Origin of the sequence: Microtetraspora sp. NBRC 13810 (assembly GCF_030268685.1) — a bacterium.
Taxonomy (GTDB): domain Bacteria; phylum Actinomycetota; class Actinomycetes; order Streptosporangiales; family Streptosporangiaceae; genus BSRQ01.
The window spans coordinates 115,344-171,674 of the sequence record NZ_BSRQ01000016.1; the positions used below are offsets into that span (position 1 = coordinate 115,344).

Here is a 56,331-nt window from a genome sequence, read left to right on the forward strand (position 1 = left end):
CCATCCCGGCCTCGGCGAGCGAGCCTGGCGCGTACGACATTTCCGGCATGGTCGGCATGCCGGACCCCGGCACCTCGGAGACCCACGTCGTATCCTCCGCCGGAAGCCCGGCCCCGAACACCCCGCTACCTGGCGTCCCACTGCCTGGGATTTCACCGCCAGGCGTTTCACCGCCCGACGTCCCGCCTCCTGGGGTCCCGCCTCCTGGGAGCCCGCCTTCTGGGGTCCCGAAGGCCGATGGCCCGGACTCCGGCGGCTCGCCGGCCGGTGCGGGTGGTGCGGGGTCGGCGGACGCCTGGAACCAGGAGGACTCGCCGCTCACCCTGGGGGCGGGGGGATCCTGCGGGCCGGGGCCGAACCAGGACGACTCGGCCGGGGCGGCGTGGGGCTCCGACGGGTCCCGGGTGCCCGGCTCCCGGAGGCCGGAGTCGTCCTGCGGGACCGGGCTGCTGTACCCGGTCGACTCGTGCCTCTCCAGCGGTCCGGGTGTCTCCCGCGGCCCCGAGGGCTCGCCGGAAACCGGATGCTTGTCCATCGGTGACCCCACATCCCTGCCGTTGTTCGCGCAGAGCCTATCGATCGACGGGACAAGCGGGTAACTCGCGAGTCAAGACGGTCGAGACGGACGCCCTGTCACCTTCGGCTGATCGATTCGTTCCCGAATGCGCGGGGTGGGCGGCCCGCCGGGGACGGAGCGTGACGGATCATGCCAGGAGGGGCAGGAAGAGCAGGAAGGGCCTCACGTGGAACCGGCCCATGGAACCAACCCGTGGAACCGGCCCGTGGAACGGGGGCGCACGGGCCGGTCCGGGTCACGCTTGACGTCACGCCCGCGAGAACGTTCGTCCACCTCACGCGGGCGTCCTGCCTGCGGTCACGCCCGCGGGGGTGTCAGGAGCTCGTCGGGGAGGGAGCCGGGGCCGGGGCCGAGCCGGTGGGGGCGGGGGACGGGGCCGCCTCGGGGATGGGGCTCTCCGCGGCGGTGGCCGAGGTGCCCTGGGTGCAGGCCGCGCCCAGCTCGGGGGTGTCCGGGCCGTTCTTGTACTTGGAGATGTACCTGGGCAGCCTCGGGTCTTCCGCGCTCTGCAGCTTCAGCTGGTGGTTCCAGGAGCTGACCACCACCGGCGCGGGCAGGCCGGGGTAGGGGCTGAGCAGCATGTAGTCGTCGGAGGCCAGCTCCTTCAGCCGGTCCACCTGCGCCTTGGGCAGGTCGGGCCGGTAGGTGATCCACACCGCACCGTGCTCCATGGAGTGCACGGCGTGCTCGTTGGCGAGCGGGGCGTCGTAGACGCCGCAGTTCTGCCAGACGGGGTTGTGCTCGCCGCCGACCGGAGGGTTCTCCTTGTAAGTGATCTTGGTTTCCTTGTGCAGCGCGGCGGGATAGCTCGCCGTGGTGACCGCGTCGAGCGAGGTCGCGGAACGCTCGCCGATCAGGTAGAAACCGACCACCGCGATGATCACGACGATGACGAGCCCGCCTCCGCCCCACATGAGGAATGCGGTCCGGCGCTCCTTGCGCTTCTGCTCGGCGCGCATCTGGGCGAGGTGCTCACGCCTCGCCTGCGCCTTCTCCTTCACCATCGTTCCTCCATCGGCGACCCAAACAGGGGTCACCCTATGCCCTCCGGGCGTATGCGCAGAATAACGGCGGTCGACCAGGGCTTTACCTGGATCGAACGCGACAGTGAGTACTCTGGGCGGGCGATGAACATGTCCGCCGGACGCCCCCGACGTCCCTCCCCATCGACCCTGCTGTTCGCCGTCCTCGCCGCGTGCCTCGCGGCGGCCGCCGTGCTCCTGCTGGTCCTCGGCAGGACGGCCACGCCCACGGACGCCTCGGCCGAGGCCGGGTTCGCCAGGGACATGGCGACCCACCACGCCCAGGCGGTGGAGATGGCCTTCGTCGTGCGCGACGCCTCCCGCGACAAGGCCCTGCGCCAGCTCGCCTCCGACATCATCGTCACGCAGTCCGCCCAGCGCGGGATCTTCATGGGCTGGCTCCAGCAGTGGGGGCTGGACCAGTCGTCCTCCCGCCCGCGGATGGCGTGGATGGCCGGGCACGGCCACGGCGCCCTCGCCGCGCCCGCAGGCGGCACGGCCGCGACCCCCGCCGCGATGCCGGGGATGGCGACCCCCCAGGAGCTGGACCGGCTGCGGGCCGCGAAGGGCAGGGACGCCGAGGTCCTGTTCCTCCAGCTGATGATCCGCCACCACGAGGGCGGCGTGGAGATGGCCGACGCCCTGACCAAGCTGTCCGACCGTGACGAGGTGGTGACCATGGCAAGGCACATCGTGACCGGTCAGTCCAGTGAGATCACGGTGATGACCGACATGCTCAGGCAGCGCGGGGCCCAGCCCTATCCGTCGATCCTGAAGTGACACCCGGCGTGTCGCCCGACGCGCCCGAGCGGCGTTCAGGGCAGCATTGAGCCATCCCCTGCCCTCCAAGGGGACCCGGCGCGGGTGAGAACACAACAGGAGCGACATTGAACGAAGAGCCGGAGAGCCATCTCGAGGTGAGCATCACGGCCGAGGTCGAAGCCGGGCAGTATGCCAACTTCGCCTCCGTGTGGCATACCCGCGACGGCTTCGTTCTGGACTTCGCGGTGATCACCAGGCCGCCCCAGCTCACCGACGACCCCCAGTCGGGCCAGCGCATCGTCAGCGTCCCGACCCGCATCGTCAGCCGCATCCGGCTCCCTCCCAGCCAGGTCTTCGAGCTCATGAAGGCGCTGGAGCAGCAGCTCACCGCGTACGAGAAGGAGACCGGTCACAAGATCTGACGCCAGTCGGCTTTGGCGGGGCGCGCGACGGGAACCGGAAGAATCATGCGAAAGGCTGACGGGTACGACGCTGTGGTGGTCGGCTCCGGACCGAACGGGCTGGCCGGGGCCCTGACGCTGGCGCAGGCCGGGCGGCGGGTGCTGGTGCTGGAGGCGGCCGAGCGCGCCGGAGGCGGCCTGCGCACCGAGGAGCTGACCCTGCCCGGCTACCGCCATGACGTGTGCGCCAGCGTGCTGCCGCTCGCGGTGGCCTCCCCCGCGTTCCGCGCGCTGCGCGAGAACGGCCTGCGGATCGAGTTCGCCCATCCGCCGGTCCCCGCGGCGCACCCGCTCGACGACGGCCCCGCCGTCCTGGTCCACCGGGAGGCGGGCCGTACGGCGGCGCGGCTGGGGCGCGACGGGCTGGCCTGGCAGGAGACGGTCGGCGCCACCGCGAGGGGCGGGACGCCGCTGGTGGACACCTTGCTCGCGCCGCTCGACCTGCCGCGCGCGCCGCTGGCGGCGGCGCGGTTCGGCCCGCTCGGCCTGCTGCCCGCCACGACGCTCTGCCGCGCCGTGTTCCGCACCGCCCCGGCCCGCGCCGTCCTCGCCGGCATGGCCGCCCACTCGATGCTCGACCTGCGTTCCCCGATCTCCGGCGGGTTCGGCCTGATGCTGGCGGCGCTCGCGCACATGGCCGGCTGGCCGGTGGTGCGCGGCGGCTCGCAGGAGCTGGCCGACTCGATGGTGAAGCGGCTGGGCGACCTGGGCGGCGAGGTGGTCACCGGGACGCGGGTGCGCGACCTGTCCGAGTTGCCGGACGCGGACGCGGTGCTGCTCGACGTCACGCCGCGGCAGTTCCTGGCGATGGCCGGGGACCGGCTGCCGCCGCGTTACCGGCGGCGGCTGGCGCGGTTCCGGTACGGGCCGGGGGTGTTCAAGGTGGACTGGGCGCTGTCCGGGCCGGTGCCGTGGCGGGATCCCGCGGTGGCCGGGGCCGGGACCGTGCACCTGGGTGGCACCCTGGAGGAGATCGCCGCCGCCGAGGCCGAGGTGGCAGGCGGCCGGCATCCGCGCCGGCCGTTCGTGCTGCTCGCGCAGCCCTGCGTGGCCGATCCGAGCCGCGCCCCGGCCGGCAGGCACACGGTGTGGGCCTACTGCCACGTCCCGAACGGGTCGGCGGTGGACATGACGGAGGCGATCGAGTCACAGGTCGAGCGTTTCGCGCCCGGTTTCCGTGACCTGATCCTGGCCCGTGCCACGCGTGGGCCGGCGGAGCTGGAACGGCACAACGCCAACCTGGTCGGCGGCGACATCGGCGGCGGTCTGGCGTCGCTCGCGCAGTTCGCCGGGCGACCGTTGTACGCCGCGCGGCCGTGGCGCACCCCGCTGCCCGGCGTCTACCTCTGCTCGGCGAGCACGCCGCCGGGCGCGGGCGTGCACGGCATGGGCGGCCACCGCGCCGCCCGCCTGGCCCTCGCCGACACCCGCCGCCGGGGCCCCCTCCGCTGAGACCGGGCCACCGGCCGGGCACGGGCCACCGGCCGGGCCACCGGCCGAGACACCGGCCGAGACACCGACCGAGACACCGACCGGGCCACCGACGGAGACACCGGCTGGGACACCGGCTGGGAGCGCGGCCGGGGCAGCACCCCGGGTCAGCGCCCGTCCATCTCCTCCGCGATCGCGGCGGCGAAGGCGTCGACGTCGGCCTCGGTCGTGTCGAACGCGCACATCCAGCGGACCTCGCCGGTGGACTCGTCCCAGGTGTAGAAGCGGAACCGCTTCTGCAGCCGCTCGGTCACCTCGGGCGGCAGCACCGCGAAGACGGCGTTGGCCTCCACCGGCCGGGCGATGCGCACGCCGGGGACGGCCGCGGCGGCCTCGGCCAGCCGGGCGGCCATCTCGTTGGACCGGCGGGCGTTGCGCAGCCACAGGTCGCCGGCGAGCAGCGCCTCGAACTGCGCGGACACGAACCGCATCTTCGACGGGAGCTGCATGCCCGTCTTGCGGATGTACTCGACGCCGCGCACCGCCTCCGGGTTGAGCACGACCACGGCCTCGCCGTACAGCAGGCCGTTCTTGGTGCCGCCGAAGGACAGCACGTCCACGCCCGCGTCGGTGGTCAGGGCGCGCAACGGCACCCCGAGGGCCGCGGCGGCGTTGGCGATCCTGGCGCCGTCGAGGTGAACGGTCAGGCCGAGGCGGTGGGCGTGCTCGGACACCTCCCTGACCTGCTCGGGGCGGTAGAGCGTGCCGAGTTCGGTGGCGTTGGACAGGGACACGACCTTGGGCTGGGCGCGGTGCACGTCGCCGAAGCCCCACGCGCGCCGGTCGATCAACTCGGGGGTGAGCCTGCCGTCCGGGGCGGGCACGGGGAGCAGCTTGAGGCCGCCGGTGACCTCCGGCGCGCCGCCCTCGTCGGTGTTGATGTGCGCGCTCTCCGCGCAGATGACGGCCTCCCAGGGCGCGCACATCGCGCGCAGGCCCACCACGTTGGCCGCGGTGCCGTTGAAGACGGGGTACGCCTGGGCGTCCGGCCCGAGGTGGGCCTGGAAGACCTCGCGCATCGCCTCGGTGTAGGCGTCCTCCCCGTAGGCGACCTGGTGGCCCTCGTTGGCGAGGGCGATGGCGTCCAGGATCTCCTGATGGGCGCCCGCGTAGTTGTCGCTGGCGAACCCCTTCACCGCCGGGTCGTGGCGGCGTCGTGCGTCGGTCACTTGGTGAGGTCCAATCGTGTGCCGTTGAGCGCTTCGGCCGGGGCGTCCCACAGGCCCGCGACCGCATCGGCCAGGGTACGCACATCGGTGAACCCGGCGAACGCGGCATCCGGCCTCTCTGCCCGCATCGCGGGATGGACCAGGGCCTTGACCACCAGGATCGTCGCCGCCGTGGCGGTGCCCGCGAACGCGTCGGCCAGCGCGAGGGTCCACGCCTCGGCCGCCGCCTTGGCCGTGGCGTAGGCGGCGTTGCCCTGGGTCGGCGCCTGGGCGGCGGTGGCCGAGACGATGGCGAAGCGGCCCCGCTCGCTCTTGGCCAGCAGCGGCTCGAAGGCGAGCGAGACGTGCTGGAGGGTGCGGATCAGCAGGTCGTGCAGCAGGTCCCAGTCCTCCAGCGAGGTGTCGGAGAAGGTCTTGGAGCCGCGCCAGCCGCCGACCAGGTGGACGACGCCGTCCACCCGGCCGTACTCGGCGCCGATCTCCCTCGCCAGGTCGCCGACCGCGTGCGGCTGGAGCAGGTCGAGGACGAAGTGCCGCACGCCCGGGATGTCCTCCCGGTGCGGCCTCGCGTCCACCGCCACGACGACGTCCCCATCGGCGGCCAGGCGGCGCACGACGGCGTCCCCGGCGGGGCCTCCGGCTCCGGTGACGACGACGACCTTTCGATTCATCCGCGAATTCCCCTCGTAGATTCGACGACGCCACCGAGCCTACGGCGGAGAGCCTCGTAGAACATGCTCAGGGGGAACTCGTCGGGCAGCACCGCGTCCACGATCGCCTTGGTGCCGCCCTGCTGCTCGTCCTGAGTCATCGGAAGCGCCTGCACCCCGCGATTCCACACCGAAGCGGGATGCGGTTCCACGTAATTCGCCACAAGTTGGTAGGCGGCCAGCCAGTGTGCGACCTTCGAGCGGTCGATGCCGTCGCGGTAGAGCTTCTCCACCTCGCCGCGCAGGTCGGCCACGCAGCCGGCGACCCGCGCCCAGTCCACGGTCAGCCGGTTGTCGGTCCACCGTACGACGTCGTTGCGGTGCAGGTAGGCGAAGAGGAGCTGGCCGCCCAGCCCGTCGTAGTTGCGCACCCGCTCACCGGTGACCGGGAAGCGGAAGAGCCGGTCGAACAGGATCGCCAGCTGCGCGTACCGCGCCCGCGGCTCGCCCTCCTCCTCCAGCCGGACCGCCTCGCCGAACGCGGTCAGGTCGCACCGGAGCTCCTCCAGCGCGTAGAGCCAGTACGGCATGCGCTGCTTGATCATGAAGGGGTCGAAGGGCAGGTCGCCGTGGCTGTGGCTGCGGTCGTGCACCAGGTCCCACAGGGCGAAGGCGTCCTGGGCGAGATCCTGGGAGGCCAGCAGCCGGGCCGCCTCCGGCGGTAGGTCCAGTTTGAGCGTCTCGGCCGCCGCCGCGGACACCCGGCGGAACCGCGCCGCCTCCCGGTCGCAGAAGATCGCGCCCCAGGTGAAGCGGGCCGGCGCCTCCCGTACGGCGACCGTCTCGGGGAAGAGCACCGCCGAGTTCGTGTCGTAGCCGGAGGTGAAGTCCACGAAGGCGACCGGTACGAACATCGGGTTGTCGTACCTGCCGCGTTCCAGGGCGGCCAGCCAGTCCGGCCAGACCGTGCGGATCCGGACCGCCTCGATGTTGCGGACGGGGTTGCCGTTCTGGGTGTACATCGGGAAGACGACCAGGTGTTCCAGGCCGTCGGTGCGCTGCTCCTCGGGGTGGAAGGCGTCCAGGGAGTCGCGGAAGTCCGGCACGCCGAGCCCTTCGGCGGCCCACCTGTCCAGGTCGGCGGCGACGGCGGCCAGGTAGTCGCGGTCGTGCGGGAAGTGCGGCGCGAGGTGTTCCACGTGGCGGGCGATCTCGGCGGCCAGCGCGGCGGCGCGCTCCTTGTGCCGCTCCTCGACCGAGCCGTCCTTGACCTGGAGCGGGCGCAGCTCCTCGACGGCCGCCTTGAGCGCGGCGAAACCCGCGTCCGCAGCGTCCACCGGGCGGGCCGCGGCCCGCGGCCGGGCCGGGCGGGCCGCCCAGGTGACGACGTCGGTCCAGAGCCGGGCGTGGTCGTAGTCGCCGATGGAGTCGTCGCCGAACAGGTCGGAGTCGGCGAAGACCGCGACCCGGCCGCGGCCGTGCCGTACCGTCGCCGCCAGCGGGGCGCCCGCCGGGTCGGCGCCCGGGGAGGTGGTGAACAGCACCTCCGCGTTCGCCGGCACGGTCAGCGTCCCGGACCGGTAGAAGCACGCCTGCCGCGCCCTGGCGAGCAGGCCGGTCTCCGCGGGCACGCCGAGCACCCAGCCGGCCACTCCGTTGTGGCAGTGCCCGGGATCCTGCACGGTCAGGTGCTCGACGCCGACGCCGAACCGCGCGAGCAGCTCGGCGAGGTTGTTGCCGTACTTGTCCTGCTCGCACTCGGCCAGCACGATCAGGCCGCCGCCGGACTCGACCCAGTCCTCGATCGCGTCCAGCTCCTCGGCCGGGAGCACGGGCGTGCCGAGGCCGGTGGTGCGCTCCCAGCGCTTGCCCGACGGGTGGGCGATCACCAGGACGTCGTGCCCGGCCAGCACGGCGGGCGACAGCGGCCCCTCGGTGTGCGGCACGACGGTGTGCCCCAGCGCGCGCAGTGCCTGCGCGGCCTTCAGATAGCCGTTGTCGCCGGGATGGCCGGGGTTCATGGCCGTGGCGGCCTCGCCCCGGATCGTCCAGGACTCGCTGTGGGCTTCGTCGAACAACACTCGAGGGAATACGGTCATGGAAAATCTCCCGATTCGTACATCTACCTACGAAAAATATACACATAAGGGGCTGTGCTGCTTCAAGATCTGGCGCCACGACTCCGCGCGCCCCTGCTTTACACCGAACGCCGCCTGCTGCTTACTGTTCGTGAGCGCCTGGGAGCGGGTCCCGGCGCGCGACCGAGGAGGAGCATGTCCCAGCAGCACGCATTCCGGTCCCCGTGGCACGTGGCGGCACCGTTCGGAGCCCTGCTCGCGGCGGGCCTGGTCGCGCAGCCGGCCCAGGCCGCCCCCGATCCCGGCGACGCCGGCTACCGGCAACTCGTCGCCCGGCACAGCGGCAAGTGCCTGGGCCTGGCGAAGGCCACTCCGCCGGAGGGCGCCGACGCGGTCCAGCGGCGCTGCGCCGCCGACCCGGGCCGGAGCTGGGCGCTGGTCCCGGCGGGCGACGGCACCCACGTGACGGTGGTGTCGCAGCACACCGGCCAGTGCCTGGAGGTCGGCGGCGCCAGCCTCACCGACCAGGCCGCCGTGCAGCAGTGGCCCTGCTCGGGCGCCGCCCATCAGCAGTGGCGGCGGGTGGACCTCGACGACGGCGACTTCGCGCTGCGCGCCGGGCACAACGGCAAGTGCCTCGCCGTGCGGGACGCGAGCACCGCGTACGGCGCGCCCGCCGTCCAGGAACGCTGCACCTACGAGCACGACCAGCGGTGGCGGCAGCCCTGACCCGCCCCCGGGTCGGCGCCGCGGCGGGGGCCGTCAGCCGGTGACGAGCTCGACGCTCTCCGCGATCCGCTCCGCCACGGGGTCCTGGCACCCGGCCGGCGCGCAGAAGTAGACGAGCAGCGCCACCTCGCCGGGCCGGTCGATCGCGTAGGCGGTGAACTCCAGGCGCCCGCCGTCCTGCGGGTCGCCGATCGCGCCCTTGAGCCGGATGGCCGGCCGCGCGCCGACCCGGACCGGCACCGGGGCGCCGGACACGCTGACCGTGCCCGGCAGGATCGACTGGAGCCCCTCCTGCAAGTCTCCGACCGGGGCGTTCACGTCGAGGGTGTCGAGGATGAGCGCGTAGACGCCGGTGGCCGCCTCGGGGTCGGTGGCGATGATCTGGTTGGCGTCGGCCCAGTCGCCGCTGACCGGCGTGACGAAGAGCATCTCGAACACCGGCACCGTGTCCGGCGGCGACGCCACCGCGAACAGGTCGGTGTGCGTGCGCGCCGTCCAGTCCGCCGGATACTCGAAGCGCATCGGGGCCGCCACCGACCCGTCGTACCGCGCCCACTCCTGCTCGCCGCCGCGCAGGACCAGCACGGCCGCCAGCGTGCCCGCGACGATCACCGCCACCGCCGCCGAGGCCGCGACCAGGAGCCGCCCGCGCCCGCGGGACCGCTTCCCCGCCGGTTTCGCGGCCGGTTTCCGCGGCCGGTCGCGCCGCTCCGGCTCCGGGGCGGGCGCCGGGGCCTGGGCGGGGACCTGTGCCGGGGCCTGTTCCCGGACCTGTTCCCGGATCGGGACGGGGGCCGGCTCCGCCTGCCGGACCGCGCCCGGATGCCCGGCCGGGTGCCCGTGCCCGTGCCCGCTGATCGCGTCGCGCAGCGCGGCGACGAACTCGCCGCAACTCGGGTAGCGCTGGTCGGGCGACTTGGCCAGCGCGCGGGCCATCACGCCGTCCACCAGGATCGGCAGCTCGGGCCGCAGGCTGCTCAGCGGGGTCGGCGTCTCCGCCAGGTGCGCCCACAGCAGCGCGATGTCGTTGTCCCGCTGGAACGGCAGGCGGCCCGCGAGCGCCTCGTAGACGACGCAGGCCAGCGCGTACTGGTCGCACCGGCCGTCGATGTGCTCCTTGTTGATCTGCTCGGGGGCCATGTACCGGGGCGTGCCGATGAACTGGTCGGTCTGGGTCAGCCCGGAGATGGAGGTGCGGTGCTTGGTGATGCCGAAGTCGGTCAGGTAGACGTGCTCGCCCTCGACGCCGCCCGCCCGGCCGCCGGCGATGAGGATGTTGGCCGGTTTGACGTCGCGGTGGATCAGGTCGTGCGCGTGCGCGGTGTCCAGCGCGGCGGCCATCTGGGCGAAGATCCGGTTGACCTGGCTGATCGCCAGCGGGCCGCGGTCCAGGAAGTAGCGGCGCAGGTCCAGGCCGTCGACGTAGCGCATCGCGATGTAGAGCACGTCGCCGTCGGCGTTCGCCTCGTAGATCGGGATGATGTTGGGGTGGTCGATGCCCGCCACCGTGCGGGACTCCAGGACGAACCGCTGCCGGAACCGGTCGTCCGCGCTCAGCACCGGGTGCAGGATCTTCAGGGCGACCCGGCGGTTGAGCCGGGAGTCGAGCGCGAGGTAGACGACGGCCATGCCGCCTTTGCCGATGATCTCCTCGATGTGGTAGCCGGCGACTTCCTGGCCGATGAGTGAGCGCTCGTTCACGGCGTCACGACTCGGTCGGATGGCCGCAGTAGCCGCAGAACCTGTGCACGGGGCCGAGCCCCATCCCGCAGGCCGTGCAGTACTTCTGCGGCGCCTTCTGTCCCGCGCGCCCTTCCGGCTCCTGCGCCGCGGCCCGCACCGCGCCCGCGGCCTGCGCCTGCGCGGCGCCCGGCGGCGCGACCCCGGAGACCGGCGAGGGCCCCTTGGCGGGACTCTGCTGAGCGGGGCCCTGCTGGGCGGGACTCTGGGGGGCGGGACTCTGTTTGGCGGGGCTCTGTTTGGCGGGGCTCTGTTTGGCGGGGCTCTGTTTGGCGGTGACCAGTGGCTGGTCCTGGGGCACCGGCCTGGATGCGGCGGGGAAGGACCTGGGCCGTCCGACGACCACCGTCTGGTCGGCGTGGCCGGGGGTGTCGTTCCGCGCCGGGCCGCCCGGCGGGGCGAAGCCGCCCACCACGACCGGCGGCGGGGCCGGGGCGTGCTCCCCGGACCCGGCGGGCCGCTCCGCCGTACCCGGATCGCCGTCCGGGTCCGGGTCCGAGTCCGGGTCGTCGTCTCCGCGGCGGCGCCACAGCAGCACCACGACCACCAGCACGGCCAGCACCAGCACCCCGGCCCCCGCGAGGATCGGCCACAGCGGCGGCTCCTCCTCACCGGCGGGCGCCTGGGCGGACTTCAGCGCCGCGTCCTCCGGGCCGCCGCGCTTCTCCTGCGCGGTCCTGAGCAGCGTGGCGGCCACCACGTGACCGGGGTAGAGCTCCAGGACCCGCTGGAAGGCGGGCACGGCGTCACCGAAGAAGTTGTTGTGGTACCGGGTCAGCGCCACCTCGAAGGCCGAGTCCACCGAACCGCGCTTGGCCGCCGTCTTCGCCTGGGCGAGCGCGGCCGTGACCTCCCTGATCCCGATCATCCTGGCGTCGTCGCCGCCGCCGACCATCAGGCCGATCACCGCGCCGTCCCGGTCACCGATGACGGGCGCGCCGAGCAGGCCCTTGTCGATCAGCGCGCCGAGCTTCTCCGGCTCGTCGACCTTGCCCTCGGGGTCCTTGAACGGCCGGCCGCCCTCGCCCGCGCCGCCCGCTCCCAGGTGGCCGATGTCGGTCTGGTGCCGCACCCCCGGCGCCGGCCGGCCGGTGAACCCGGCCACCGCCACCGGCGAGCCCTCCTTGTCGGGCACCTGACCGGCCAGGGGCGCCGTGGGCAGTCCCGTGCCACCGTCGGCCCGCGCCGCCGGCACCAGCACCGCGGGCGCCTCCGGCCGGTCCCCGGTGCCGGCGATCTCGGCCTTGAAGCCCTTGTCGTCCGCCGGGGAGATGTTCGGGTACACCGTGATCTCGGGGGTCACGTCGACGATGCAGGTGGCGGTGGGCTTCTTGGGGGGATAGCAGTCCTGGAGGTGCCGGTTGAGCAGCGGGTCGTCGACCTCGTGCCGCTCGAAGTCGTCCTCGATGGAGACCTTGTGGTGCTCGGCGAAGATCTTGTTGGCGGCGTAGATCGCGACGTCCCGGTCCGACCTGACCACTCCGGTGACGGTGACGACCGCCCCCTCGGGGTTGACCACCACCCCGGTGCCGGTGCCGATCGGCACCTCGTAGGAGCGCTCCACATGGACGAGCTGGGCCACGTGGTCGAGCAGAGTGATGTCCACGTGCGCCACGGCCTCCACCCGGACCACCGCGGGGGTGACGAGGTCGGTGATGCCACTGGGATGCTCGTGGGCGTAGGCGGGCGCGGTCGCGCCCAGCAGGACGGCAAGCATGCCGCACAAAAGCACCGAGGCCCGACTGGGACGCCGCATTACGTCTCCCTTCCAAGGGATACGACAATGCTTCCAACCGGCCCCCAGAAGTCAATAGATTTTGGCGGCGTCCCGGTCTTGTTTCACGATTGTTCTCCGGTCCGGCCCGGGGGCGGCGGGCCCGGCCCCGCCGGGGTTCCGGCGCCCGCGGGGCCCGCCTGCCGAAATACCGGACTTTCGTCCGGCAAATGTTGATCAATTATGCGGAAATATCACGGTATAGGAGGTTATTTCGCCTGATCAGGGGTTAATTCCGGCTGGATATGCGGCGTGGCAGGGCGGGGCGCGTCAGCCGTACCGGGCGGGGCGCAGCAGGTGGACCGCCGGTCTGCCGTCCCGGGCCGCCTCCACCTTCACCGTGGCCCCGAAATGAGCGCTGATCAGCCCCTCGGTGAGCACCTCGGCGGGCGGGCCGGCGGCCACCGCGCGCCCGCCGGCGAGGATCGTCATCGCGTCCGCGTACTGCCCGGCCAGGTGCAGGTCGTGCAGGGTCGTCACGACGGTGAGCCCGTCGGCGACCCGCAGCCGGTCCACCAGTTCCAGCACCTGCTGCTGGTGGCCGAGGTCGAGCGCGGTCGTCGGCTCGTCGAGCAGCAGGACCGGCGCCTGCTGGGCGAGCGCGCGGGCGAGCACGACGCGCTGCCGTTCGCCGCCGGACAGCTGGCCGAGCCTGCGCCCGGCGAGCGCCGTGAGGCCGAGACGCTCCAGCACGCCCGCGGTGACCTCGCGGTCCCCGCGGCTCTCGCGGCCCAGGTAGGAGATGTACGGCGTGCGGCCCAGCAGGGCGTAGTCGGACACCGTCATGTCCGGCGGCAGCGCGGGCGCCTGCGGCGCGTAGGCGACGAGCCTGGCCCGCTCGCGTGGCCGCAGCCTGCCGGCGGGCACGTCCCCGAACAGCACCTCCCCCCGTACGGCGAGCAGCCCCGCCAGCGCCTTCAGCAGAGTGGACTTGCCCGCGCCGTTCGGCCCGACGACGGCCAGCCAGCCGCCGTCGGCCACCGTCAGATCGACGCCCGACAGCACCTCACGCTCCGCCAGCGCGACCGACAGCCCCTTCGCGACGACCGAACTCACGTCTCCACCCGCCTGGTCATCCGGAGTACGAGGACGAAGAACGGCGCCCCGACGAAGGCGGTGACCACGCCGATCGGCAGCTCCGCCGGGGCCAGCACGGTCCTGGCCACCATGTCGGCGAGCACCAGGAAGGCGGCGCCGCCGGCCAGCGACAGCGGCAGCACCACCCGGTAGGAACCGCCCGCCAGCCGGCGCACCACGTGCGGCACCACGATGCCGACGAACGCGATCAGGCCGCTGACCGCGACCGCCGCCGCCGTGGCCAGGCAGGCCGCCAGCAGTACGGCCAGCCGTACCCGGGAGGCGCGCACGCCCAGGCTGACCGCCTCGTCGTCGCCCACCGACAGCACGTCGAGCATCCGCCCGTGCAGCAGCAGCACGACGGTGGCGACGACCGCGTACGGCAGGACCAGGCGCACGTCGTCCCATCCGCCGCTCACGTCGCCGAGGATCCAGGCGTAGACGCGGCGCAGTTCCTCCACCCTGAGCTGCTGGGCGAAGGTCTGGATCGCGGTGAGGAAGGACGTGACCGCGACCCCGGCGAGCACCAGCGTCGCCGTGCCGCCCGCGCCGCGCCCGGCTGTGCTGCCGAGCGCGTACGCGAGGAGCACGCCGCCGACCGCGCCCGCGAAGGCGGCGACCGGTACCGCGGCGCCCGCCGACCCGCCGGTGACCACGACCACCAGCGTCACGGCCAGCCCCGCGCCGGCCGCCGCGCCGAGCAGGTAAGGGTCCGCCAGCGGGTTGCGGAAGACGCCCTGGTAGCCCGCCCCGGCCAGGGCCAGCAACCCGCCGACGATCCCGGCCAGCAGCACCCTGGGCAGCCGCAGCTCCCACAGCAGGCTCTGCTCCACCGGGCTCAGCCCGCTGCCGACGTGCACGAACGGCAGCCAGTCCAGCACCTGGAGCACCACCGCCCACGGCGAGATCCCGGCCGCGCCCACCAGCAGCCCCGCCAACCCGCACCCGGCCACCACCAGCACGGCCACGACGGCCACCGCCGCCCGCCGTCCCACCCGGCGCGAGATCACCACCGCCCCGCCCGGCGCGGACGGTCCATCCTCAGGCCCCTCACCCGGCGCTTCCACCACCGGCGCTTCCACCACCAGCGGTTCCACCGCCGTACGCGAGGCGTCTCCGTCCGCCTGTGCCCTGGGCCCGTGCGGGATGTTTACGTCCGCCGGTGCGTCCGGCGGGCGCAGGACATCTCCGTCCGCCGGTGCCTCCGGCGGGCGGGAGAAATCCCCGGCGTCCGGTGCCTCCGGTGGGCGGGGCCTGCGAGAGGTCACTCCGCCGCCGCGGCCTTCTGGACGGCGGCGGCCACGGTCTGGGCGAAGTCGGCGACGCGCGGCCCCCAGCGCGAGGCGATGTCGTCGTCGAGCTGGACCACGTGGTCGTCGCGGACGGCGGCCAGGCCGGACCAGCCCGGCCGCTTCGCCAGGGTGTCCCTGGACTGGCCGCAGCACTTGACATCCGCCAGGAAGATCAGGTCCGGGTCCGCCTTCGCGACGAACTCCGCCGACAGCTTGGGGTAGCCGCCCGCCGCGTCGGGAGCCTCGTCGGCGATGTTCACCAGGCCGAACATGGCGTAGATCTGGCCGATGAAGGTGCCCGAGGTCGCCGCGTAGGGCGTGGTGTCCAGCTCGTGGTAGTACGTGAGCTTCTTGTCCTTGGGCGCGGCGGCGGCGAGTTCGTCCAGCTTGCGCTTCATGTCACCGGCCACCTTGGCCGCGTTCGCCGTGTTGCCGGTGGCCGCGCCGAGGTCGGCGATCTGGTCGTAGCTCTCCTCCAGCTTCTTCGCCGACGGTTCGAGGAGCACCGGCACCCGGAGCTTGCCCAGTTCGGCCACGACGCCGCCGATGTCGTCCGAGAGCACCACCAGATCGGGCCGCTGGCCGGCGATCGCCTCGACGTTCGGCTTGAAGCCGGACAGTGAGGTGCGGGGCGCCTGCTCGGGGTACGTCGACTGGTCGTCCACCGCGACGACCTGGGGTCCCGCGCCGATCGCGAACAGGTTCTCGGTCGCCGTCGGGGACAGCGACACGATCCGCTGCGGGCGGGCCGGGATGGTGACGGAGCCGTTGCCCGCCTGGACGGTGACGGGGAAGGCGCCCGCCGGGGAGGCGGCGCTCCCGCCGGAGGAGGGGTTCACCGACGCTGTGGCGCCGCTGTCCGTGCCGGTCGTCTGGCCGCATCCGGCCAGTACCAGCACACCCAGCAGGGCACCCGCGAAGGCCGTACGTAGGGGCCTCACAGGGATCCTTTCGAGGTGGCCGGAACCGAGAGACCCGTGGGCATGACGGATCACCCTTTTCCGCGAGGGTTGATGACGTCGCGCCGCGCACAGGCGACCTGGCTTCACCCCGGGACCACCCCGGGACATGACAGTTGCGGGAACAGCGCCGGCCTCTCACCGGACTTCGCTGCACACAGCGCTTAGGTAAAACGCTACCAATCCCTCCCCCAACCCACCGAACGGTCCCCTCACCGCAACGCAACACCGCCTATGGCGAGCCTTCAGCGGAGCGGGACCACCGACACAGGGAGGGGGGTGTCGGCCCTGGGGGCGGGCGCAACACCGCCCATGGCGAGCCTTCAGCGGAGCGGGACCACCGACACAGGGAGGGGGGTGTCGGCCCTGGGGGCGGGCGCAACACCGCCCATGGCGGGCCTACAGCGGAGCGGGACCACCGGCATCGGGGGGTGTCGGTGGTTTGTGGAGTGGGGTGGGGGTGTGTCAGGGGTGGTGGGGGTTAGTGGAAGTCGGCTTTTCTGATGAGGGCGTGGATGCCGGTGGTGCGGTCGACGACCTGGGAGACCTCGAAGTCGACGGCGGCGGAGAGGTAGGCGTAGGCGACGGCGGGGGCCATGGAGTGTTCCTGGGAGAGGAAGTCGAGGGCGTTGCGGACGGCGGTCTTCATGGCGAGGTCGAGGGAGGTCTGCTGGCCGGAGACCGGGCCGTCGGGGTCGGACAGGCCGATGGGGATCCAGTAGTCGGAGGTCTCGCCGAAGGGGTAGGAGAAGGCGACCTCGGGGGCGGGGCCGCCCTTCTTGACGACGGTGAGGCGGAAGGTGCCGCGGAGGGACGCCTCCAGGGCGGTGAGGGCGACCTCGCCGTCACCCTGGGCGAAGTGCGGGTCGCCGGCGTAGAACAGCGCGCCGGGCACCTGGACGGGGAGGTAGAGGATCGAACCGGCGCCGAGTTCGTTGACGTCCAGGTTGCCGCCGGCCACGGTCGGCGGGACCGAGTGGACGCGTTCGGAGGTGTCCACGGCGACGCCCATCAGGCCCATGAACGGGTTCAGCGGGAAGCGCACCTCGCTCCGCCCGGCGGGCAGAACGCCCTGCCCCCGGGAGACCCTGGTGAAGACGGACATGTTGCCGCCGGGGTTGAGGAACGGTTCGCTGTGCGGGTCGCCCTTGAACGCCTCGGGGTACTCCCCGGGCAGGGCCCCCTTGCCGTGGCGGCTGGAGATCACGCCGTAGGGCACCCGCCGCCGCAGGTCCAGTACCTCGATCTTGAGGACGTCGCCGGGCTTCGCGCCGGTCACCGCGACGGGGCCGGTCACCACGTGCGGGCCGTCGGCGGCGAAGTCGTGCTCGATCCCGGATGCGGCGATGGCGATCGCGTCCCGCAGCACGTCGTCGCGGTCAACGCCGTGGTCGCCGAAGTAGCCGACGGGGTCGCGTCCCTGGTCTTCGAGGATGCCTTCGTGGGAGACCGTGTCGATGGTGACCACCCCGCCGGAGGCGACCGTGCTGACCGGCTTGGCCGTACGGTTCGGCAGGTGCCCCCAGCGCACGGTGCCCGGGGTGGAGGTGACGTAGACGCCGCGTACCCGGCCTTGCTTCGGCTGGAGGACGGCGGGCGCGCCGGTCTCGGCGGACGCCTGCCCCGGCACGGCGATCCCGGCGCCGGCCACCCCGGCGACGCCCAGCGCGGCGGCGGCCCGTACGAAGCCGCGCCGGCCGAGTCCCGATTCGAGAGTCCGCGCGGCTTCCTCACCAAAGGACATTTTCTCGCCCCAATCTTCGCTTTCAGCCTGGGACCGTATCCGGCACGCGTTTCGGCGCCGTTTCCTTCTCCGCATGCCGCCGGATCGGCGAGGGTGGGCACGGTGGCCGCACCGGCACCACCCTCACCATCGCTCGCGGGCGGTCCGCCATTATGTGGGGATATGGATGAGATGATGCTGCTGCGGCACGGTGAGACCGAGTGGAGCCGTACGGGCCGGCACACCGGCCGCACCGACGTGCCGCTCACCCCGCGCGGCGAGGAGCAGGCGCGGGCGCTCGCTCCCGTGGTGGGGGCGCGCCGGTTCTCCCTGGTGCTGGTGAGCCCGGCGCGGCGGGCCCGCCGTACGGCCGAGCTGGCCGGGGCCGGCGACTACGAGGTCGAGCCGAACCTGTGGGAGTGGGACTACGGCGGCTACGAGGGCATCACCACTCCGGACATCCGGCAGTCCCGGCCCGGCTGGTACCTGTGGCGGGACGGGGTGGTCCCCGGCGACGCCGACCACCCGGGCGAGACGGCGGCACAGGTGGGCGAGCGGGCCGACAAGGTGATCGCGCGCGCCCGCGCGGCGGGGGGCGAGGTGCTGGTCGTGGCGCACGGGCACATGCTCCGCGTGCTGACCGCGCGCTGGCTGGGCCTGCCGCCGGAGGACGGCCGGCTCTTCCGGCTGGACACCGGCACCTACGGCGCGCTCGGCTGGGAGCACGCGGAGCCGGTGATCTGCCACTGGAACGCGCCCGTCGGCTAGCCGGCGGGCGCTCCCACACCGCGGGGCGGGGTCAGGCCACCGCGGCGAAGGGCTGCGGCTGAGGACCGCGACCGGTCAGCCACTCCAGGACCTTGCGGTGCCCGTGGCAGGCGTCCTCGAAGTGACCCCAACGCCAGTAACGGGGCTGGTCGCGAACCCCGGTGACCCAGGTCCGATAGGACACCGCGCGCTGTTCGCCCTCGGCCGCGCTCGCCGGGGCGACGCCGTAGGTGCGGATCACGACACGGCCCCCGGGTGCGAACAACACATCGTCCGCCACCGGGAACAAGGTCATCTGGTCGAGCATGGTCAGGCCCCCAATACACCGAAGCTGCTGGTGGAACCGAATCTGCCGGACCGGCGAGACCACCCCGTTACGCATCCGGCGCACCCCCGTTAAGCGGTTGCGCCGGATGTTAAAACGGCGTTACGCGAGCAGACTGTCGAATTCACCGTCTTTCACCCCGAGGACCAGCGCCCGCATCTCGTCGCGGGTGTAGATCAGCGCGGGTCCCTCCGGGAAGCGGGAGTTACGGACGGCGACACTGCCGTCGGGCAGTTCCGCGAGCTCGACACAGTTCCCCGTCGAATTACTGTGCCGGCTCTTGCGCCAGCTGACGTCGGTCAGGTCCCGAGCGGGCATGCCGTTGTAGGTGTGGTTCATCTATGTCTCTCTGAGAAGTTCGCCGAGGATCTCGGCAGTGCCCCCAGGCGTGGTGCTTTCCACGCACAGCTGTTCCATCGCGGTGAGGTAGGGATCGATGTCCTCACGCTTGTCCAGGTAGAGGGCACCCCAGAGCTGCTCGACGTATACGACGTCCGACAGGTCGGACTCGGGAAACCGCAGGATGCTGAAGGCGCCCCCCTCGGCAGCGTGCATGCCGAACCTGAAGGGCATCACCTGGATGGTGATGTTGGGAAGGGTCGCGACCTCCTGCAGATGGCGAAGCTGCTCCCGCATGATCACCGGCCCGCCGATGGGCCGCTTCAATGCCGCCTCGTCGATGACGGCCCACAGGCGAAGGCCGTCCTTCTTGATGAGGCGCTCCTGGCGTTGCATGCGCAGGTGCACGCGACGCTCGACTTCTCCGGTCGGCGCATCCGGGTAGCCCAGCTCGACGACGGTCCTCGCGTAGGCCGCGGTCTGCAGCAGGCCGGGCACGAACTGCACCTCGTAGGTGCGGATCACGCTCGCCGCCTCCTCCAGTCCCACGTAGGTGGTGAACCAGCCCGGCAGGACGTCGCCGTACTTGTGCCACCAGCCCGGTGTGTTGGCCTCGCGGACCATCTCCAGCAAGCCACGCCGCTCGGCGTCGTCGAGCACGCCGTAGAGGGTGAGCAGGTCTTCAACGTCACGTGTCTTGAACCCGACGCGCCCGAGCTCCATCCGGCTGATCTTGGACTCGGAGGCGCGGATGTGAAATCCCGCGGCCTCACGGGTGAGTCCCTTCTCTTCACGCAGCCGGCGCAGACTCGCGCCGAGCATGATGCGCCGAACTGTGGAGCCGGTACCCGGTGGGTCGATCGACACGTGGTGCTCCTTGGTCGTTTCCGTGTTTCACAGTCTGTCACTTCGCGGGCCAAAGATCACCGGACCGCGATCGAGATCCCCTTTGCTGCCGATTTGCCGGATCATGGGTAACGGTAGCGGTTGCACAGAGCTTCTGCACGTGCATCCGCTCTTGCACCTGCACGCTAGTTTGCATCATCATGATCCCGTGCAGTCCGCTCAACTGAGGACCCTGCGAGCGCCCGCCTTCCCCACGGCGTTCGACCGGTGGCCGGCCGTCGGATGGTGGCCCGACGCCGCACGCGACCTCCTGACCGGCCCGCCGGCCACGATCGCGTCGGAGGCGGACCTGGCGAGCGCCGTGTTCGTCCTCCCGCCACGCCCCGAGTCGATCCACTCCTCGCGTACCTTCACCACCGGCACACTGGCCGGCTGGGGGCTCCCCGACCTCGGGGAGAGCCTGGAGCTGATCGTCTCGGAGCTGTCCACCAACGCCCTGCGGCACGGCCTGCGGCTGGCCGAGCCGCGTGCGCAGGAGCCGATCAGGTTGTCGCTGATCCGCCGCGGCCGGCTGGTGGCCTGCGCGATCAGCGACCCGGGTTCCGGTGCGCCCGAGCTGCGGCACCCCTCGGCGCTGGAGCCGGGCGGGCTCGGCCTGCACATCGTGGAGTCGCTCAGCCTGCGCTGGGGGTACGTCCCGATCGCGCCGCACGGCAAGATCGTCTGGGCGGTGGTGACCGCTCCCGACGAGTGACCGGCGGGCGCCGGCCGGCGGCCGGCGCGGCCCGCCGGCCCCCGACCATCTCCCAGGCGCCGTCCTTCCCCTCGCGTCGGCGCCGCTCTCGGTCCGGCCCGGGGACGCCTCTCCCCCACCCGCATGGCGTCCCCGGGCCGAGCCATGTCCGCTCCCCCTCTCCGACATGGATCGGATCCGACATTGATCGGAGAACGGCCCCGACGGGCCATTGACGATCGGCGATCGTAGGAGAAAAGTTTTCGGGTGACGAGATAACTACGTCACGCCGAGCTCATATCGGTCCGCGGAGAAGATGCCGATGTCGGGGGTCAGGCCGCATGTTCCATTCCGCGCTGCTCCCGCCTTCGGGCATGTGATCTGCATTACCGTGGTTGGCTATGGCTCACGGTGAGTCCCGCGCGAGACCCCCTGAGAGAGCTGAGAGATGGACGATCACCTGCTCGGCTGGCTGAAGACCCTGGACGAGGATCGCCTCGCCCGCGTCCTGGCGAACCGGCCGGACGCCATCGCCGCGCCGTGGCCCCGCCGCCTGGACACCCTGGCGCAGCGGCTGGGCAACGGCTTCGCGGTGATGGACGCGATGCGCGGCCTGCCGCTGCCCTGCCTGGAGGTCGCCCAGGCGTGCCTGGTGCTCGGCGAGAACGCCGGCGCCGACAGGCTGGCCAGGCTGCTCGACGTCCCCGAGGCCGACGTCCTCCCCTGGCTGGACGAGCTGTACGACCACGCCCTCGCCTGGCCGGACGCGACGGGCGGGATCCGGCTGGCGGGCGCGGTGTCACGCTGGTGGACCGCCCCCTGCGGCCTCGGCGAGCCGCTCGCGCACTACCTCAACTCCTGGACGATCAGCCCGGACGCGCTGCGCACCCTCGGCCGCGCGCTGGACCTGCCCCCGCACGGTACCAAGCGGCGGCTCGTCACCCGGGTCGTCGAGATCCTCACCGACCCCGCCGTGGTGCGCGAGCTGATCGGCGGCGCCCCCGAGGGCACGCTGCGGCTGCTGGAGGAGTTCGCCTGGGACGGCCCGGCGCGCGATGTGGACGGGGCCCGGTTCGTCGTGCCGGGCACGGCCGAGAAGTGGGCCGCCGACCACGGCCTGCTGTTCCGGCCGAGCTGGAACGTCGCGGAGATGCCCCGCGAGGTGGCGCTCGCCGTACGCGGCCCGGACTACCACCCGCCGCTGACCCCGCAGCCGCCCGAGCTGGCCACGCTGCCCGTGGACCCCGAGGAGATCGACCATCTGATGGCGCTGGCCGCGCCGCACGTGGTCGAGCGCTGCGCCGCGCTGCTGGAGAACACCGCCAAGAGCCCGCTGCCGCTGCTCAAGGGCGGCGGGGTGGGCGTGCGCGAGGTGCGCAGGGTGGCCAGGGAGACCGGGTGCGACGAGGACGAGACGCGGCTGCTGCTGGAAGTGTGCGCGGTCGCCCGGCTGCTGGCCTTCGACGAGCAGGCGGGCGGGCTGGTGCCCACCGACCGGTTCGACCACTGGCGGCTGGACGACGGCGCGGCCCGGCTGCGGGTGCTGCTGGCGGCGTGGTGGCGGATGGAGCGGGCGTCACTGCGCAAGGTGGACGGCAAGTACCCGACCGTGCTGGGCGACGACCCGGCCGGGCAGGCGATCGGCCGGATACGCCGGGCGGTGCTCGGCGCGCTGGCCCACCTGCCCGACAGCACCGCCTACGCAGGCCGCGCCGGGCTCGTCCGGCACGTGCACTGGCACGCCCCGCTGCTCGACCAGGCGCTGCTGGCCGAGATCGCCCCGGCCGTGCTGGACGAGGCGCGGCTGCTCGGGCTCATCGCGCACGACGCGATCACCGACCTCGGCCGGGCGCTCGCCGCGCTCGGCCACGTCGCGGGGAGCGAGAACGACGACGCGGCCCCCGCCGTGGAGCACGACCCGATGCTGGTCGAGTGCTCCACCCGGGCCCTGGCCAGCGTCCGGCGCAGCGCGCTCTTCGGCGCCGACCTCACCGCCGTGGTGACCGGCCCGCCCTCGGCCGAACTGGCCGAGCTGCTCGACCGGGCCGCCGACCGCGAGTCACGCGGCGCGGCCTCGGCGTCGGTGTGGCGGTTCAGCCCGGCGAGCGTACGGCGGGCGCTGGACGCCGGGCACACACCGGAGGAGCTGCTCGCCGACCTGGCCGAGGTGGGCACGATACCGCAGCCGCTCAGCTATCTCATGCACGACGTGGCCAGGCGGCACGGCGAGGTGACCGTGACCTCGGTGGCGTGCATCGTGCAGGCCGCCGATCCCGCGCTGCTGGCCGAGATCGCCGGGCACCGTCGGCTGACCAGGCTGGGCCTGCGGCTGCTCGCCCCGACCGTGCTGGCCAGCGCCGCGCCCGCCGAGAAGACGCTGACCGCCCTGCGGGAGAACGGCTACGCCCCGGTGCCGATCGAGGACACCGGGGAGATCACGATCCGCCGGGCCAAGATCGAGGAGCCGCCGGGCGGGCGGCTGATCCTGTTGCCCGGGGGCCGGGTGGCCGAGCTGGAGGCGCCGCCGTACCCGCTGGCCGAACCCGCTCCCGACCCGCGCGAGCACGCGCACCGGCTGGTGCTGACCCGGGACTCCGAGAAGGGACAGGGCGGGCGGACCTGGGCGGTGATCGGGCGGATGGCGACCCGGCTGCCGACCGCGCAGCAGTCCCTGCTCGGCTTCGTCGTGGACCGGGGCGTGCGGGCCGCGATCACGCTCACCGACGGGCTGACCGCGACCATCAGCCACGGCGAGCTGCGCGGCGGCGTGCTGGACGCGTGGTGCGAGGAGGCCGGCGACTACCTGGAGTTCCCGCTGGCCGACATCGTGGAGGTGCGCGGCGTCCAGGTCTGACGCGCGGCCGGCGCGGCAGTGGTCGCGCGGGGACGAGGGCACCCCCGGTCGGCGGAGGCCCGCTCCGTTCGCGCCGGTCAGGGCCTGAGGGTGAGGGTGTCCACGGCGGCGGCGCGTACGGCGGCCTCGGTGTGGCGCATCGGCAGGGTGCCGCCATCCGCCCACGGCTCCGCCTGGTCGTCGTAGGAGGCGTGGAAGGCGTGCCCGGACGCGCCGGTCAGGTTGATCCAGCGTGACCGGTCCAGGTCGGCCAGATCGACGACCATGCGCATGGACGGCACCCAGTCCACCTGGTAGCCCGCGCTCGTGGTCCAGCCGGTGGCGTTGACGGTGTCCTTGCCGCCGGCGGTGCGCAGCGGCCCGCGGTTGAACAGCCACTCGATCGGGCCGACGCCGCTGGTGCCGAACGTCTCGTGGGTCAGCTCCAGCGTGTGCAGGTCGCCCCAGCGCCAGTCCTCCGGGGCGTCGCCGAGCTCCTCCGTCAGCTCCGCCGCCGCGGCGGTGGCCGCCGCCGCGAGCATGTCGTCGCGGGTCTCCTTCGCCGGCGTGCGGATGTCGTCCCACCACGGGTCGTCCGGCCGGTCGAGCAGCGCGCGGACCACCTCGTACCAGCGGTCGCCGCCGCCCGGCTCGGCGGCCCCGGTCAGCTCGTCGGCGAAGGCACGGCCGAGCAGGTGCCGCCAGGTCGCGTTGAAGACGGCCGCGCCCGCCGAGTCGCGGGACTGGCGGAAGTCCCACCGCCCGAGCACGTCGCGGACCTCGCCGGGCACGCCCGCGCGCAGCAGGTAGGGCACGAGGACCGGGGCGAGGGTGTTGGCGTCGTCCAGTTGGATCCGGGACATCGTGTCGGCGGTGACCGGTCCCTCCTCGATCGCCTTCCGCACCAGGTCCGTGATCCGCTGGGAGCGGTAGCCGTAGGACCAGTCGGAGGTGAGGTACACGTCGCCGCCCGGCCGGGTCACCGCGTTGTTGGCGGTCACGATGTAGCCCTCGGGCGGGTTGTAGACGCTGGGCAGCTTCTCGAAGGGGATGAACCCGGTCCACTCCTGCTCGCCGGTCCAGCCGCGCGCGGGCCAGGTACCGTCGCCCGACGCGCGGACCGGGATCCTGCCGGGCGCCTGGTAGCCGATGTTGCCGTCCACGTCGGCGTAGACGAGGTTCTGTGACGGGGCCTCGAAGCTGGCCGCCGCCGTACGGAACTCCTCGAAGTTCTGCGCGCGGTTGAGCATGAAGATCGCGTCGGCGGTGCGGCCGGGGTCCAGCGCCGTCCACCGCAACGCCACCTCGGTGACCGCCGCGCCACCCGCCGCGGCCGTACCCGCCGCCGTGCCTTCCGTGCCGCCGTCCGCGTCATCCCCGCCTGCCTCGGCGGACGGGGCGGGGCGGGCGGTGGCGCCGGGGATGGCGTTCCGCGCGTCGGCGAGGACGCCGGAGATGATCGGCCCGTGGCCGGTCGAGCGCACGTCCAGCTCGACGGGCGCGCCGCCGGCGACCTCGATCCGCTCCCTGCGCGAGGTGACCGGCCGCCACTCCGCGCCGTCCTGGTAGGCGCCGTCCCTGGTGTGCTCCAGGTACAGGTCGGTGACGTCGGGGCCGAGGTTGGTGAAGCCCCAGGCGATCCGCTGGTTGTGCCCGATGACGACGCCGGGCAGGCCGGAGAAGGTGAAGCCGGTCACGTCGTAGGGGCAGGCGGCGGTACGGGTACGGCAGTGCAGGCCGGCCTGGTACCAGATGGACGGGATCCGGGGGCCGAGGTGCGGGTCGTTGGCGAGCAGCGGCTTGCCGGTGGCGGTGTGCGCGCCGCCCACCACCCAGGAGTTGGACCCGATGCCCGCCCGGTCCGCCCCGGCCGTGCCCAGGAGGGACGGCACGGCCGCCACCGCCCGCGCCGCGCCCGCCAGCGCCACTCCGGCACCCGCGATCCCCCGCCCTCCCGGCGTCGTCCCGGCGGGGGCGCCCGCCTCGGGGGTGGAGGCGGTGACGATGGGCAGGTGGCGGTCGTAGGGGTAGCCGGGGAAGAGTGCCTGGACGCGGTCCGGTGACACCTTGGCGGCGGAGAGGGCGCGGGACAGCTCGCTGTCCATGTTGGAGCGCAGGTCCCAGGCCATCGCCTTGAGCCAGCTCACCGAGTCGGCCGGGGTCCACGGCTCGGGCGTGTAGTCCACGCCGGTCAGGCCGAGGACGACGTACTCCAGGCTGCGGCCGGCCGCGTCGCCGTGCTGGGACAGCCACGCGTTGACGCCCGCCGAGTAGCTCTCCAGCCCGGCGACGGTCTCCGGGGCGAGCCGGGCGACCTCCTGCTCGGCCGTGCGCCGCCAGCCGAGGGTGCGCACCACCTTGTCCACGTCCAGCGTGGTGGCGCCGAACAGCTCCGACAGGCGTCCGGCGGTGGTCTTGCGGCGGAAGTCCATCTCCCAGAACCGGTCCTGGGCGTGCACGTAGCCCTGGGCCAGGAAGAGGTCGGCGGGGGTGTCGGCGTAGATGTGCGGGATGCCGTTGGCGTCCCTGCGCACGGTCACGGGGGCGGACAGCCCGGGAACCTCGATCTCTCCGGCGACCTGCGGGAAGGACCTGCGTACCGTCACCGTGGCCACCACGCCGAGCACCAGGGCGAGCGCGAGGAGCACGGTCAGGACGCGCGCGGCCCACCGCCAGGGACGGGGCAGACCTGCGAAGGGGGCGATCCTGACCACGTACGTCTCCCGCCGACGGCTCGATGTCCATCACATGATGGGGAACGCACGTGTGACCACGATCACCGATCGGTGAATATTTCGCATAGCGCCCAGATCTCGCAAAGATCGGTGAAGTGCGCGATCAACGCACTACGCTCCAGCCATGACCGTCGACACGGCCGCGCCCGCCGGGACCGTCCGGACGCGCGGGCGCCGCCGATGGGCGGACATCCTGGTCTGGCTGCTCGTCCTGGTCTTCGCGGCGTGGACCGCGCTCCGGGTGACCGGCTTCGACGCGGGATTCCGCTGGGTGCAGCTCGTGGCCTTCACCCCCTATGTCGCCGCCGCCTCGCCCGCCGTACCGGTGCTCGCCCTGCTGCTGCGCCGCCGCGCGGCCGGCACTGCGGGCCTGGTCGTGACGCTGACGCTGGCCGGGTGCGTGCTGCCGCGCGCGCTGCCGCAGGACGGGCCCGCCGTCTCCGGGCCGGTCCTGCGGGTGCTCGCCGCCAACCTGGCGGTGGGCGCGGCCGACCACCGGGCGCTGATCGAGTTGGTCCGCGCCGAGCGCGCCGACGTGCTGGCGCTCGCGGAGGTCACCCCGGACGCGGCCGAAGGGCTGGACGGGAACGGGCTGCGCGGGCTGCTGCCGCACCGGGTGGACACCAAAATCCGCTCCGGCGTGGGCGGCTCGGCGATCTACTCCCGGTTCCCGCTACGCGCCCTGACGCCCATCGATCTGGGGAACTTCGCCCAGTCCCGGGCCCTGGTCACGATGCCCGGGGACCGGCGGGTGGAGGTGACCTCGGTCCACCCGTGCGCCCCGCGCTTCGCCTACAAGCACGCCTGCTGGCTGGACGGCCTGCGCGCGCTGCCCAGGGCGCCCGAGAGCGGCCCGCACCAGGTGCTGGCCGGCGACTTCAACGCCACCCTGGACCACGCCCCGGTCCGCGACCTGATCGCGAGCGGCTACCGCGACGCGGCCAACGCGACCGGGAACGGGCTGCTGCCGACCTGGCCCGCGAAGGGCTGGGAGACCGTCCCCGGCATCACCCTGGACCGGATCCTCGCCGACGAGCGGATCGCGGTCCGCGCGTTCCGCGCCCACCCGCTCGCGGGCACCGACCACAAGGCGACCTTCGCCGAGCTACGGCTGCCCTGAGCTACCCCTCGACGGTCAGGCCGGTGAAGGTGACCGGGAAGCCGGAGCCGACCGGGGCGGCGCACATGGCCCCGGCGAGGGCCGGCACCCCCGGCGGGAAGTAGGCGAGCCGGAGCATCCGGTCGGGCTCGGCGCCGTCCAGGCCGTAGCGCACGGTCACCGTGTCGCCCTCGCGGCGCAGGTCGAAGGTGACGCTCTCGGGCCGGCCCGGCGCCAGGGTCACCCCCCAGTCGGAGAACTCCCTGGTGACCACCGCGCTCAGTTGCAGCGCGCCGTCCACGTACTCCACCCCGGCCTTGATCCAGTTGTTCTCGTCGATCCGGAGCACGGCGCCCGCCTGGTCGTACTGCTCGGCGTAGAAACCCCCCCGGAACGTCACGGTCAGCCGCAGGTCGCCCGGCACCGGCCGGACGAACATGTGGGCATTGTCATAGATGAAGCCGTAGTGCGTGGTCCGCCACAGGTCCGTCTTGCCGTCGCAGACGACCCGCAGCTCCTCCGCACCGGCGGTCCACTCCTTCGGCTCGTTCACCCACTGCCAGCCGTCCAACCCGAACGCTTCGGACATCGTGCCTCCTCGATCTGCGCCCATCCTGCCAAGAGAGCGCTTTCCGGGGAAGGCGGCCTGTGCGGGTGCATAAACTGCCTGTGTGCCAGACCCGAAATTCGAAATCCAGATGCTGCACGACCGAGTCATGATCAAGCTTGATCAGGATGCCGAGGAGCGGCGCAGCACTGCGGGCATCGTCATCCCCGCGACGGTGAAGATGGCCAACCGGCTCGTCTGGGGCGAGGTGTGCGGCGTCGGGACGAACGCCCGGGCGGTCAAGGTCGGCGACAAGGTCCTGTTCCATCCCGAGGAGCAGTACGAGGTCGAGGTCCAGGGCCAGATCTACCTGGTGATGCGCGAGCGCGACCTGCACGCCGTGGCCACCCAGGCGTCCGAGCACGGCACCGGCCTCTACCTGTGACCCTCGCGGCCCGCCCGGCGAAGCCGTAGCGTGCGGCCATGAACACCGGCACCGGTCCCGGCCCCATCACCCCCGACGGCTCCGCGGTGGAGTTCTACGCCGCGCTTCCTCAGGCGCGCACCAGGGAACTCGTGGAGCCGTTGATCCCCGCGGGCCTGCCGTACGAAGCGCTGTCGGGCGAGGCGGGGCCGGAGCTGTTCTTCCCGGCGCCGGCGCGCGATGAGTGAGGGCTACTACGCCTCGGGGAAGGCATCCAGGCGCGGAACAAGGACGCCGCCCGGGAGGCCGAACTGGTCGAGCAGACCCGGAAGGACGTCCTGGACGCCTTCGCCGTCGCCGGCCGGCCGATGGGCGACGACCAGTACGGCGCTGAGCTGGAACGGCACTTCCCCCAGCTGAAGGACGGGCTCCTCGACGCGTTCGACGCCTACCTCGCCGACCTGGAGGGCGTCCAGACCCGGCTGCGAGACACGCGCCACACCTACGACGCCGCCGATCAGGCGAACCAGGGCTGATCGGTCGTGTGGCTGGACGGCGTACCCATTCCGGAACCCGTGCGGCCGTGGATCGCCTGGGCGGTCGGCCCCGACTGGCCGGAGGGGGACGAGACTCGCCTGTTCGAACTCGCCGACGCCCTGGCGGCGGCCTTCTACCGGATCAGGTACGGGGCACGGGGTGACGGCTCCGCGGCCGGTGGCGCCACCGCCGGCGTGCGGCAGGACTGGGAGGGCGAAGCGCTCCGGGAGTTCCTCGACCACGTGCGGACGGACACCACCGACCGCAAGACCGAGTTGCTGAAACGCCTCGCCGGGCTGGCAGTGGCCTGCAACGACCTGGGCGTGCAGATCCAGTACGCCAAGCGCATGATCAAGCTCTCGGCGCTGTTCCTGATCGTGCAGCTCGGCTGGCTGCTGTGGGCGGCGCTGTCCCCGGCCTCCGGGGTGGCCTGGGCCGCGGCCGGAGCCCGCGCCCAGGTGACCCGCCGGACGATCAGGGCACTGGCCAAGCGGCTGCTGCTCAACATCGCGCTGTTCTCCCTCCTGGGCGCCGGCATGGAGCTCTACGTCCAGGCGAGCCAGGACCGGCGGGAGGAGATCGACTGGGAGCAGGTGCTCTGGGCCGGGTTCAGCGGGGCGCTGACCGCCACCCTGCTGACGTTGAGCACCGGGTTGTGGGCGCCCAGGTCGATCGTGGGCCTGATGGGCCACTCGGCCGCCGCCGGCGGCTTGGCGACCCTGCTCACCATGATGGCCAGCGGCCAGCCGATCAACTGGGAGGCGGTCGCCAAGGGCACCACGGCCGGCGCGCTCGGCGGCGCCGACGCCCACTGGGCGAGCTGGAACCCCGGCGCCGCGCCCCGCCCGCCCGGTACCGGACTCGACGGCGGCCCGGTACCGCACGTCCCCCCCGGGGACGACCTCACAGCTGGCACCGGCCCCCGGCCGCCGGACAGCTCCCCACCTCCTCCCCCGGGCCACACCCCGGACAGCTCCCCACCTCCTCCGCCCGGCCACACCCCGGACAGCCCCTCACCCCCTCCACCCGGCCACACCCCGGACGGCCCCGTGCCTCCTCCGCCCGCGCGCACTCCGGACGGTCCCGGCCCGCCCCCGCCCGCCCGCATCCCGGAAAGCCCGGGGCCGCCTCCCGGTCCCGCCCCACACGGCCCGCAGTTCCCCCCGGACCCGAACGCCCCCCTCGCCCGGTCAGCCGGCCCCGACCCGCAGTCCCCCCTCGCCCGGCCGACCGGCCCCGACCCGCGTGTCCAGCACTCCCCGGGCCCGGCCGACCCCGCGTTCCCCGCCGCGCACGGCGGTCCGGCGCGCTCCGACAGTCCCGCCGCACACGCCGGTCCGGCACGCTCCGACGGCTCCGCCGCGCACGCCGGCGGCGAGCGTGGGCATCCCCAGGCCGCCGCGCAGCGCACGGGTCACGACGGCGGGGCCGAACCCGCGCGCCGGTCCATCGACCAGCTCATCAACTGGGGCGGCGATGCGGACTCCGGCGGCGGCACCGGTCAGCCGCACGGCTCGCCCGGTCTCCCCTCCGGTCACCTCCCTGGTCACGACCCCTCCTCCCCCGGCCTGCGCCCGCTACCGCCCGACCTCGCCGGGGCGCTGGCGGCGGGGCCCGGCGACGGGATCCCGCTCGGAGGCGGCGTGGGCGCGTGGAACGTGCGGCTGATCAACCTGGGCGACGTCGGCGAATGGGTGTACAAGGAGGTCAAGATGCGGGGCGAGGCGGACGCCGAGGAACTGGCCTCGCTCCTCGGCGAGGCCCTGGGGGCCAACGTGCCGCCCATCTACCGGACCGGCGAGCGCGACCTGTGGATGCCCTATGTCGGCACGGGTGCCGCGCTCGGCTGGGCGCCGGTCCCGACCTCCCTGGCCGCGCAGATCCTGGGGCTGTTCCACGTGCTCACCGCCGACGGGGACGCCAACCGGCTCAACATCATCATGGACGCGGACGGCGAGCCGTGGGGGATCGACTTCTCCGGAAGCTTCGTCCCCCTCCCCCCCGAGTACGTCGGCCGGATACCCGAGGTGACGAACAGCCCGATGGCCGGCCCGTGGGTGAGCCGCACCTGGAGGGGCGCGCTAGTCGAGTCCTTCGAGTACGTACCGAACGCGCTGTCCCGCGCGGATGTCGCATACCTCGCGGAGCGCATCCAGTCCGTGCGGCACCATTTCGAGGCCCTGGGATATCCGGACTGGTTCGACCTGGTCTGGTCACGCTGGCTCCAGATCGCCGACAAGGCCCAGGGAGAAAGGTCGATATTCGAATGAGGGCATCCGTCCTACAGGTCAGGGACGTGCGAAGCGGACAGCTCTTCGGCACGATCGAGCTCGTCGCGGGGGACGAGCTCCGCGTTCAGCCGCCGGAACTCCTGGAGTTGCTGACGCAGACCATGGCCACCCGCGGGCTGAGCTCCGCCGAGGTGTTCGCATGGTACACCGGCTGGAGCAACGGCTACGTCGAGATCGTGCCCGTGCAGGAGGCGTGAGCGCCGGGGGACCGGCGGCGGAGCAGGCGGGGTCAGGTGCGGGTGTAGCCGAGGTAGAGCTTCTTCTTCCACTCCGCCGCCGGGATGGTGGCGAGGTTGCGGACGACCTGGCCCTTGAGGTCCACGACGGCCACCTGGTAGCCGCCGCTCCTGGCGAGCACGGCCAGCAGGTGGAGGTCGTCCCACCAGCCCCAGACGGCCTCGGGCTTGACCGGGACGCGGACCGCGACCCGGCCGGACGCCGCGTCCACCAGGCAGACGTGCTCCCGGTAGCGCGGCGGGCACCAGGTCGTCAGGCGCGTCCCCGACGGGGAGAAGACCTCCTCGCCGCCGGTGGGGCGGCCCGTCTCGGCCAGCGTCCGCTGGACGGCCCCGGCCGTGGTGTAGAAGCGGATGCCGGTGCCGTGCCTGGTCACCAGGTGGCGGCCGTCGGGCGCCCACTGGAAGGTGGCGGCCGGGTCCACGCCGGAGACGGTCACCGTGCGCGTCTTGCGGGTGGCCGCGTCCACCAGGGTGAACCCGGTGGTCACCCAACTCTTCGCCTGCTTCTTCTGCACCGTGAGGACGACCAGCCGCCCGCCGCGGTGCCAGTAGGGGTAGCCGTTGACGAGCGGCTTCTTGACCGTGGGGATCCTGGTGGCCTTGCCGGTCCGCCGGTCGATGAGGACGGCCGCGTCGCGCCCGGCGCTGTAGCGGACCGGGACCGCGACGGCGGCGGCGCCGCCGGGCGCGACCGTGATCTCGGAGTAGGCGGTCTTCCTGGTGAACTCGGCGTTGCCGTACGTGCGCAGGTAGGCCGGTTTGCCGAGGGTGTAGGAGGTGACGATCAGCGGGTCGGCGGGATCCTCACGGAGGGTCGCCTTCGTGCCGGGCAGGGCGAGGACCGCCGGCACGGCGCCGAGGGCCGCCGCGGGGGGCGGGACGAGCCCTGCCGCCATGACCAGCGCCATGGTGAGCGCGGTTTTCACAGCCACGGCGGCAGCCTAGATCAGGGAACGCCGCAAATCCCCTCACACAACAGTTACAGCATGAATCCCATGCCGTACGGATATGGCATGGGAGGTCAGCGGGCGAGGAACTGGCGGGCCTGCACGACGAGGTCGATGCCGACGCTGAGCCTGAGCGCGAAGTAGACGATCGCCGCCGCGACCACCGCCGTGACGGCCAGGACCAGGATCCGGACCAGCAGGTGCTGCCGCTTGAGCCAGTCGGTCCAGGAGGCCAGGGTGCGCTTGCCGAACTCCAGCACCTTGTGCGCCCAGTGGAACTCGGTGGCGAGCACCGCGAAGCCGAAGAAGACGATCAGCCAGCCCGGACCGGGGAACGGCACCAGGATGAGGCCGCCGATCACCAGCAGGGCGCCGATGGCCCCCACGGCGATCTTGAGCGTGAGCGCGCCGGTACGGGTCGACCGGATGCCGTCGCGCCAGCCGCGCAGGCCACGGCGCCGGGCGCCGCCCTTCGGCCGGTCCGCGCCGCCCGCCGCCCGCCGCCCGTGCAGGTCCTCCCCCGAGGGGCCGCGCAGGGGCGCCCCCTGAGGACCGCGCACGTCCGCGGGCTCGGATGCGGCGAGGCCGGCGTGTCCGGCGCGGGACTGCCGCACCTCGTCTGAGATCGCCATCAAGGCTCCCCCTTGCTGCCGTCGTTCCACCCCGGTTGCTGCGTCCAGGATAGGCGTCGCGGTGTGGGCGCCGACTCCACCGAAAGGACGACCTTGGGCAACGGACGGTCTGCGGCCCAGCGGCTCTCCCGCGGAGCCGTAGATCGTCTCCGACCCGTCGCGCAGGTCACCGCCGGTACGGGAGCGGCGTCCGGCCGGCTCGCCGTGAAGCCGAAGGACGTGCTCGTCCCGGCGGACAGACTTCCGTTCCAGGCGGCGTTCCGCACGATGACGGAGGACCCGTTCCGGGTGAGGACGCCGCCCCGCAACTGCCCGATCGGCTGCCCGGCGGAGCAGGTCCAGCGGACCGTCCAGCCGGTGATCGGCGCCGTCCCGGCGTCGCCGGGCCGTTACCGAACCTTGGAACCCACCTGGCCAGGAGTTGGTCACGGTCTACGCCGCCGCGCAGCCGCCTCCCGTGGTCGCCGTGGGCGGCGGCCCCGGACGGGCACGTCGCCGGCGGGGAAGGCGCTGACAGGGTCTGCCCGGCATCGGGCTCGATCGCGCTGGGGAGACACGCCGCGACGGGCGGCGCCGAGAAGCCGTCAGGGCACCTGGAAGTGGTGGTCACGCACGTCGGTGATCGCCATGTGGCCGGGCAGGTGGCCGATGGCGAAGGGGACGCCGCTCGCCATGACCGCCGCCTGCGGGGTGACGCCGCACGCCCAGAAGAGCGGGATCTCGCCGGGGCCGACCTCCACCGGATCGCCGAAGTCGGGCCGGTGGAGGTCGGTGACGCCGATCTCGGCGGGGTCGCCGGCGTGCACGGGAGCGCCGTGCAGGGCGGGATACCGGGAGGTCACCCTGATCGCCGTGGCCACCAGCGCGGCGGGGACGGGCCGCATCGACACGACCATGGGGCCGGACAGCCCGCCCGCCGGCCGGCACGGCACGGACGTGACGTACATCGGCACGTTGACGCCCTGGTCGATGTGCCGGATGGGCACGCCGGCCTGGATCAGCGCGTCCTCGAAGGTGAAGCTGCACCCGATGAGGAACGGCACCAGGTCCGCCCGCCAGACGTCGCGCACGTCGGCGACCTCGGCGACCGGCACGCCGTTCTCGTAGACGCGGTAGCCCGGCAGGTCGGTGCGCAGGTCGCCGGCGAAGATGCCGGTCCGGTGCTCGCCGGGGTCGCCGACGTCGAGCACCGGGCAGGACTTCGGGTTGCGCTGGGCGAACAGCAGCAGGTCGTAGGCGAGGGCCCGGGGGACCGCGAGCAGGTTGGCCTGGGTCCAGCCGCGGCACCACCCGGCGGTGGGGGTGCGCAGGCCGTCGCGGAACAGTTCCCTGGCCTTCGCCGGGCGGAGGGAGCGCACGTCCTGCGGCGTCATCGTTTCCCCTCGCGAGGCATCATGTTCCATGATTACTCGCCCAACGCCGCCCTTGACACGATATTTCGCGATAACTCCTGTTGATCGGGACAGTGAGACGGGACGTCAGTAATCCAGGCCCCAGTCGTGCGCCCCGAGGACGAAACCGCCGCCGCTCTCCACCAGCCACCCCATCTCCACCAGCCCGGCGAGGCTGCGCCGCACGTCCTCCGCGGACCGCCCGGTCATGTGCGCCACGTCGGCCGTGCCCGCGCGCCGACCGTCCACCGCCAGCGAGGCCACCGCCTCGTACACGTCGGTGTCCATGCCGGTCATCTCCTGGACGTCATGTGGTTCTTGCTTCCTGGCCACGTTGTCTCGCCCCTTCCCGCAGCCGCGCCGGATCGACCTCGCGCTCGGGATGTCGCCGGAGGTATTCCAGCTCCAGCTCCGCGCTGCGCGTGGTGTGGTGCGCGAGCGCGTCCTCCGAGCCGTGTCTCAGGGTGTCGGTGCGCGTCTCGTGCACGTGCCGGAGCTCGCGCAGAAGGTCGTCCTCGCTCAGGTCCCGCGGATCGATTCCCATCGTCATGACACTTCTGCTTACCCAGCGATCCGGGTGTTTCACCCGGGGCGGCCGGTCGCAGGAATAGCCGTGGGACCCGTCCGGGTTGTGAACGTCGTGAGCGATCAGATCCGCGGCATCGCCCGGGGCGATGCCGAAGTCCCCCTTTCCGTTCTCGACCTCGCCACCGTGAGTGCGGGCGGCACGGCCGGCGAGGCCCTCGCGACCAGCACCGAGCTGGCGCGGCGCGCGGAGGCGTGGGGCTACCACCGGTTCTGGGTGGCCGAGCACCACGGCATGCCCAGCGTGGCGAGTTCGTCGCCCGCGGTGCTCATCGCCCACCTGGCCGCCTCCACCCGGACGATCAGGGTCGGCTCCGGCGGCGTCATGCTGCCCAACCACGCCCCGCTGATCATCGCCGAGCAGTTCGGCACGCTCCAGGCGCTGCACCCGGGCCGGATCGACCTCGGCCTCGGCCGCGCGCCCGGCACCGACCCGGCCACCGCGCAGGCGCTGCGCCGGGGCGACGCCGACCGGTTCCCCCAGGAGGTCGCCGACCTGACGGCGTTCCTCGACGACGCGTTCCCGGCCGGCCACTCCTATGCGCGGATCAAGGCCATCCCGCGTGACCCGTCCGGCCGCCCGCCGATCTGGCTGCTCGGCTCCAGCGGCTTCAGCGCGCAGCTCGCCGGGATCCTCGGCCTGCCGTTCGCCTTCGCCCACCACTTCAGCGCGGCCAACACCGAGCCCGCCCTGGAGCTCTACCGCACCAACTTCCGCCCCTCCGAGGTCCTCGACCGGCCCTACGCGCTGATCGGCGTGGGCGCGATCGCGGCCGACACCGAGCGGGAGGCGCACCGGCTGGCCCTCACCAGCGGTCTGTCGATGCTGCGGCTGCGCAGGGGCACCCCCGGCCCGGTGCCCACCCCGGAGGAGGCCGAGAGCTTCCCCTACTCCGAGGTGGAGCGGGAGTTCCTGGACGCCTGGCTGTCCAACATGATCCAGGGCGACGGCGAGGGCGTGCGGACCGGCCTGGCGGAGCTCCGCGCCCGCACCGGCGCCGACGAGCTGATGATCACCACCGGCGTGTACGGCGGCGCCAACCGGCTGCGGTCCTTCGAACTGATCGCCCAAGCTCACAAGATGACCGAATAATTAGTGATAATCACACCGAGAGTGCTACCGACGATCCTTCCGACACATATTCGTCAAATTTCGTGACATAACCACATTGGCAGCAGGTCTCCGCGGCCATACCGTGCGCCTATGGATCTCGAGCTCCGCCACCTCAGGATCGTGCGCGCGGTGGCCGACGCAGGCAGTGTCTCCAAGGCGGCCACCGTCCTCGGACTCGCACAGCCCGCGCTGACCGCGCAGCTCAAGCGGATCGAGCGCGTGCTCGGTGGCGCTCTCTTCGACCGCGATCACAACGGTGCCCGCCCCACCGCACTCGGGGAACTCGTCCTGACCCGGGCCAGGGTGCTGCTGCCGGCCGCCCGGCAACTCCAGGAGGAGGCCGCCAGGTTCGCCAACTCGTCCGGAAACGGCCAGCGCTACCGGCTCGGCGCCACCAACAGCCCGCTGCTCGGCGGGCTGGTCGACCGGCTCGCCGCCGCCCATCCCACCGCGAACGTGAGCACCTACACCTCCTGGTCGGCCGAGGAGCTCGCGGGGATGGTGATGAGCGGGCGGCTCGACTACGCGCTGGTCGGCGTGTGCGGCGAGGGCAGGCCCCCGTCGGCCGACGCGCTCGCCTGGCGCACGGTCGCCGTGGACCCGGTGTGCGCCCTCGTCACCGAGGACCATCCGCTGGCCGGTGAGCCGGAGGCCGATCTCGCCGCGTTCTGGCAGGAGAACTGGGCGGTCGCGCCCGGCGAGGGCTGCTTCGAGGACTGCTTCGCCGCCGCCTGCGCGCGGGCCGGTTTCACCCCGCGCACGATCTACGAGACGGATGTCGCCACCTGCGTCCACCTGGCCCAGGTCGGCCGGGCCGTCGCGCTGGCCCAGGCGACCTTCCGCCTCACCCCCGGCCTGGCCCTGCTGCCCTTCGCCGGGTCTCCCCTGCGCTGGCGCCAGCTCCTCGGCTGGCACCCCGACTCCCCCGCCGCCGACTCCGCCGCCGCCACGGTGCTGCACGCCAAGGCGGCCCACATGGAGGCGGCACGGCGCAGCCGGGGCTACGTCAACTGGCTCTCCCGCAACCCGGAGTTCGGCACGCTTCCCTAGCCCGTCGGCGGCGAGCGCCCCCCATACCTCCGAAATATAGGAGATCTGGTAGATCCGCGCGGATCGGGGCGGGCCGTACGTTGGCGGCACCCCCCGATCTGAGGAGACCTCATGATCCGAAATCGCCTGTTGATCACGGGCGCGGCACTCGCGGTGGCCACTCTCGCCCTCGCCGGCTCACCCGCCGCGGCGGTACCGGCCGACGACGCCGCCGGCACGAGCGCCACCGGCATCACCGCCGTCTCCACCGTCTCCGCGGCCAAGCCGCCGCCCGGCCTCATCCAGGCGATGCAGCGCGACCTGGGCCTCACCGCCGAGCAGGCCGCCCTCCGCCTGGTGAACGAGGAGCGCGCCCGCCAGACGGAGCCCAAGCTGCGCAACAAGCTCAAGGACGTGTACGGCGGCTCCTGGGTGACCGACACCGGCGCCCTCGTCGTCGCCACCACCGACACCGCCGCCACCGCGGACATCTCCGCCGCCGGCGCGCAGGCCAAGGTCGTCGCCCGCTCGCTGGCCGACCTGACCGCGGTCAAGGACAAGCTGGACCGGGCGTCGGCCAAGGCCGGCGAGGGCGTGCGCGTGTGGTACGTGGACGAGCAGGCCAACGACATCGTCGTGCTGGCCGCCGACTCCGCCGCGGGCGAGGCGTTCGCCGCGGAGGCCGGCGCGGACCGCGCCGCCGTACGGGTCGTGGCCTCCACCGAGAAGCCCGAGACCTACTACGACGTGCGCGGCGGCGACGCGTACTACATCAACGGGACGTCTCGCTGCTCGGTCGGCTTCTCGGTGACCCAGGGCACCACCGGCGGCTTCGTCACGGCGGGCCACTGCGGCTCCGTCGGCTCCAGCACCGCCGGGTACAACCAGGTCGCCCAGGGCACCTTCCAGGGCTCGTCCTTCCCGGGCAACGACTACGCCTGGGTCTCGGTGAACGCCAACTGGACGCCGGTGGGCGTGGTCAACGCCTACGGCGCGGGCCTGATCGCGGTCGGCGGATCCACCGAGGCGCCAGCGGGCTCGTCGGTCTGCCGCTCCGGCTCCACCACCCAGTGGCACTGCGGCACCATCCAGCAGCGCAACACCAGCGTCACCTACCCGCAGGGCACGGTCAGTCAGGTCGTCCGCACCAACGTGTGCGCCCAGCCCGGCGACTCCGGCGGCTCCTACATCTCCGGCAACCAGGCCCAGGGCATGACCTCCGGCGGCTCGGGCAACTGCACCATCGGCGGCACCACCTACTTCCAGCCGGTGAACGAGGCGCTGACGGCCTACGGTCTCACCCTGGTCACCAGTGGCGGTCCCGGCCCGCAGCCCACCTGCACTGGCTACCAGAACACCTACACCGGCTCCCTGAGCAGCGGCGCCAGCGCCTACCAGCCGAACGGCTCCTCCTACACGACGACGGTCACCGGCACCCACCGGCTCTGCCTCGACGGCCCGAACGGCACCGACTTCGACATCTACCTCCAGCGGCTGAGCGGCTCGACCTGGGTGAACGTCGCCAGCGGCACCAGCGCGGCGCCCGATGAGACGGTGACCTACAACGGCACCGCGGGCACCTACCGGGTCCGGGTGCACGCCTACAGCGGCTCCGGCTCCTACTCCCTCGGACTCACCCGCCCGTAGCGGGGAAGGCCCTCTCCCCCGCCCCCCAGGTACGGCGTCGCCGGTCATGCCCCCGCGGACCGGCGGCGCCGTACGCTTTCCGGGCACGACCTCCCGCCGGAGGGCGTGCCTTTCCGCATGTCCCGCGGCGCGGGGCATCGCTCAGAGAGCGCTCTCTAGGCAGAGAGTGTCGGGTCCCGCGCGCGGTTGTCAAGATCGGCCGCCTCACCGCCAGGAAAACCGCTGTTCATCTGCGGGAAACACATGATCACCACGATGCCGGGCCGATCCGGTGCTCCGCGGGCGCCCATACGGAGCCTTGACACGGCGCGCCGCCGGATGCAGTCTCCTGAGGAGAGCGCTCTCCCTTGCTTTCCCGGCCAGGCGACACCACGGTGGGAGTTGAACGTGCACCCCAGCTCCGACCTCGACTCGTCCGTACCCGACCTCGGCCCGGACGTCACCGTCCTCGACCCGTCGATGCCCGCCGCCGCGATCCAGCGCCGGCTCGACGAGGTCTTCGCCCGGCAGGAGAGCGACGAGTTCGGCCCCGGTAGGCACGCGCTGCTGTTCCGGCCCGGCCGGTACGCCGTGCGGGTGCGGGTCGGCTTCTACACGCAGGTCGCGGGCCTCGGCCTGGTACCCGGGGACGTGCGGATCGACGGGCAGGTGAGCGCGGACGCCCGCTGGTTCGGCGGCAACGCGACGCACAACTTCTGGCGCGCGGTGGAGAACCTGTCCGTGGCGCCGGGGGACGGGGGCAACCGCTGGGCGGTGTCCCAGGCCGCCCCGATGCGGCGTGTGCACGTGCACGGCGACCTGCTGCTCGACGACGGCGGCTGGTCCAGCGGCGGGCTGCTCGCCGACGCGAGGATCGACGGGCAGGTGCGGTCCGGCTCCCAGCAGCAGTGGCTGAGCCGCAACACCTCCTGGGGCGGCTGGACCGGGGCCGCGTGGAACATGGTCTTCGTCGGGGTGGCCGATCCGCCGCCCGGCGCCTTCCCCGACCCGCCGTACACGGTGGTCGCCCGCACGCCGGTGGTCAGGGAGAAGCCGTTCCTGCACGTGGACGGCGAGGGTCGCTACCACGTGTTCGTGCCCGCGCCGCGGCGGGACAGCGTGGGCGTCTCCTGGGCGGACGGCGTCCCCGGCGGGATCTCGATCCCGATCGGCCGCTTCCACATCGCCCGGCCCGGCGACTCCACCGAGACGATCAACGCCGCCTTGGACGCCGGGCGGCACCTGCTCCTCACCCCGGGCGTCTACCACCTGGACGGCACGATCCGGGTGACCCGGCCCGGCACGGTCGTGCTCGGGCTGGGCCTGCCCACGCTGGTCCCGGGCACCGGCGAGACGGCGGTCGCGGTGGCCGACGTGGACGGCGTGAAGATCGCCCACCTCCTCGTCGACGCCGGTCCGGTGAACACCCCGGTGCTCATGGAGGTCGGCCCGCCCGGATCGTCGGCCGGCCACGCGGCCGACCCCACGTCACTGCACGACGTCTTCTTCCGGATCGGCGGCGCGCACCCCGGCCGGGCGAGCGTCAGCCTGGTGATCAACAGCCACCACGTGCTCGCCGACCACGTGTGGGCCTGGCGCGGCGACCACGGCGAGGGCGTCGGCTGGGCCGTCAACACCGCGGACACCGGCCTGGTCGTGAACGGCGACGACGTCACCGTCTACGGCCTGTTCGCCGAGCACTACCAGAAGCACGAGGTCGTCTGGAACGGCGAACGGGGACGCACGTACATGTTCCAGAACGAGCGCCCCTACGACCCGCCGGACCAGGCGAGTTGGATGGACGGCCCGGTCCGCGGCTACCCGGCCTACCAGGTGGGCCACTCGGTCGCCCGGCACGAGGCGTGGGGGCTCGGCAGCTACTGCTTCTTCCAGGCCGATCCCTCCGTCGTGGCCGACCGGTCCTTCGAGGTGCCCGACCGGCCGGGAGTGCGCCTGCACCACATGGTCATCGTCTCGCTCGGCGGGGTGGGCGGCATCCACCGTGTGGTCAACGACACCGGGGGCCCGGTCGGCGGGCCGCCCGGAAATGCCATCCACCATCTCGTCGACTATCCCTGAGGAAGAACCGTGCGCATACGCAAGCTGGGTTACATGGCCGTGGCGGGAGCGCTGGCGCTCGCCGCCACCGCCTGCGGCGGCGACGAAGGCGGCACCGGTGGCGGCGGGTCCGCCGGCGGAGCCACCACGATCACCTACTGGGCCTCCAACCAGGGGACCAGCCTGGAGAGCGACAAGCAGGTGCTCCAGCCCGAACTCGACAGGTTCAAGCAGGAGACCGGCATCACCGTCCAGGTGGAGGTGGTGCCGTGGTCGGACCTGCTCAACCGGATCCTCGCCGCGACCACGTCCGGTCAGGGCCCCGACGTCGTCAACATCGGCAACACCTGGTCCGCCTCCCTCCAGGCCACCGGCGCCTTCCTGCCCTTCGACGACCAGGCGCTCACCGGCCTCGGCGGCAAGGAGCGCTTCCTCGGCCCCAGCCTCGCCGCCACCGGCGCGGCCGGCCAGCCGCCCGCCGCGGTGCCCATCTACGGCATGACCTACGGCCTGCACTACAACAAGCGGCTGTTCCGCGAGGCGGGCATCGCCGAGCCGCCGAAGACCTGGGACGAGCTGATCGCCGCCGGTAAGAAGCTCACCACCGACGGGCGCTGGGGGCTGGCGGTGGAGGGCGCGAGCGCCACCGAGAACGCCCACCACGCCTTCATCTTCGGCCGCCAGCAGGGCGCCCAGCCCTTCGACCCGTCGGGCAAGCCGCAGTTCGCCTCCCCGCAGTTCGCCGCCGGGATCAAGCAGTACCTCGACCTGATGGCCGTACACAAGATCGTCAACCCGAGCAACGCCGAGTACGCCAACGGCACCGAGGCCGTCCAGGACTTCGTCACCGGCAAGGCCGCCATGCTGATGTGGCAGTCGATCGCCACCTCCCTCAAGGAGAGCGGCATGCCCGAGGAGGACTACGGCCTCGCGCCCATCCCGCTCCCCGCGGCCGGCGGCGCCGGCGCCCAGGTCAACGGCTTCGTCGCCGGGATCAACCTGGCGGTGTTCAAGAACACCGAGCACAAGGACGCCGCGCTGCAGTTCGCGAAGTTCATGACCAGCAAGCAGACGCAGCAGACGCTGAACAAGGCCTACGGCTCGCTGCCCACCGTGCAGGACGCCTACGACGACCCCGCGTTCGAGACGCCGGTCATCAAGACGTTCCAGCAGATCCTCGGCACCACCGCCGAGCCGCTGCCCCAGGTGCCGGAGGAGAGCCAGTTCGAGACCCTGGTCGGCACCGCGATGAACGGCCTGTTCGCCAAGGTCGCGGCGGGTGACCCGGTGAGCGTCGAGGACGTCACCGCCGAACTCGCCGACGCGAACCAGCAGATGACCACCGGCGGCTGACCCGGACCCGCCACCCGAACGAGGGGACCCACATGGTCACGTCCACCACGCCCCGCGACGGCGCGGGGCGGGGGTGGCCGGTACGGGCCGCCGGGCTCATCCCGGTACGGCTGCGCCGCATCGGCCTGCCGTACCTGCTGATCCTGCCGGCCATCGTGCTGGAACTCCTGATCCATCTGGTGCCGATGCTGATCGGCATCTGGATGAGCTTCCTGCGGCTCACGCAGTTCTTCATCGCCAACTGGTCGGCGGCGCCGTCCGCGGGGCTGGCCAACTACCGGGTGGCGCTCGACGTGAACACGGCGGTGGGCGGCTCGCTGCTGCGCTCCTTCCTGCTCACCGTCGTCTTCACCGCGCTGGCCGTCGGCCTGTCCTGGCTGCTCGGAGCCGCCGCCGCGGTGCTCATGCAGGGCTCCTTCCGCGGTCGCGGGCTGCTCCGCGCGCTGTTCCTGGTGCCGTACGCGCTGCCGGTCTACGCCGGGGTGATCACCTGGAGTTTCCTGTTGCAGCGGGACACCGGGCTGGTCAACCACCTCCTGGTGGACCAGTTCGGGCTGGTGGACGAGCGGCCGTTCTGGCTCATCGGGGACAACAGCTTCGTCTCGCTGCTCGTCGTCTACGTCTGGCGGATCTGGCCCTTCGCCTTCCTGGTGCTGATGGCCGGGTTGCAGAACGTGCCGGAGGACCTGCACGAGGCCGCCGCGATCGACGGGGCCGGCTGGTGGCGGCGGCTGGGCTCGATCACCATGCCGCTGCTGCGCCCGATCAACCAGGTGCTCGTGCTGGTGCTCTTCCTGTGGACGTTCAACGACTTCAACACGCCCTACGTGCTCTTCGGCAAGTCGGCGCCCGAACAGGCCGACCTGATCTCCATCCACATCTACCAGAGCTCCTTCGTCACCTGGAACTTCGGCTCCGGCTCGGCAATGTCCGTACTGCTGCTGCTCTTCCTGCTGGCGGTGACCGCGGTCTACCTGGTGGCGACCTCGCGAAGGAGGGATCATGCGTGACCCCCGGTGGCTGCCCTGGGCCCGCTGGATCGTGCTCGGGTTCCTCGCGGTGTTCACCCTCACGCCGCTCTACGTGATGGCCACCTCGGCGATCAAGCCGTTGCGCGACGTGCAGGGCGACTTCCAGTGGTTCCCGTCCACCGTCACGCTGAGCCCGTTCTTCGACATGTGGCGGACCGTGCCGCTCGCCCGCTACTTCGCCAACAGCCTGGTGGTGGCCTCGGTCGCCGCCGTGGCGTCGGTGACGGTGGCGATCTTCGCCGCGTACGCGATCAGCAGGTTCCGCTTCCCCGGCCGCCGGGTCTTCTCCGTGGTGGTGCTGTCCACCCAGATGTTCCCCGGCATCCTCTTCCTGCTGCCGCTCTTCCTGATCTTCGTCACGCTCGGCAACACCATCGGCATCGAGCTGTTCGCCAGCCGTACCGGTCTGATCATCACGTATCTGACCTTCTCGCTGCCGTTCTCGATCTGGATGCTGGTCGGGTACTTCGACTCCATCCCGGTCGCGCTGGACGAGGCCGCCCAGGTGGACGGCAACGGGCCGATCGGGGCGCTGATCCGGGTGGTGATCCCGGCCGCGATGCCGGGCATCGTGGCGGTCACCGTCTACGCCTTCATGACCGCCTGGGGCGAGGTGCTCTTCGCCTCGGTGCTGACCGACGACGCCACCCGGACCCTCGCGGTCGGCCTCCAGGGCTACGCCACCCAGAACGACGTCTACTGGAACCAGGTCATGGCCGCCTCGCTGGTGGTCAGCGTGCCGGTGGTGGCGGGGTTCCTGCTGCTACAGCGCTTCCTCGTGCAGGGGCTCACCGCCGGCGCGGTGAAGTGATCTCAGGCCGACTCGCGGACCACCAGGGCCGGGTCGAAGATGACCGAGGTGACCGGGAGGTCCGGCTGCTCGATGTGGGCCAGGAGCAGCCGGGCCATCTCGGCCGCCATGTCCTCCACCGGATGGCGGACCGTGGTCAGCGGCGGGCGGCAGGCCAGCGCCGCGCTGCTGTCGTCGAACCCGACCACGGCGACGTCGTCCGGCACCCGCCGCCCGTGCTCGCCGAGCACGCGCAGCGCCGCCTGCGCCATCACGTCGTTGGCCGCGAAGACGCCGTCGAGATCCGGGTGCGCGGCCAGCAGCTCCTCCATCGCCGCCTCGCCGCTGCCCAGCGTGAAAGCCCCCTCCGCGCACGGGATGTACGGCTGGCCGTGCACGGCCATCGCGTCCCGGAACCCGGCCAGCCGGTCCTGCGCCGCCGATACGGCGAGCGGCCCCGCGATGGTGACCACCCGCCGGCACCCCCGGGCGACGAGATGGGCGGCGGCCAGCGCGGCCCCCTCCCGGTGCTTGACGTCCACGTAGCTGATCGGGATCGGCTCCGGCGGCCGGGCGAAGAGCACGGCGGGCAGCGCGGCCTCGACGAGGAGCTCCGGCAGCGGGTCCCCGGCGTGCGTGGAGACGAGGACCGCGCCGTCGGCCTTCCCCTGGCGCAGGTACGTGACGACCTCGGCGCGGTCATGGTCGGTCTCGGCGAACATCAGGATCGGATGCACGCCGGCCGGGCGCAGGAAGCCCACGATGCCACTGGCCACCCTGCCGAAGAACGGGTCGGCGAAGACCCTGCTCGGGAACGGCTCGTCCGCTCCGCCGCCCGCTCCCGACACCACCAGGGCGACGGCTCCGGCACGGCGGGTCACGAGGGAGCGCGCCGCCTGGTTGGGCACGTAACCGGTGACCGCGACGGCCCGCCGTACCTTCTCCTGGATCGCCGGATCGACGTTGCGCACGCCGTTGATCACCCGGGAGACGGTGGCGCGGGAGACACCCGCCACGCGTGCGACGTCCTCCAGCGTGGGGGACCCGGCCGCGCGGGTCAGGCCGTCGCTCATGGGGTTGTTATAGCACGCCCGGAGAGCGCTCTCCATCAGCGGCGGCCCGGCCCGGCCCGCGCTCACCACCCGCCGGGCCCCACCGGGCGACCACTGGACGCCCCGCCCGGCGACCACCGGAGCGGTCGCCGGGGGTTGCTGGAACGGTCGCCGGGGAGTCGCCGGAGCGGTCGGCGGGTTCGGTGGGTTCGGTGGGGTTCCCGGCCTGCCATGCCGTCAGCCGGCGGTGACCTCGGCGTGCAGCGGCAGGTCGTGCACCGCGCGGCCGGCGAGCACGGTGAAGGCGCCGGGCTCGGTCAGCCAGCCGCCGTCCGGCGCCGACCAGTGCTGGAGGGCGCGGGCCGCGATCACGACCTCGGCCTCCGCGCTCTCGCCCGGCTCCGCCTCGACCCGGGCGAACCCGGCGAGCCACCGCACCGGCCGGTCCACCGCGCTCTCCGGCCGGGCGAGATACACCTGGACGACCTCGCTCCCCCGCCGCGGCCCGGTGTTGCGCAGCCGTACCCGCACCGTGAGGGAAGCGCCCGGCGCCACCTGCCCGGGCGCGGACACCTCCTCGTAGGACCAGGAGGTGTAGCCGAGCCCGTGGCCGAACCAGTAAGCCGGGGAGTCGTCGCTCCGCAGCCAGCCGCGGTGGCCGACGTCGAGCCCCTCGGTGTAGTCGAGCACGCCCGCCACCGGCGTGGTGGACACCAGGGAGGCGTCGCTCCACGTGGTGGGCAGCCGCCCGCCCGGCTCGGCCGCGCCGAACAGCACGTCCGCCAGCCCGTGCCCGGCCTCCTGACCGGGGAACCAGCCGAGCAGCACGGCGGGCACCTCCTCGCGCCACGGCAGGGCGACCGGGCCGCCGGAGTTGACGATCACGACGGTGCGCGGGTTGACCGCGGCCACCGCCCGGACCAGCTCGTCCTGGCGGGCGGGCAGGTCCAGGGACTCCCGGTCGTAGCCCTCGCTCTCCAGCTCCTCGGTGGTGCCGACCACGACGACGGCGGCGTCGCAGCCACGGGCCAGCTCGACCGCCGCGGCCAGCTCGGCGTCGTCGTCGCCGGTCCGCGGCGGGTCGGCGGCCAGCGCGGACGCCCGGCCGGTGTCCGGGTCGAGCCGCCGCCGCGCGACCAGCTCGACCTCGCGCCCCTCGGCCAGGGTGAGCGGGACGCGGTGGAAGGGCGGGGACAGGCTCACCGTGGCCGGGTCGTCGGTCTCGCGCACGACCTCCTGGTCGATGAGCGTCCGCCCGTCCGCTTCGAGGGTGACGTGCCCCCAGCCCGCGACGGCCAGGCTCCACTCGCCGTCCGCCACCGGTCGCAGCAGGGCGCGGATCTCCACGGTCGCAGCCCCCTCGACGACCGCCGGCTCCAGGATCCGGCCGGTCAGCCGGTGCTCGGCGTGCAGTTCGGCGCCGTCCTCGTCGAGCAGCCGGACGAGGACGCCGGGCTCGCCGGTCAGCGGGTTGCGCGCGTTGCCCGTGGTGAGGGGGGTGGGCCGGTCGTCGGCGGCCAGGCCGCGCGCGTGGCGCACCTCGGCCACCCCGGCCAGCGCCTCGCGGACGCCGTCCAGCGGGGAGACCACGTAAGGGGGGTAGACGCCGGCGCTTCCGCCGCCCTGGATGCGGGCGTCCGCCGCGTTGGGGCCGATCACGGCGACACCGGCCAGCCGGGCCGGGTCGAGCGGCAACAGCCCGCCCTCGTTCCGCACCAGCACACAACTGGCCGCCACCGCCCGCCGCAACACCGCCCGGACCCCGGCCCCGTCCCAACCCTCACCCACGCCCGCACCGCTCACAGATGCACCACGCCCGGCGGCAGCACCGGCGAGAGCCCCGCTGACGGAGCCGCCGGTCACGAAGGTGTCGGTGGTGGGGGTGTCGGTGGTGGGGGTGTCGGTCGCGGGGGTGTCGGTGGTGGGGGTGTCGGTCGCGGGGGTGTCGGTCGCGGGGGTGTCGGTCGTGGCAGTGCCGGTCGCGGGGACAGTGGTCGTGGCGGTGCCGGTCTTGAGAACGCCGGTCGCGGGGGTGTCGGTGGTGGGGGGAGGGGGGGTGAGGGCGCCGACGCGGGCGGCGAGGCGGAGGAGGCGGCGGAGCTTGTCGTCGATGGCCTCCTCGGGGACCTCGCCCGCGCGCACCGCCTTGACCAGGGCGTCGCCCCAGTACTCGTTCGGGCCGGGCATGGCGAGGTCCTGGGCGGCGCGCGCCGAGGCGACGGTGGAGCGCACGGCCCCCCAGTCGGAGACCACCACGCCGTCGAAGGCCCACTCCCCCTTGAGCGGCTCGGCGAGCAGCGGACTCTCGGACATGGTGTCGCCGTTCACCCCGTTGTAGGCGGACATCACCACCCACGCCCCGGCCTCGACCGCGGCCTCGAAGGGGGCCAGGTAGACCTCGCGGAGCGTGCGCTCGTCGACGCGGGCGTCCAGGGTGAGCCGCTCGGTCTCGGAGTCGTTGGCGGTGTAGTGCTTGGCGGTCGCGGCCACGCCGCCAGACTGGACGCCCTTGATGTAGGCGGCGCCGATCCTGCCGGTGAGCAGCGGGTCCTCCGAGTAGCACTCGAAGTGCCGGCCGCCGAGCGGCGACCGGTGCAGGTTGAGCGTGGGCGCGAGCAGCACGTCCACGCCCAGTCGCCGGGCCTCCCCCGCCAGCAGCGCGCCCAGCTCGGCGGCCAGGTCCTCGTCCCAGGTGGCGGCGAGCGCGGTCGGGGAGGGCAGGTTGAGCGACGTCCTGCGCTCGTCCCAGCCCTGCCCGCGCACGCCGACGGGACCGTCGGAGACGGCGATCGCCCGCAGCCCGACGGCGGGCTCGGCGTGCAGCCGCCACGGCGTGGCCCCGTCGAGCAGCCGCACCTTCTGCTCCAGATCCAGTGTCCGCACCAGGCGATCGAGCTCGTCCTCGGTCAGCACCTGCCGCCCCTTTCTTCTTGGAGAGCGCTCTCCATCGCCCCTAGATTCGGGGAGCGGCCGGTGCATGTCAATGGGGCGAACGGTGTTGTTCCTACCGAAACTTCTTTCAGGACCGAGGCGATGGGAGAGCGCTCTCCGTCGAATTCGCCGCTATGGCCACGGGGAGCGGGGCAGGGAACTCCGGTGACCCGACGCCGGTCAGCGGGCCGGCAGGGGTCAGGGGACCTCGGTGACCTTGACGCCGGGCGGGACGGTGAGGGTGTAGCGGGTGACGCAGACGGTCTCCTCGGACGCGAAGGGGTCGCAGGTGGCCTTGACGGTGAGCTGCCGGCCGTTCCAGAACTGCTGGACGTCGGGGGGACCGCCCTGCCAGGTGACCTCCCGCCTGATGGTGATCTGCCCGGCGGGGCCGCGCGCCACCGCGACCTCGACCTGCCCGGTCCTGTCCACCACGACCTCCGGCGAGGTGATCCGGTAGACGTCCTCGACGGTCTGGGAGGAGGTCGAGGACAGCAGCAGGAAGCCTCGCGGCGTGTCCGGCGGGCTGAGGATGTCCAGCCACGCCGCCGCCGCCGGGCCGCACACCGCGAGCGTGGTGAGCAACCCGCTCGCGACGATCCAGCCGGTCCTGACATTGCGTCGCATCGACGTCTACCTCTCAGACCTTCAGGAAACGGAGCACGGCGAGCACCCGGCGATGGTCCTTGTCCGCGCCGGAGAGACCGAGCTTGGTGAAGATGTTGTTGATGTGCTTGCCCACGGCCCCCTCGGACACGGTGAGGGCCTCGGCGATGCCGGTGTTGGAGCGGCCCTCCGCGATCAGTGCGAGCACTTCGTACTCCCTGCGGGTGAGCAGGTCGAGCGGGTCGCTGTGCCGGCGGACCAGCAACTGGGCCACCACCTCGGGGTCGAGCGCGGTGCCGCCCCCGGCGACCCGGCGCAGCGCGTCGACAAACTCCTTGACGTCGGCCACCCGGTCCTTCAGCAGGTAACCGATGCCGCTGGTCTCGGTGGACAGCAACTGGGTGGCGTAACGCTCCTCGACGTACTGCGACAGGACCGTGATGGGCAGGCCGGGATGGGTCCGGCGCAGCACGAGGGCGGCGCGCAGGCCCTCGTCGGTGTGCGAGGGCGGCATGCGCACGTCGGTGATGACGAGGTCGGGCCGCTGCTCGTCCACCGCGCGGAGCAGCCCGTCGGCGTCGGAGACGGCGGAGACGACCTCCATCCCGCCCGAGCCGAGCACCCAGACCAGCCCTTCTCGCAGCAGAACGGAATCCTCGGCGAGCACTACGCGCACGGCAGCTCCACATCGATCGTCGTCGGACCGCCGAGCGGGCTGTCGATGCGCAGGCTTCCGTCGACCGAGCCGACCCGCTGGGCGAGGCCGCGCAGCCCCGACCCCAGCGCCGGATCCGCGCCCCCGAGACCATCATCGCGGACGGCCAGCAGCAGCCGGTCGCCGTCGCGGCGGACGTCGACCTCGGCGCTGAGCGCGTTGGCGTGCTTGGCGACGTTGGTGAGCGTCTCGGAGACGACGAAGAAGGCCACGGCCTCGATGGTGGGCGAGGCCCGCTCCGCCACGTCGACGTGCAGCCGCACCGGGAACGGCGCCCGGGCGGCGAGGCCGGACAGCGCCGCGTCGAGTCCCTGGTCGTTGAGCACGGCCGGATGCAGGCCGCGGACGAAGTCGCGCAGCTCCCTCAGTGCCAGCTTGGCCTCCTCGTGCGCCTGCTCGATCGCCTGGCGGGCGGGCTCGGGCAGCTCGGTCAGGGTGGCGCGGGCCATGCCGAGGTTCATCGCGAGCGACACCAGCCGTTGCTGGGTGCCGTCGTGCAGGTCGCGCTCGATGCGGCGGCGCTCGGTGTCCGCGGCGTCGACCGCGTCGGCCCGGCTCTCGCGCAGCGCCGCCACCCGCCGCTCCAGCCGCTCCTTCTCGCTCGGGCCGAGCAGCGCGCGCGCCGCGAGCGTGTCCACCACCGCCGCCGCCCGGGCCAGCCAGGGCGCGAACGCGCAGAGCGCCACCATGACCAGCACGCAGATCACGGCCTGCACGACGTCCTCGCTCAGCCATCCCCGCAGGGCGACGGCCGGCATGATCAGGGCGCCCACCCAGGCCCCGCCCACCAGGAGGGCCGAGATCCCGGCGAGCGGCAGCGCGAGCAGGTGGTAGCCGAGCTGGCGCCAGGTGCTCAGGGTGCGCACCTCGGTCAGGAACCACCGCACGGGCCTGCCGCCGACCGGCCGCACCGGGGCCTCGGGGATGTCCTCCCCGAGGAGCGCGGCGAACCTGGCCCGCTGCACCCTGCTGAGCCGCGGAACGACCCACAGCAGCGCCCACAGCCCGGCCAGCGCGACGACGACGGTCCAGAAGAACAGCACGGTCAGCGCGACGAGCGCCGCGATCACCGCGCCGCAGAACAGCGCGACGGGGACGCCCGCCACGGCGTGGAAGGTGCGCAGCCAGGTCGCCGCCGAGTAGTGGGCCCGGACCCTGTCCCAGGGCGTCGTCAGCTCCGCTTCGGTCATGCAACCAACCGTAGGGACTCGGCTGCCCGCCGCGACATGGGCACAGGGTCCGCAAAAAGGTGGGGAGAACCCCACCTCCGCCCCGGGGGTCAGACCCCGGTGGCCACCCCTTAGGTTGGCGATAACCGGACAGAAGGGAGCTTTTCCACCGTGATGCTCGCGGGTCTGGCCGAGCACTGCGCCGGGACGCTGGCCGCGACCGGCGCCGCCTCCGTCTCCGTCGCCGTGGCGCGCGACGGCGAGGTGGTCCACGCCGAGGCCGCCGGCCTGGCCGACGTCGCGGCGGGGCGACCGGCCACCACCGGCACCGCCTACCTGCTGGCCTCCGTGACGAAGCCGATCACCGCGACCGGCGTGTGCCTGGCCGCCGAGGCGGGCCTGCTCGACCTGGACGACCCGGTGGAGAAGCACCTGGGCGGGATCCGCCTCCCCCGCCGCCGCCACCGCGGCGCCCCGACGGTCCGCCAGGTGCTCGGCCACCGGGCCGGGCTGGGCGGCCATTTCGACTTCTCCTACGCGGACGAGCCCGCCGCACTCCCCCCGGCACGGCGGGCGATCGAGCGTTACGGCACGCTGTACCACGAGCCGGGCTCCCGCTTCGAGTACTCCAACCTCGGCTACGGCGTCCTGGACGTGGTCCTGGAGAACGTCACCGGCCGCGACCCCGCGGCGTACGCCCGGGACCGGATCTTCGCGCCCCTGGGGCTCACGAGCTGCCACATCGGACCCTCCTACGAGGGCCCGGCCGGGGAGGCCGTGCGGCACTCGGCGGACGGCCTGCCCTACCCGGTGTACGACACCTCCCACCGGGGCGCGTCGCTGGGCTGGGCGACGGCGCCGGACCTGGCGATGTTCGGGCTGACCCAGGCGGGCGGGCCGGGGGTGCTCGGCCCCGCCGCCACGGCGGCCATGCGCGCCGCGCTGCCGGTCGGCGCCGGGCGGGGCGACGGCCTGGGGTACGGACTGGGCTGGTTCGTCTCGCGGAGCGGCGGGCACGAGATCGTCGGTCACAGCGGCAGCATGGGCGGGGTCGCGACGATGCTGGCGGTCGTCCCCGGGCTGCGGCTGGCCGTGAGCGTGCTCACCAACTCCAGCGGCGCCGCGGCCCGCACCTCGGTCGTCGAGTACGTCATGGCGGAGCTGGTGCCGGGTTTCACGGCCGCCGCCCTGCCGCCGTTCCCGGTGCGGGAGCGGGCGATGAGGGTGCCGCCCGGCGCCTGGGAGGGACTGATCGGCACCGAGGCGGGCGCCGTGCCGCTGGCGTTGCGGCTGGGCGCGGACGGGCGGCTGGCGGCCCGGCTGGACGGCGGGGAGCCGGCGCCGGCGCTGATCGTCACCGCCTCCGCCGACTGGGACCTGCGCGCCGCCTTCGCCCTCCAGCTCCCCACCCCGGACGCCCGGCTGAACACCCCGCTGCTGATGCTGGAACTGAACGAGGAGCGCGGCACGCTCACCGGCGCCGCGCGGGCCGTCAAGAACGGCGAGGACGGCGGCCGCCTCGGCAACCAGCTCAGCCACTGGTGCGAGCTGAACCCCGCGGAAGACTCGGGGCTCGTAGGCGCAGAACAGGAATGACGCTCACAGTGCCCGGTGTCCGGTCCCGCGTGGCAGCAGCCAGACCGGCTCGTGAGTCGTCTCGGACGCCCTCGACGACGGGATGTAAACTACACGGTGTAGGTCACCCAGGTGAACCAGGCGGTGTATCCAGCTCGCGGAAGGGGTCGCCGGTGGCACGGCAAGCGCTCGGTAGGCGGGGTCCGCTGGCGGAGAAACGCCGGGCCATCGTCCGCGCGGCCCAGGAGGTGTTCCTGCGCGAGGGGTTCGCCCGGGCCGGCGTCGACGCCATCGCGGCCGTCGCCGGGGTGTCCAAGCGTACGGTCTACAACCACTACGCCGACAAGGAGCGGCTGTTCCTGTCGGTCATCGAGGAGACCATCGAGCCGGTCATCACCCGGTTCGTCCAGATCGCCGACCGGCACCTGGGGGCGGTCACCGACCTGGAGGGCGACCTGGTCGCCTTCGGCCGCGAGTGGGTGCGCCTGACGGTGCTGTCCCCCGAGCACGCGGCGCTGCTCCGGCTGGTCGTCGCCGAGGCCACCCACTTCCCGGAGGTGGTCGACGCCTGGCGCGGCGCGGGCGCCGACCGGAGTCACGAGGTGCTCACCGGCCATCTCGGCAGGATCGCCGCGGCCGGGCTGCTCGACATCCCCGACCTCGACGAGGCGGCCCGGCACCTCACCGCGCTGGTCTGCAACCCGCCGCAGAGCCGCTCGTTCTTCGGCACCCGCCCGCTGGCCGGCGACGAGGTGGACGAGCTCGTCACCGCCGCGATCCGCGCCTTCCTGCGCGTCTACCGGCCGGACCCTCCCCGGCGGGCCTGACGGCCGCCCGGTTTCCCGCGGGCGGCCGGGTCTGGGTCAGCCGGTGCCGTGCCAGGACCGCCAGAGCGCCGCGTAGGCGCCGCCCGCGGCGACGAGGTCGTCGTGCGTGCCGAGTTCGGTGACGCGGCCGGCCTCGACGACCGCCACCCGGTCCGCGTCGTGCGCGGTGTGCGGGACCTGGCCGCGCAGGACTTCCGCGCGATCAGCCCGCGCTTCCAGGGTGAGAACCTCGGAGCCAACCTCGCCCTGGTCGAGGCGCTGCGCGAGGTGGCCGCGGAGCTGGGCGCGACGGTGGCCCAGGTCGCCATCGCGTGGGGTGGCGTCCCGCGGCGAGGACATCGTGCCCCTGGTCGGCGCCCGCCGCCGGGACCGGCTCGCCGAGTCGGTCGCTTCGGCGTCCCTGAAGCCGGACCCGGCCGCGCTGGCGAGGATCGAGGCCGCCGTCCCGGCCGGCGCCGCCGCCGGCGCCCGGTACGCCGACGTGTTCCTCCAGGCCATGGACAGCGAACGGTAGCGGCCCCGGCTCAGGTGAGGGGAACGCGGACGGTCTCCACCCACGGCGGGGGTTCGGCGGAGCCGTCGCCGACGAGGACGGCTATGAGGCGGCAGGACGGCGTCTCCTCCGGCCAGGGGGTGTAGCCGTCGGTGAGGACGATCACGATGCCGGGCCGGTCCGGCCGGGCCAGCGCCGCCGCGATGCCCACCCGCAGGTCGGTGCCTCCGCCGCCGGCCAGCGTGACCTGGCCGGCGGAGGTCACCCGGGACACGGCGTGCACGTCGGCGTCGCAGGCCAGCACGGTGACCCGGTTTTTGCGTACGCCGACCTCGCGCAGCACGCCGGTGACCTCGGCCATGGCCGCGGCGAGTTCGGCCTCGCCCATCGACCCTGAGGTGTCGACGACGACGGCCACCCGGGGCAGCGGGCGGCGCAGGCTCGGCAGCACGACGCCGCGCAGCGCCGGGGTGCGCCGCGACGGGCGGCTGTAGCTGTAGTCGACCGCCCCGCCGGCCCAGGCGGCCGCCTCGCGCACCGCCCCCGCCAGCATCCGCCGCCAGTCGACGACGGGTTCCAGGGTCTCGTCCGCCCAGCGCCGCCAGCCCGCGGCGAGTGTCCCGCGGGCGCGCAGGTGGGCACGCATCGCCTCGGCGGTGTGCCGCCGCAGCGCGTCCGCCTCGGTCGGCCCGATTCGCGGCGTCCCGTCCGCGCCCGCCTCCCACGGCCGTTCCCGCCCGTGCGCCCCCGACCCGCAGTCCACCGCGTCCGCCCCGCCGGAGGCGAAGAGGGGTGCGGGCAGCAGCGGCAGGTACTCCTCGAACAACCGGCCCTCGGGGAGGCCGAAGCGGCCGGGTTCCATGCGGCCCTCCGGCAGGGCGAGGCGGTCGGCGAGCAGGTCGTCGTTGATCTCGCAGTCCTGGGCGACGTTGACCCGCAGCGGGTCGCGTTGCAGCGCGGCGGGGAGGCGGTCCGCGCGGCCGTGGTGGTCGCGCAGCAGGTGCGCCACCTCGTGGATCCACACCCCGGCGAGTTCGGCCACCGGGGTCGCGGCCACGAACGCGGGCGACACGTGGCACCGCCACCACCGGTCCACCCCCATCGTCGGCACCTCCGTGGACGGCACGATCGACAGCGCGTACAACGCGGACGCGAAGTAGGGCCGCTCGTTCGCCGCCCGGAACCGCGCCGCCAGCAACTTCACCCGCTCCAGCCCGGCCCCCGGCCCGCCACCTGCACCCCGGCCGGGCTGTGGGGCACGCCCGCTCGCCGCGCCGGGCTTCGGAGGGCGGCCGGTGGCCGTCCCGGGTGCCGGGTGTCGTCCGTCCTGTCCGGTCACGGGTCAGCCGGGGAGTGCGCCGGAGAGGTGGAGCAGGTCGAGGAAGGCGTCGATGCCGCTCGGGACCGGCCAGTCGAGGTCGCGCATGGCGGCCAGGTCGGTGGCGGGGCGGGCGGCGACGTCCGGCACGCCCGCCTCGACGGCCTTGGCGAGCACCGCCCAGCCGGCCTCCCAGCGGGCGCGCGTGAGGTCGTACTGGACGGCGGCCACCACGGCGGTGAGGAAGGCGAGCTGGCGGTCGCCGCGTTCGGGCAGGGCGAACGCGCCGGGGTTGGCCAGCACCCGGTCGGGATCGGGCAGGTCGAGCTGGTCGAGGTAGGCCAGCAGCTCGATGCCGGCGCCGTCGCCGACCGCGCCGACCAGCGCGGCGGCGACCGCCTCGGAGCCCGCCCCGGTCGCGTACCCGGTGGCGAGCAGCCGCAGCGCCATCTCCCACGTGCGCGGCGAGGGCCAGGCGCCGCCCCGGCCCTCGGCGTCGGCGGGCATGTGGTGGACCAGTCCGGGGCGGGCGGTGAGGAATCCGGAGATCGTGCCGCGGGCGCGCGCGATCGCGCCCGCCGACCTGGTGGCGTCCACGACCGGGACGGTCACCCGCGGCCAGGTGCCCGCCATGCCGCGCGCGACCGTGCGGGGGTCGTGCGTCCAGTGCAGGTGCACGAACCGGTTGGCCAGCGGCGGGCTCAGGTGCCAGCCGTCCGCGGCGCTGGACGGCGGGTTGGCGGCGGCGACGATCCGCACCGGCTCGGGCAGGGTCAGGCTGCCCACCCTGCGTTCGAGCACCACGCGCAGCAGCGCGGCCTGTACGGCGGGCGGCGCGGAGGACAGTTCGTCGAAGAACACCAGCCCACGCCCGGCGCGGGCGAGCCGGACCGCCCAGTCGGGCGGGGCCATCGGCACCCCGGTCGCGGCGGGGTCGTCTCCCACGATCGGCAGCCCCGCGAAGTCGGACGGCTCGTGCACGCTGGCGATCACGGTCTCCAGTGGCACCCCGAGCCGTTCCGCGAGCTGTTCCATGCCCGCCGACTTGCCGATCCCCGGCTCACCCCACAGCAGCACCGGCAGGTTCGCCGACACCGCCAGCGCCAGCGCCTCCAGCCGCGGATCGCTCGCCGCCTCGGTGCGAACCGCCCGCACCCGGCGGTTCAGCTCGTCCGCCGCCCCCAGCGGATCCTCCACACGCTCCGCCCCCGAACCCCCACCACCCCTCCCACCGCCCGGCGAACCGGCACCCGACGCCCCCGCGAGCGAACCGCCCGCCACGACCGGCGAACCGTCCGTCCCGCTGCGCGGACCGCTGTCCTCGGGGGCAGGTGCGTTCACTTCGGGCTCTCTTCCAGGAGGAACAGCAGGTCATGGCGTTTCCAGCGGTCGATGAGGAAGTCCCGCAAAGACTCTTCGCCGGAGGTCAGGAGGGCCGGGCGGGCGCCTGCGGCAAGGAGGGCGCGGACCAGGGCGGGGGAACCGCCGTTGCAGACGGCCTCGTGCAGCGGCGTGCGGCCCTCGGCGTCGCGGGCGTCGACGTCCAGACCGGCGGCCAGCAGCCTGGGCAGCAGGATCTCGTGGTCGAGCGGGGGAAGCAGGGGAAGCACGTGCATCAGCGTGCGCCGCTGCCCGTCGCGGACGCGTGGGTCGAAGCCGGCGTCCAGGAGGCGCAGGAGACCGGGGGTATCGCCGTGCTGGGCGTGCGCGAACGGTTCCTTCCGCTGGGCGCGCAGGCCCTTCGGCAGCCATTCGCCCCCGCCCGTCCAGGCCCGCCGTACGGCGAAGCAGCCGCTGACCGGCCCGCCGAACGCGGCCATCGCCTGTTCACGCCGCTGCTCCTCGTCGCTGTGCGGCATCCGGAGCACA

53 protein-coding genes and 1 pseudogene (2 of these 54 running past the window's edge) are annotated in these 56,331 nt (G+C 73.2%); 23 read left to right on the top strand and 31 right to left on the bottom strand.

The window, feature by feature from the left end; translation table 11 throughout:
- Together QSK26_RS28245 and QSK26_RS28250 are read right to left on the bottom strand one after the other, a co-directional pair.
- Positions 1-40 carry the 5' end (the start) of an excalibur calcium-binding domain-containing protein gene (locus QSK26_RS28245; RefSeq protein WP_285778306.1) on the bottom strand. The gene continues 1,283 nt to the left of window position 1, outside the view, so only the first 40 of its 1,323 coding nucleotides appear in the window; the start codon lies at positions 38-40; the stop codon falls past the left edge of the window.
- 851 nt (positions 41-891) lie between these two features.
- Positions 892-1,581 carry a thioredoxin-like domain-containing protein gene (locus QSK26_RS28250; RefSeq protein ID WP_285778307.1) on the bottom strand — a complete coding sequence of 230 codons (690 nt, stop codon included), beginning with the start codon at positions 1,579-1,581 and terminating at the stop codon, positions 892-894.
- A gap of 51 nt (positions 1,582-1,632) precedes the next feature.
- Here QSK26_RS28250 and QSK26_RS28255 point away from each other — a divergent pair, with 51 nt between their 5' ends.
- From QSK26_RS28255 to QSK26_RS28265, 3 genes are all read left to right on the top strand, one after another.
- On the top strand, positions 1,633-2,379 hold the full coding sequence (locus QSK26_RS28255) for a DUF305 domain-containing protein (protein WP_285778308.1): 747 nt from the start codon (positions 1,633-1,635) through the stop codon (positions 2,377-2,379).
- Positions 2,380-2,486: 107 nt separating this feature from the next.
- A complete protein-coding gene (locus tag QSK26_RS28260; RefSeq protein ID WP_285778309.1) occupies positions 2,487-2,783 on the top strand; it encodes a DUF3467 domain-containing protein in 297 nt (98 codons plus the stop codon).
- Between the two features lie 45 nt (positions 2,784-2,828).
- Positions 2,829-4,274, top strand: a complete 1,446-nt coding sequence (locus QSK26_RS28265) for a phytoene desaturase family protein (RefSeq protein WP_285778310.1) — start codon at positions 2,829-2,831, stop codon at positions 4,272-4,274.
- A 146-nt stretch (positions 4,275-4,420) separates the two neighbouring features.
- Here the strand turns inward: QSK26_RS28265 and QSK26_RS28270 are convergent, their stop codons facing one another.
- The 3 genes from QSK26_RS28270 to QSK26_RS28280 are packed head-to-tail and all read right to left on the bottom strand — an operon-like array spanning position 4,421 to position 8,231.
- Positions 4,421-5,482, bottom strand: coding sequence for a threonine aldolase family protein (locus tag QSK26_RS28270; protein ID WP_285778311.1), 1,062 nt, complete (start codon positions 5,480-5,482; stop codon positions 4,421-4,423).
- Positions 5,479-6,153 (bottom strand): SDR family NAD(P)-dependent oxidoreductase, encoded by a 675-nt coding sequence (locus tag QSK26_RS28275; protein ID WP_285778312.1) that lies wholly within the window; start codon positions 6,151-6,153, stop codon positions 5,479-5,481. Before QSK26_RS28275 ends, QSK26_RS28270 begins: the two co-directional genes overlap by 4 nt.
- Positions 6,150-8,231, bottom strand: a complete 2,082-nt coding sequence (locus QSK26_RS28280) for a DUF6421 family protein (protein WP_285778313.1) — start codon at positions 8,229-8,231, stop codon at positions 6,150-6,152. Before QSK26_RS28280 ends, QSK26_RS28275 begins: the two co-directional genes overlap by 4 nt.
- Positions 8,232-8,405: 174 nt before the next feature.
- On the opposite strand from QSK26_RS28280, the gene QSK26_RS28285 reads away from it, so the two are divergent.
- Positions 8,406-8,939, top strand: coding sequence for an RICIN domain-containing protein (locus QSK26_RS28285; protein WP_285778314.1), 534 nt, complete (start codon positions 8,406-8,408; stop codon positions 8,937-8,939).
- A 33-nt stretch (positions 8,940-8,972) separates the two neighbouring features.
- Here QSK26_RS28285 and QSK26_RS28290 read toward each other — a convergent pair whose 3' ends face one another.
- From QSK26_RS28290 to QSK26_RS28315, 6 genes are all read right to left on the bottom strand, one after another.
- Complete coding sequence (locus QSK26_RS28290) at positions 8,973-10,640, bottom strand: serine/threonine-protein kinase (protein WP_285778315.1); 1,668 nt, start codon at positions 10,638-10,640, stop codon at positions 8,973-8,975.
- A 4-nt stretch (positions 10,641-10,644) separates the two neighbouring features.
- Positions 10,645-12,435, bottom strand: a complete 1,791-nt coding sequence (locus tag QSK26_RS28295) for a zinc ribbon domain-containing protein (RefSeq protein ID WP_285778316.1) — start codon at positions 12,433-12,435, stop codon at positions 10,645-10,647.
- Between the two features lie 288 nt (positions 12,436-12,723).
- Positions 12,724-13,509, bottom strand: coding sequence for an ABC transporter ATP-binding protein (locus QSK26_RS28300; protein WP_285778317.1), 786 nt, complete (start codon positions 13,507-13,509; stop codon positions 12,724-12,726).
- On the bottom strand, positions 13,506-14,507 hold the full coding sequence (locus QSK26_RS28305) for a FecCD family ABC transporter permease (protein WP_502888757.1): 1,002 nt from the start codon (positions 14,505-14,507) through the stop codon (positions 13,506-13,508). The genes QSK26_RS28300 and QSK26_RS28305 overlap by 4 nt, the downstream gene beginning before the upstream one ends.
- 287 nt (positions 14,508-14,794) lie before the next feature.
- On the bottom strand, positions 14,795-15,763 hold the full coding sequence (locus tag QSK26_RS28310) for an ABC transporter substrate-binding protein (protein ID WP_285778318.1): 969 nt from the start codon (positions 15,761-15,763) through the stop codon (positions 14,795-14,797).
- Positions 15,764-16,262: 499 nt separating this feature from the next.
- Complete coding sequence (locus QSK26_RS28315; protein ID WP_285778319.1) at positions 16,263-17,525, bottom strand: acetamidase/formamidase family protein; 1,263 nt, start codon at positions 17,523-17,525, stop codon at positions 16,263-16,265.
- Positions 17,526-17,687: 162 nt separating this feature from the next.
- Between QSK26_RS28315 and QSK26_RS28320 the strand changes: the two genes are divergently transcribed.
- Positions 17,688-18,272, top strand: coding sequence for a histidine phosphatase family protein (locus tag QSK26_RS28320; protein WP_285778320.1), 585 nt, complete (start codon positions 17,688-17,690; stop codon positions 18,270-18,272).
- Positions 18,273-18,303: 31 nt separating this feature from the next.
- Here QSK26_RS28320 and QSK26_RS28325 read toward each other — a convergent pair whose 3' ends face one another.
- The 3 genes from QSK26_RS28325 to QSK26_RS28335 form a co-directional block, all read right to left on the bottom strand.
- Positions 18,304-18,567 (bottom strand): hypothetical protein, encoded by a 264-nt coding sequence (locus QSK26_RS28325; RefSeq protein WP_285778321.1) that lies wholly within the window; start codon positions 18,565-18,567, stop codon positions 18,304-18,306.
- Between the two features lie 132 nt (positions 18,568-18,699).
- Complete coding sequence (locus tag QSK26_RS28330; protein ID WP_285778322.1) at positions 18,700-18,936, bottom strand: DUF397 domain-containing protein; 237 nt, start codon at positions 18,934-18,936, stop codon at positions 18,700-18,702.
- The gene (locus tag QSK26_RS28335) at positions 18,937-19,803 is read right to left on the bottom strand and encodes a Sco1979 family transcriptional regulator (protein ID WP_502888755.1); all 867 of its coding nucleotides are present in this window, start codon (positions 19,801-19,803) and stop codon (positions 18,937-18,939) included.
- A 187-nt stretch (positions 19,804-19,990) separates the two neighbouring features.
- On the opposite strand from QSK26_RS28335, the gene QSK26_RS28340 reads away from it, so the two are divergent.
- On the top strand, positions 19,991-20,536 hold the full coding sequence (locus QSK26_RS28340; protein WP_285778323.1) for an ATP-binding protein: 546 nt from the start codon (positions 19,991-19,993) through the stop codon (positions 20,534-20,536).
- A gap of 427 nt (positions 20,537-20,963) precedes the next feature.
- The gene (locus tag QSK26_RS28345) at positions 20,964-23,369 is read left to right on the top strand and encodes a helicase-associated domain-containing protein (protein WP_285778324.1); all 2,406 of its coding nucleotides are present in this window, start codon (positions 20,964-20,966) and stop codon (positions 23,367-23,369) included.
- 77 nt (positions 23,370-23,446) lie between these two features.
- Here QSK26_RS28345 and QSK26_RS28350 read toward each other — a convergent pair whose 3' ends face one another.
- Positions 23,447-26,062 (bottom strand): penicillin acylase family protein, encoded by a 2,616-nt coding sequence (locus tag QSK26_RS28350; protein WP_285778325.1) that lies wholly within the window; start codon positions 26,060-26,062, stop codon positions 23,447-23,449.
- A 145-nt stretch (positions 26,063-26,207) separates the two neighbouring features.
- Here QSK26_RS28350 and QSK26_RS28355 point away from each other — a divergent pair, with 145 nt between their 5' ends.
- Complete coding sequence (locus QSK26_RS28355) at positions 26,208-27,203, top strand: endonuclease/exonuclease/phosphatase family protein (RefSeq protein WP_285778326.1); 996 nt, start codon at positions 26,208-26,210, stop codon at positions 27,201-27,203.
- Position 27,204: 1 nt separating this feature from the next.
- On the opposite strand, the gene QSK26_RS28360 is transcribed toward QSK26_RS28355, so the two are convergent.
- The gene (locus QSK26_RS28360; RefSeq protein WP_285778327.1) at positions 27,205-27,771 is read right to left on the bottom strand and encodes a DUF1349 domain-containing protein; all 567 of its coding nucleotides are present in this window, start codon (positions 27,769-27,771) and stop codon (positions 27,205-27,207) included.
- Positions 27,772-27,853: 82 nt separating this feature from the next.
- On the opposite strand from QSK26_RS28360, the gene QSK26_RS28365 reads away from it, so the two are divergent.
- From QSK26_RS28365 to QSK26_RS28385, 5 genes are all read left to right on the top strand, one after another.
- Positions 27,854-28,174 carry a GroES family chaperonin gene (locus QSK26_RS28365; protein ID WP_285778328.1) on the top strand — a complete coding sequence of 107 codons (321 nt, stop codon included), beginning with the start codon at positions 27,854-27,856 and terminating at the stop codon, positions 28,172-28,174.
- 38 nt (positions 28,175-28,212) lie between these two features.
- Complete coding sequence (locus tag QSK26_RS28370) at positions 28,213-28,401, top strand: hypothetical protein (RefSeq protein WP_285778329.1); 189 nt, start codon at positions 28,213-28,215, stop codon at positions 28,399-28,401.
- 120 nt (positions 28,402-28,521) lie between these two features.
- Positions 28,522-28,689, top strand: coding sequence for a hypothetical protein (locus QSK26_RS28375; protein ID WP_285778330.1), 168 nt, complete (start codon positions 28,522-28,524; stop codon positions 28,687-28,689).
- Positions 28,690-28,728: 39 nt separating this feature from the next.
- Positions 28,729-30,960 (top strand): WXG100-like domain-containing protein, encoded by a 2,232-nt coding sequence (locus QSK26_RS28380; protein ID WP_285778331.1) that lies wholly within the window; start codon positions 28,729-28,731, stop codon positions 30,958-30,960.
- A complete protein-coding gene (locus QSK26_RS28385; protein ID WP_285778332.1) occupies positions 30,957-31,178 on the top strand; it encodes a hypothetical protein in 222 nt (73 codons plus the stop codon). The genes QSK26_RS28380 and QSK26_RS28385 overlap by 4 nt, the downstream gene beginning before the upstream one ends.
- A 32-nt stretch (positions 31,179-31,210) precedes the next feature.
- Here the strand turns inward: QSK26_RS28385 and QSK26_RS28390 are convergent, their stop codons facing one another.
- The 6 genes and pseudogenes from QSK26_RS28390 to QSK26_RS28410 form a co-directional block, all read right to left on the bottom strand.
- Positions 31,211-32,152, bottom strand: coding sequence for an eIF2A family protein (locus tag QSK26_RS28390; protein ID WP_285778333.1), 942 nt, complete (start codon positions 32,150-32,152; stop codon positions 31,211-31,213).
- 89 nt (positions 32,153-32,241) lie between these two features.
- On the bottom strand, positions 32,242-32,799 hold the full coding sequence (locus QSK26_RS28395; RefSeq protein WP_285778334.1) for a TIGR02611 family protein: 558 nt from the start codon (positions 32,797-32,799) through the stop codon (positions 32,242-32,244).
- Positions 32,799-33,164: pseudogene (locus QSK26_RS41915) on the bottom strand (cellulose binding domain-containing protein); the annotation flags it as partial. The pseudogene QSK26_RS41915 and the gene QSK26_RS28395, both read right to left, overlap by 1 nt.
- 219 nt (positions 33,165-33,383) lie before the next feature.
- Positions 33,384-34,172: a putative hydro-lyase gene (locus QSK26_RS28400; protein WP_285778335.1), complete on the bottom strand. Its 789-nt coding sequence runs from the start codon at positions 34,170-34,172 to the stop codon at positions 33,384-33,386.
- Between the two features lie 105 nt (positions 34,173-34,277).
- The gene (locus QSK26_RS28405; RefSeq protein WP_285778336.1) at positions 34,278-34,478 is read right to left on the bottom strand and encodes a hypothetical protein; all 201 of its coding nucleotides are present in this window, start codon (positions 34,476-34,478) and stop codon (positions 34,278-34,280) included.
- Between the two features lie 19 nt (positions 34,479-34,497).
- Positions 34,498-34,740 carry a DUF6158 family protein gene (locus tag QSK26_RS28410; protein ID WP_285778337.1) on the bottom strand — a complete coding sequence of 81 codons (243 nt, stop codon included), beginning with the start codon at positions 34,738-34,740 and terminating at the stop codon, positions 34,498-34,500.
- A gap of 90 nt (positions 34,741-34,830) precedes the next feature.
- Between QSK26_RS28410 and QSK26_RS28415 the strand changes: the two genes are divergently transcribed.
- The 7 genes from QSK26_RS28415 to QSK26_RS28445 all read left to right on the top strand — a co-directional run bounded on the left by QSK26_RS28415 (position 34,831) and on the right by QSK26_RS28445 (position 43,797).
- Complete coding sequence (locus tag QSK26_RS28415; RefSeq protein WP_285778338.1) at positions 34,831-35,868, top strand: LLM class flavin-dependent oxidoreductase; 1,038 nt, start codon at positions 34,831-34,833, stop codon at positions 35,866-35,868.
- 111 nt (positions 35,869-35,979) lie between these two features.
- Positions 35,980-36,939, top strand: a complete 960-nt coding sequence (locus QSK26_RS28420) for a LysR family transcriptional regulator (RefSeq protein WP_285778339.1) — start codon at positions 35,980-35,982, stop codon at positions 36,937-36,939.
- A gap of 111 nt (positions 36,940-37,050) precedes the next feature.
- Positions 37,051-38,565, top strand: coding sequence for a S1 family peptidase (locus QSK26_RS28425; RefSeq protein WP_285778340.1), 1,515 nt, complete (start codon positions 37,051-37,053; stop codon positions 38,563-38,565).
- Positions 38,566-38,952: 387 nt separating this feature from the next.
- Positions 38,953-40,623: a pectate lyase-like domain-containing protein gene (locus QSK26_RS28430; RefSeq protein WP_285778341.1), complete on the top strand. Its 1,671-nt coding sequence runs from the start codon at positions 38,953-38,955 to the stop codon at positions 40,621-40,623.
- 9 nt (positions 40,624-40,632) lie between these two features.
- The gene (locus QSK26_RS28435) at positions 40,633-41,955 is read left to right on the top strand and encodes an extracellular solute-binding protein (RefSeq protein WP_285778342.1); all 1,323 of its coding nucleotides are present in this window, start codon (positions 40,633-40,635) and stop codon (positions 41,953-41,955) included.
- A 32-nt stretch (positions 41,956-41,987) separates the two neighbouring features.
- On the top strand, positions 41,988-42,965 hold the full coding sequence (locus QSK26_RS28440; protein WP_285778343.1) for a carbohydrate ABC transporter permease: 978 nt from the start codon (positions 41,988-41,990) through the stop codon (positions 42,963-42,965).
- The gene (locus QSK26_RS28445; protein WP_285778344.1) at positions 42,958-43,797 is read left to right on the top strand and encodes a carbohydrate ABC transporter permease; all 840 of its coding nucleotides are present in this window, start codon (positions 42,958-42,960) and stop codon (positions 43,795-43,797) included. The genes QSK26_RS28440 and QSK26_RS28445 overlap by 8 nt, the downstream gene beginning before the upstream one ends.
- 2 nt (positions 43,798-43,799) lie before the next feature.
- Here the strand turns inward: QSK26_RS28445 and QSK26_RS28450 are convergent, their stop codons facing one another.
- The 5 genes from QSK26_RS28450 to QSK26_RS28470 form a co-directional block, all read right to left on the bottom strand.
- Positions 43,800-44,849 carry a LacI family DNA-binding transcriptional regulator gene (locus QSK26_RS28450; protein ID WP_285778345.1) on the bottom strand — a complete coding sequence of 350 codons (1,050 nt, stop codon included), beginning with the start codon at positions 44,847-44,849 and terminating at the stop codon, positions 43,800-43,802.
- Between the two features lie 216 nt (positions 44,850-45,065).
- Positions 45,066-47,741, bottom strand: coding sequence for a beta-glucosidase (locus QSK26_RS28455; protein WP_285778346.1), 2,676 nt, complete (start codon positions 47,739-47,741; stop codon positions 45,066-45,068).
- 216 nt (positions 47,742-47,957) lie between these two features.
- Positions 47,958-48,386, bottom strand: coding sequence for a hypothetical protein (locus QSK26_RS28460; protein WP_285778347.1), 429 nt, complete (start codon positions 48,384-48,386; stop codon positions 47,958-47,960).
- Positions 48,387-48,399: 13 nt separating this feature from the next.
- Positions 48,400-49,041, bottom strand: coding sequence for a response regulator transcription factor (locus QSK26_RS28465; RefSeq protein WP_285778348.1), 642 nt, complete (start codon positions 49,039-49,041; stop codon positions 48,400-48,402).
- Entirely contained in the window at positions 49,032-50,270 is a 1,239-nt protein-coding gene (locus tag QSK26_RS28470) for a sensor histidine kinase (RefSeq protein WP_285778349.1), read from the bottom strand. The genes QSK26_RS28465 and QSK26_RS28470 overlap by 10 nt, the downstream gene beginning before the upstream one ends.
- Before the next feature lie 153 nt (positions 50,271-50,423).
- Here QSK26_RS28470 and QSK26_RS28475 point away from each other — a divergent pair, with 153 nt between their 5' ends.
- Both QSK26_RS28475 and QSK26_RS28480 read left to right on the top strand, forming a co-directional pair.
- Positions 50,424-51,845, top strand: a complete 1,422-nt coding sequence (locus QSK26_RS28475) for a serine hydrolase domain-containing protein (protein ID WP_285778396.1) — start codon at positions 50,424-50,426, stop codon at positions 51,843-51,845.
- A 152-nt stretch (positions 51,846-51,997) separates the two neighbouring features.
- Positions 51,998-52,651 carry a TetR/AcrR family transcriptional regulator gene (locus tag QSK26_RS28480; protein WP_285778350.1) on the top strand — a complete coding sequence of 218 codons (654 nt, stop codon included), beginning with the start codon at positions 51,998-52,000 and terminating at the stop codon, positions 52,649-52,651.
- 36 nt (positions 52,652-52,687) lie between these two features.
- Here the strand turns inward: QSK26_RS28480 and QSK26_RS28485 are convergent, their stop codons facing one another.
- A complete protein-coding gene (locus tag QSK26_RS28485) occupies positions 52,688-52,990 on the bottom strand; it encodes a hypothetical protein (protein ID WP_285778398.1) in 303 nt (100 codons plus the stop codon).
- Position 52,991: 1 nt separating this feature from the next.
- Here QSK26_RS28485 and QSK26_RS28490 point away from each other — a divergent pair, with 1 nt between their 5' ends.
- The gene (locus QSK26_RS28490) at positions 52,992-53,165 is read left to right on the top strand and encodes a hypothetical protein (RefSeq protein ID WP_285778351.1); all 174 of its coding nucleotides are present in this window, start codon (positions 52,992-52,994) and stop codon (positions 53,163-53,165) included.
- Between the two features lie 10 nt (positions 53,166-53,175).
- On the opposite strand, the gene QSK26_RS28495 is transcribed toward QSK26_RS28490, so the two are convergent.
- From QSK26_RS28495 to QSK26_RS28505, 3 genes are all read right to left on the bottom strand, one after another.
- Entirely contained in the window at positions 53,176-54,348 is a 1,173-nt protein-coding gene (locus QSK26_RS28495) for a vWA domain-containing protein (protein WP_285778352.1), read from the bottom strand.
- 138 nt (positions 54,349-54,486) lie between these two features.
- Positions 54,487-55,659, bottom strand: coding sequence for an AAA family ATPase (locus QSK26_RS28500; RefSeq protein ID WP_285778353.1), 1,173 nt, complete (start codon positions 55,657-55,659; stop codon positions 54,487-54,489).
- Positions 55,660-55,799: 140 nt separating this feature from the next.
- Positions 55,800-56,331, bottom strand: partial view of an ankyrin repeat domain-containing protein gene (locus QSK26_RS28505; RefSeq protein WP_285778354.1) — the 3' end only. It continues 1,211 nt past the right edge of the window; 532 of the gene's 1,743 nt are visible here — the last part of the coding sequence; its start codon lies off the right edge, out of view; it ends in the stop codon at positions 55,800-55,802.

Bases quoted from the DNA above. Each gene is read 5' to 3' on its own strand.
- QSK26_RS28250 (WP_285778307.1), bottom strand. From the start codon at position 1,581: ATGGTGAAGGAGAAGGCGCAGGCGAGGCGTGAGCACCTCGCCCAGATG.
- QSK26_RS28255 (WP_285778308.1), top strand. From the start codon at position 1,633: ATGCGCAGAATAACGGCGGTCGACCAGGGCTTTACCTGGATCGAACGC.
- QSK26_RS28265 (WP_285778310.1), top strand. From the start codon at position 2,829: ATGCGAAAGGCTGACGGGTACGACGCTGTGGTGGTCGGCTCCGGACCG.
- QSK26_RS28275 (WP_285778312.1), bottom strand. From the start codon at position 6,153: ATGAATCGAAAGGTCGTCGTCGTCACCGGAGCCGGAGGCCCCGCCGGG.
- QSK26_RS28280 (WP_285778313.1), bottom strand. From the start codon at position 8,231: ATGACCGTATTCCCTCGAGTGTTGTTCGACGAAGCCCACAGCGAGTCC.
- QSK26_RS28285 (WP_285778314.1), top strand. From the start codon at position 8,406: ATGTCCCAGCAGCACGCATTCCGGTCCCCGTGGCACGTGGCGGCACCG.
- QSK26_RS28295 (WP_285778316.1), bottom strand. From the start codon at position 12,435: ATGCGGCGTCCCAGTCGGGCCTCGGTGCTTTTGTGCGGCATGCTTGCC.
- QSK26_RS28315 (WP_285778319.1), bottom strand. From the start codon at position 17,525: ATGTCCTTTGGTGAGGAAGCCGCGCGGACTCTCGAATCGGGACTCGGC.
- QSK26_RS28320 (WP_285778320.1), top strand. From the start codon at position 17,688: ATGGATGAGATGATGCTGCTGCGGCACGGTGAGACCGAGTGGAGCCGT.
- QSK26_RS28325 (WP_285778321.1), bottom strand. From the start codon at position 18,567: ATGACCTTGTTCCCGGTGGCGGACGATGTGTTGTTCGCACCCGGGGGC.
- QSK26_RS28330 (WP_285778322.1), bottom strand. From the start codon at position 18,936: ATGAACCACACCTACAACGGCATGCCCGCTCGGGACCTGACCGACGTC.
- QSK26_RS28345 (WP_285778324.1), top strand. From the start codon at position 20,964: ATGGACGATCACCTGCTCGGCTGGCTGAAGACCCTGGACGAGGATCGC.
- QSK26_RS28355 (WP_285778326.1), top strand. From the start codon at position 26,208: ATGACCGTCGACACGGCCGCGCCCGCCGGGACCGTCCGGACGCGCGGG.
- QSK26_RS28360 (WP_285778327.1), bottom strand. From the start codon at position 27,771: ATGTCCGAAGCGTTCGGGTTGGACGGCTGGCAGTGGGTGAACGAGCCG.
- QSK26_RS28370 (WP_285778329.1), top strand. From the start codon at position 28,213: ATGAACACCGGCACCGGTCCCGGCCCCATCACCCCCGACGGCTCCGCG.
- QSK26_RS28375 (WP_285778330.1), top strand. From the start codon at position 28,522: ATGGGCGACGACCAGTACGGCGCTGAGCTGGAACGGCACTTCCCCCAG.
- QSK26_RS28385 (WP_285778332.1), top strand. From the start codon at position 30,957: ATGAGGGCATCCGTCCTACAGGTCAGGGACGTGCGAAGCGGACAGCTC.
- QSK26_RS28395 (WP_285778334.1), bottom strand. From the start codon at position 32,799: ATGGCGATCTCAGACGAGGTGCGGCAGTCCCGCGCCGGACACGCCGGC.
- QSK26_RS28400 (WP_285778335.1), bottom strand. From the start codon at position 34,172: ATGACGCCGCAGGACGTGCGCTCCCTCCGCCCGGCGAAGGCCAGGGAA.
- QSK26_RS28405 (WP_285778336.1), bottom strand. From the start codon at position 34,478: ATGGACACCGACGTGTACGAGGCGGTGGCCTCGCTGGCGGTGGACGGT.
- QSK26_RS28410 (WP_285778337.1), bottom strand. From the start codon at position 34,740: ATGACGATGGGAATCGATCCGCGGGACCTGAGCGAGGACGACCTTCTG.
- QSK26_RS28420 (WP_285778339.1), top strand. From the start codon at position 35,980: ATGGATCTCGAGCTCCGCCACCTCAGGATCGTGCGCGCGGTGGCCGAC.
- QSK26_RS28425 (WP_285778340.1), top strand. From the start codon at position 37,051: ATGATCCGAAATCGCCTGTTGATCACGGGCGCGGCACTCGCGGTGGCC.
- QSK26_RS28440 (WP_285778343.1), top strand. From the start codon at position 41,988: ATGGTCACGTCCACCACGCCCCGCGACGGCGCGGGGCGGGGGTGGCCG.
- QSK26_RS28445 (WP_285778344.1), top strand. From the start codon at position 42,958: ATGCGTGACCCCCGGTGGCTGCCCTGGGCCCGCTGGATCGTGCTCGGG.
- QSK26_RS28450 (WP_285778345.1), bottom strand. From the start codon at position 44,849: ATGAGCGACGGCCTGACCCGCGCGGCCGGGTCCCCCACGCTGGAGGAC.
- QSK26_RS28460 (WP_285778347.1), bottom strand. From the start codon at position 48,386: ATGCGACGCAATGTCAGGACCGGCTGGATCGTCGCGAGCGGGTTGCTC.
- QSK26_RS28470 (WP_285778349.1), bottom strand. From the start codon at position 50,270: ATGACCGAAGCGGAGCTGACGACGCCCTGGGACAGGGTCCGGGCCCAC.
- QSK26_RS28475 (WP_285778396.1), top strand. From the start codon at position 50,424: ATGCTCGCGGGTCTGGCCGAGCACTGCGCCGGGACGCTGGCCGCGACC.
- QSK26_RS28485 (WP_285778398.1), bottom strand. From the start codon at position 52,990: ATGTCCTCGCCGCGGGACGCCACCCCACGCGATGGCGACCTGGGCCAC.